The sequence below is a fragment of the Streptomyces sp. YGL11-2 genome (assembly GCF_050054615.1).
Taxonomy (GTDB): domain Bacteria; phylum Actinomycetota; class Actinomycetes; order Streptomycetales; family Streptomycetaceae; genus Streptomyces.
Map to the genome: position 1 here is coordinate 1 of NZ_JBNHIN010000058.1, position 44,714 is coordinate 44,714.

A 44,714-nucleotide genomic window follows, 5' to 3' on the forward strand; every position below is an offset into this window, starting at 1 on the left:
CGGCCGTTGCCCCCGACGGGGCCATCGAAGGGGCCCTGGGGCGCGTCCGGCTCGACGAGGCGGACGCCGGCCGCGGCCTCAAGCGCCGGCTGCTCACCTTCCTGGCGATCGTCGGCCCCGGCTTGGTCGTCATGGTCGGCGACAACGACGCCGGGGGCGTCTCCACGTACGCCCAGGCCGGCCAGAACCACGGCTACAGCCTGCTGTGGGTGCTGCTGCTGCTCGTTCCGGTCCTGATCGTCAACCAGGAGATGGTGGTCCGGCTGGGCGCCGTCACCGGAGTCGGGCACGCCCGGCTGATCCTGGAGCGGTTCGGCAGATTCTGGGGCTGGTTCAGCGTCGCGGATCTGTTCGTGCTCAACTTCCTCACCATCGTCACCGAGTTCATCGGCGTCTCGCTCGCCCTGAGCTACTTCGGGGTCAGCAAGTACATCGCCGTGCCGGTGGCCGCGCTCCTGCTGGTGGCGATCACCGCCAGCGGGAGCTTCCGCCGCTGGGAGCGGGCGATGCTCGGGTTCATCGCCGCCAGCCTGCTGCTCGTGCCCCTGGCCCTGCTGTCCCATCCGCGCTACGGATCCGCCGCGTACCACCTGTTCGTGCCCGGCGTGCAGGGCGGCGTCTCGTCGAACGCGGTGCTGCTGATCATCGCGATCGTCGGCACCACGGTCGCCCCCTGGCAGCTGTTCTTCCAGCAGTCCAACATCATCGACAAGCGGATCACCCCGCGCTTCATCGGCCATGAGCGCGCGGACACCGTGCTGGGCTCCCTCGTCGTGGTCGGCGGCGCGATCGCGATCGTCATCGTCGCCGACTACGCGGTCCGCGGCACCGCAGCGGCCGGCCACTTCACGGACGCGTTGGGCATCGCCACCGCGCTGGCCGACCACAGCCGCGTCCTGGGGGCGCTGTTCGCCGTCGTCCTGCTGGACGCCTCGATCATCGGGGCCGCCGCGGTCACCCTGGCCACCAGCTACGCCTTCGGCGACGTGTTCAACCTGCGCCACTCCCTGCACCGGAGCTTCGGCGAGGCCAAGGCGTTCTACACCAGCTACACAGGCATGGTCCTGGTCGCCGCCGCCGTGGTGCTGATTCCCGGCGCCCCGCTGGGCCTGATCACCACGGGCGTCCAGGCCCTGGCCGGACTGCTGCTGCCGTCCGCGAGCGTCTTCCTGCTGCTGCTGTGCAACGACCGGGCGGTGCTGGGCCCGTGGACCAATCCGCGCTGGCTCAACGTCCTGGCGTCCGTGATCATCGCGGTGCTGCTCATGCTCTCCGGGATCCTGGTCGCCACCACGCTCTTCCCCTCCCTGGACACCGCCCGGGTCGCCCTGTGGCTCAGCGTCCTCCTCGCCGCGGGGCTCCTCGCGGCCGGCGGCTGGCTGCACATCGTCCAGGGGCGCCGCGCCGCCGTCACCAGGGACACCCCCCGGGTCCCGCGCGCCGAACGGGAGAGCTGGCGCATGCCGCCGCTCACCCTCCTCGAACCGGTCGTCTGGTCGCCCGGTCTGAAGCTCGGCATGGGCCTGCTCCGCGGCTATCTGCTGATCGCCGCTCTGCTCCTGCTGGTCAAGGCCGTCCAGCTCGGGGGAGTGGGGTGAGCGGCCCGACGGCGCGGTGCAGCCGGCTGCCGGTGCGCACGGCGGGCGGGGCGGGCGGCCCAAGTCCGCGCCGGAGCGCCCGGTACGTCGTCACTCGGGGGCGCCGCGGCCGGCGGTGTTCAGGGCGGCGCCGGCCTGGTCGGCGAGGGTGACCGCGACGAGCCGGGCCTGGAGCGTCGGCCGGGCGTCGGGGGAGGGTTGAAGCATGAACCTGCCCTGGTAACGGCCGTTGCCGATCGCCCGCAGCTCGATCTCGTCCGGCGGCCAGCCGTGCTCGTCGACGTCCCATCGCCTGCGGCCCGCGGTCACGGTGCCGTCCTGTTCCAGCCGGGGCGGGTGGCCGAGCAGCGTCCCGTACTCGAAGCGGCACGCCCGCAGCCCCAGCAGCACGACCAGCTCCTGCCTGACGTGGTCGACCACCGCCTCGGCCGACGGCGCCGACTGCGCCAGCTCGGTGGTCTCGTGGATCCTGCGCAGCTGCGCGGCGTCGGTGACGGCGACCACCTGAAGCCGCCGGGCACGGGCGGCCAGCTGGGAGACCGCCAGCCCCACCAGCATCAGCAGGATCGCGGTCGTGACGTCTTCGGCACGGCTGATGCTGAAGCTGTCGTACGGCGGGGTGAGGAAGAAGTCGAACCACGCCGCCGCGGACAGCGCCGACACCGCACCCGCCACCCGGCTCCCATTGGCCGCGATCGCCACCACGGCCACGACGAAGATCAGCGCCAGGTTCGTGCCCGACACGCTGCCGCGGAATGGCACCAGCACCAGTGCGAGCAGCAGGGGGACGACCACGGCAGCACCCACCGCGATGCGGTCACGAAGCGGAAATCCGGTCACTCGGACACCTCCCATATCTGCTTTACCACGGTATGCGGTCAAAATCCCCGAATGCCGTACGACGGGGGCTGCGCTCCGCCCTCGATGCCCGCCCGCCACCGGACGCCGCCTCCGTGCCGCCGGTCCACCATGGAGGAGAGGGAGGTCCCTATGTCTCCGATGTGGACCGCACGCGGCCGCGACGTACCGGGCGGGGAGGGTGCACCGCGCCGCTGGAGCCCCGAGATCGCCGCGACGCTGATGGTCATCGCCGTGGGTGCCGCCGAGATGGCGGTGCTGCGCCTCGCGCCGCCCGACCGGCGTCCGGTCATCAGCGCCGGGCTCCTCGGCGGCGCCCTGGCGGCCCTCGTACTCTTCGCCGTCCTGTGGCACCGCCGGCACACACCGGCCAGGGAGGTCCACCACCCCGCGCTTCCGGAGGCGGGATCCGACGGATGGTTCGGCGCGGACGCCCTCGAAGGCTTCCCCATGGAAGAGCTCCGCCCCCTGCTGCGGGCCCCCGACGCCCCCGACCTGAACCAGCTGTACACGGCGTGGGTCCTCGTCCACCACGGCCACGACGCGCCCTGGATCTCCCACCACCTGGACCTCCCCCCTGCCGCCGTCCACCTCCTCGTCGACGCCGCGCAGCAGCGGCAGTGACGCCTGTGCGGCCAGCGGCTCGTCCGCCGGACCGCCGAGCCCGGCACCCCTTCCCACCACGGCCCGCGCATCCTCGTCTCCTGCGCCGCGGGGCCGCTCCCCGTCCTCGCCGGATAACCACTCGACAACGTCTGGCCGGTCGGCTAAATTTCTGGCCATGCGGTCAGAAAATGATCCAAGTGGCCAGTCCGGCAACGGTGAAAGCGGGACGGCAACACCGGACGCGGAGCGCTCTCTCATCGAGAGGGTGCGCCGTGCCCAGATCATCGACGCTGCCATTGACGTCATCGCGGCACGGGGGTTCGCGAAGGCGTCAATGGCGCAGATCGCCGAGCGGGCCGGCATCAGCAAGGGTGTGATCTCGTATCACTTCGCCGGCAAGAGCGAGTTGATCGAGCGGACCGTCGAGCAGGTCTACGAAGGTCTCGGCGCCTTCGTGGCGGCCCGGCTCGAAGGGCAGACCGGAACGGCTGCCTGGCTGCGCGTCTATGTCGGTTCGGTGGCCGAGTACATGTCCGGCCACCGGACCCAACTCGCCGCGCTGGGGGAGATCTTCACCCACTTCCGCACCGACGACGGCGATCTGCGGTACGGCATCGCTTCCAGCGAGCCGATCTACACCCGCGTGGAAGAGGTCTTCCGCGAGGGACAACTGCGGGGCGAACTAAGGCCGTTCGACACCCGCGTCATGGCCGTCAGCCTGCAGGCCGGCATCGACGACATGTTCGGCTACTGGGCCACGCATCCCGACCACGACCTCACGGCCCACGCTCGCGAACTGACCGACCTCTTCTGGCACGCGACCCGAGCGGACAGCCGGGCCGAACCCTGAGAAACACACATCGAACGGGGGAACTTCGATGGCACACGACACCGGGCGCACGGCCGCGCCCGCCGACACCGCGGGACCCGCGGGCTTACGCCTGCACTACGTCGACAACCTGCGCATCGCGCTGACGGCTCTGGTGGTGCTGCACCACACGGCCGTCACCTACGGCAACATCCCCGCCTGGTACTACACCGAGCCCGCCAAGGACGGCTCCGGACGGCTCCTGGACGTCTTCGTCGTCTTCAACCAGACGTTCTTCATGGGCTTCTTCTTCATGATCGCCGGATACTTCACCCCGGCGTCCTACGACCGGAAGGGCTCGCGCCGCTTCCTCCGGGACCGCCTCAAGCGCCTCGGCATCCCACTCCTGGCCTTCCTGCTGCTGATCCGGCCTCTCACGGACCTCGGCGGGTATCTCCATCTGCGCTCCGTCTTCGCCGCGCGCGGTGATGCCCTCCCGTACTGGCTCTACTACCTGGCGAGTTGGGACGCGGGCCCGCTGTGGTTCGCCGAAGTGCTCCTGGTGTTCGCCCTGCTCTACGTCCTCGTACGCCGCCGTGCCCACCGCCTCCCGGTTACGCCCGCCGGGACGGCCGACGAGCCGACGCCGATCCGGACGCCGTCATCGGTGTCCACGTCGACCGCGCCGAGGCCGCGCGCCATCGTCCTCTTCACCGCCGCCCTCGCCCTCGCCACCTACCTCTGGCGCATCCTCGTGCCGAGCGGCACCTATGTCCCGTTCCTCGGACTGCCGTCCTCCGCCTATCTGATGCAGTACGCGAGCTTCTTCGTTCTCGGGGTCCTCGCCTACCGCCGTGGCTGGCCGCAGTCCCTCTCCCGCCGCACGGGCTACCTGGGATTCGCCGCCGCGACGGCTGCGACCCTCGGCTACCTCCCGTTCGTCGCCGTGGTGAAGGCAGGCACGACGGACGGGTACGGAACGTGGCAGTCACTGGTCGCCGCGGCGTGGGAGTCGACGTTCGCAGTGGGCATCGTCATAGGTCTGACCGTGCTCTTCCGCGAACGCCTCAACCGCCAGGGCCGTACCGCCGCGTTCCTCTCCCGGCACGCCTTCGCGGTCTACGTCCTCCACGCGCCGGTGCTCGTCGCGCTCGGGCACGCCTTCCACTGGCTGCACGCCCCGGCCGTCGCCAAGTTCGCGCTCGTCGCCGCCCTCGCGCTGCCGGCGTGCTGGGCGGTGGCCTACGTGGTCCGCCGCCTACCGCGCGTCGACCGGGTGTTGTAGGGCCGTCCGGCGGGGGACGACGGAGCGGAACGGTCTGTCGGGGCCGGGGCCCGAACCCCGGCAGGCCGTATCGTGCGTGCGCAGACCCGGGCCGGGCTCCTCACAGACCGAGCGACAGCGGTTCGGCCGGAATCGCCGAGGTCGTCAACGCGCCCAGGTGTGCGGCGAGTTCGCGCGGGGAGAACAGGTCGGGACCGCGCTGGTCGGCGATGTCCCGGTGCCGCCACCACTGCAGCCCACTGATGTGCTCGGTTGCGAGTGCGTCGTCGGAGAGGATGCCGCGAGGCGCGAAGTGGGCGGTGCGCACGAGAAAGTAGTCGTTGACCACGCCGTCGTAGCCCTCGACATGGCCGGGTGCGACGACTTCCTGGTGCCAGACGTGAGGTGGCTCCGCCCTGAGCACGAGTCCCACCTCCTCCCGCAGTTCGCGACGCAGGGCGCGCAGCGGCGTCTCGCCGGGCTCGATTCCTCCGCCCGGCGCCGCCCACACGACCGTCACGGGGTCCTGGGCGGTGATTCTGCAGAGCAGGATGCGGTCGTCCTCGTCGAGGATGATCGCGCGGACCGCATGGCGGAGGTTCAACGACCGCATGCGGACACGCTAATGCCCCTTTGCGGTCAGCGGGACAGTCCGGTGAGCGCGAGGAATTCGCCGCGGGAGCGGGCGTCGCTGCGAAGGGTGCCCAGCAGGGTCGAGGTCAGTGTGCGGGATCCGGTGGCCTGTACGCCGCGCAGGGTCATGTAGGTGTGCTCGGCCTCGATGACGACGCCGACGCCTTGGGGTTCCAGGTGGGTCTGGAGCCAGTCGGCGACCTGCTTGGTGAGGCGTTCCTGCACCTGGGGGCGGCAGGCGAAGTGCTCGACGACCCGGGCGAGTTTCGACAGGCCCAGAATGCGCTGTCCGGGCAGATAGCCGACGTGTGCGGTGCCGACGAAGGGGAGGAGGTGGTGTTCGCAGACGGAGCGGAGCGGGATGGCGCGGGCGAGGACGAGTTCGTCGTAGCCCTCGTCGTTGGGGAAGGTGGTCAGGTTGAACGGGCGGGGACTGAAGAGTTCGGCGTAGGCCCGGGCCATGCGGCCGGGGGTTCCGCGCAGGCTTTCGGAGTCGCTGGAGATCCCGAGGGCGGTCAGGAACTGCGCGGCGGCGCGCTCGGCCGCCGCCAGGTCGATGCCGGCGGTGTCGTGCACGACCCGCAGCGCGGCGGGGCGTATCACGTCGTCCGGGTCGCCCGCGAGGGCGGCGGTGGCCGTGCGGGTGACGGTGCGGTGCGGGGAGTTGCTCATGTCAGCTGCCTCCGATGCCCAGTGCGGTCAGCAGGACGAGGACGACGGTGGCCACGGCGAGTACTCCATGGGCCACCACGACAGACACGGGGAAGTGGCGCTCCGGCGGCGCCGGTTCGGCGCCTGAAGCGGCCCGGCGGGTGGGAAGCCAGCGGCGAACAGGGTGAGGCCCAGCAGGGCCACGGGGACGGGCAGCAGGCCGGCCCGGTCCTGCCGGACTTCACCGTGGACGATCCAGGTGCCGAGGAGGGAGAAGCCGCCGAGGGCGGTGCGAGCATCCCGGGCCCCACCCGGCCGTTGATCGTCTGCTGTGCCTGGCGCCACCCGAAGTTGCCGGCGTAGGCGCAGGTCACGACCAGATTCACGGCCATGTGCAGCAGACCGGTCCGGAGCGCCGGGGTGCCGGTGGGGAGGGCGAACAGGTCCAGGAACCCGACGGTCGCGGCTGCCGGCGCACCGACGACGCCGAGCGCGATCAGCCACATCGCCGCCGGGCCCAGGAAGCCGGGAGGGGAGGCGACGTGGGACGCGATGTCGAAGACCAGGTTCGCCACCCATGCCCCGATCGGCACCGTGACCAGGATGGGGTGGAAGGGATGCCCGTACGGGCCGGTCAGCAGCGCGCTGACCGGCCGTTTCGCCTGTCACTGTCGGCCGGTGAGCGTCGCCGCCATGGCAGCCTCCCTGCACTATTTCACCAAAGATTGTTGGTGGTATTGCCTGAGGAGGTCAAGGGAACCTGCAGAACCGACCCGGGAAGTAGTTACGCCCACGCAGCTGTGCGATAGCGTTCCTGTGTGGGACTCGACGACGCTTCGCTGACCTCACTGGCCGTCTTGGGAGACGATCTGCGGCGGCGCATGTTCGACGTCATACGGCGCGAGCACCGCCCGCTGACTCGCGAGGAGGTGGCCGCGCGCGTGGGCATCTCCCGCAAGCTGGCGGCGTTCCACCTCGACAAACTCGTCGCGGCCGGACTGCTGCGGTCTCACTACGCCTCACCGTCCGGCATCCGCAAGGTCGGCCGGCACCCGAAGCTCTATGAACCCGCCGCCGAAGCGATCGAGGTCAGCGTCCCCGAACGCCGCTTCCAACTGCTCGCCGACCTGCTCGCCGAGGCCGTGCTCAGCGAGGCCCCCGGTGAATCGGCGCACGACGCGGCGGTGCGCGTGGCCGGCGAACGGGGCAGGAACATCGGCGCCGCCGAACGCGTCCGTGCGCGTCCCGGCCGGCTGGGTGCCGAGCGCGGCCTGAGCCTCGCCACCGAGACACTCGACGGGCTCGGCTTCGAGCCCGAACGCAGCACCCCCACCCTGGTTCTGCTGCGCAACTGCCCGTTCCACCCGCTGGCCGCCAAGGCTCCCGAGCTGGTCTGCGACATCAACCAGGCTTTCCTGGCCGGTTACCTCCAGGGCCTGGGCAGCGACGCCACCGACGCCGTGCTCGCCCCGCACCCCGGCCGGTGCTGCGTCGAGCTGCGCGCCCGCGCATCGGCCACCGGAGGCGACGACTCCGAAGCGGCCTGTGACCGCCGACTCGAAAAACAGCAGTAGCCCGAAAAACGCCAGCGGCATTTTCCGCTACCCCTGGACCTCTCCCGCCAGAAGGAGAAGTATCGGTGGTGTGGGGGACCGGGCCACAGACCGGACCACTTCACAGGACCGCGGGCCCGTCTGATCCCCGCCGCGCACGCATCATCCGTTGCGTGCCCCCTCTCTCACCGGCGCCCGTCCGATCGCGACGTTCGCCAACGGGCGTCACCGAAGTGCAGGTGAACCCGCCATGGAACGAGCAACCACCCCCACCACACGCCATGCCGCCGCAGCGACAGGCCCCTCACCGCCGGCCGTACGCCCCGCGGACGTGGGCGTGCTGCTGATGCGACTGCCCGTCGGCCTGCTGATGGCCGCCCACGGCGCCCAGAAACTGTTCGGCCTCTTCGGCGGCGACGGACTCCGAGCCACCGGCAAGAGTTTCGCGGCACTGGGGTACCACCCTGGCACCCTCTTCGCCGGCATCGCCGGCGCCTCCGAGTTGCTCGGTGGCCTGGGAGTGGCTGTGGGGCTCCTGACGCCCTTGGCCGCCGCCGCGGTCATCGGCGTAATGATCAATGCGATGGTGGTCACCTCACCGCACGGCCTGTGGGCGACCGCAGACGGCATCGAATACCCCATAGTCATCACCCTGGTGGTGCTCGGCGTGGCCCTCATCGGGCCCGGCGCCCTCTCCCTCGACCGGTTCTTCCCGTGGCGCGGCGGTGGCTGGCGTGCGGGGGCCCTGGCCCTCGTCCTCGGCGGCGTCGGCTCAGCCATCGTGCTGAGCCTGTGACCGCAGCCTCGCGCACCTGCATCATTGCAGAGTGCAATGATATTCTGGAGGCGAGGTCAACCGAGGCATACGAGGAGAAGCGATTCGAATGTCGGACCTCTCTCATCACACCACGGACATCACCAGCCATCCCGACGTTGCCGAGATGCGGGAGCGCTACGCACGGCTGGTCTCCGGACGCCAAGCCGCCGCCCTCGACGGGATCGTGCTCCTCACCGGGATGTACGCGGCGATCTCGCCGTGGGTGGTGCACTTCCACGCGACGAGCCCCGAACTGACGGTGAACAACCTCGTCATCGGCCTGGTGCTGACCGCGATCGGCCTCGGGCTGACCCGGGCACCGGAGCGTATGTACCAGCTGACCTGGACCTGCGCGGTGATCGGCGTCTGGCTGGTCATCTCCCCGTGGGTCGTGACCGCCGGGCACCGTGCGAGCGCCGGACCGATCTGGAACAACGTCGTGATCGGGGCCGTGACCTTGGTCCTCGGGCTGGCGGCCACACGCCTGGCGATGGGTGCGGGGCGCGAGCAGAAGCCGGACGCCTAGGGCCTGCCCGGCCGGAAGGCGACGCGGGCTCCGGGAGGAGGCGACCATGACGCTGCCCATGCATGACCGACAGGTCCTCGCCGAGATCGAGCAGGGCTTCATGGCGGAGGACCCCGACCTCGCCCTGCTGCTCGGTACCGTGCGTGAGCAACCATCGCCTCACGCAACAGTTCCCTTGCAAGAGAAGGGTCCGTGCAGGTGCGCGGGAGGCGGGTGAGTCCCATGAAGTGCTTCGACTGCGCGTGGGCCGAGGAGATCGTCGACGCCGTGGGGGTGTGCCACCACTGCGGTGTCGGCGTCTGTATGCGGCATTGCCATGTCGCCCTGGAGCCCGGCCATCATCTGGCCGGCGTCGGCCAGTCGACGCTGTCCCGGCCGGCCCGCGAACTCACCTGTCTCACGTGCCACTTCGCCATGACCCCCGCGTACTCGGCCGAGGCGAAGGGAAGCGCGCGATAACGCGGCGGGCCGGCGCGGCGCACGGATCACGCCGGGCCCGCGGTGGCGTCGAGGCCACGGGACACCACGAGTTGCGCGCTGCCGTCGGCCAGCCGGTAGCACAGGCCGACCACGGCGGCCTGCCCCGCCGCCACCCGCTGCGCCAGCACCCGGGAGCGGTCCAGGAGCAAGTCGACGGTGTGCCGCATGTGTTCGGCGACGATCTCGTCGGCCTGCACCTGGCCGGCCGACCGTGCCGCGAGCACGCTGGAGGTGACGCGCTCGACGACGTCCCGGATGTAACCCGCCGGCGTCGTACCGTCCTCCAGTGCGGCACAGGCGGCACCGACCGCACCGCACGAGTCGTGGCCGAGGACCACGACCAGCGGACAGTCCAGCATCTCGACCCCGTATTCGATGCTGCCCAGCACTTCGGCGCCCACGACGTGGCCGGCGGTGCGGACCACGAACAGGTCGCCCAGGCCGCGATCGAAGATGATCTCGGCGGCCAGCCGTGAGTCGGAGCACCCGAACAGGACGACGAAGGGGCGCTGGGCCAGGGCGACCTCGGCGCGGCGGGTGGCGTCCTGGTTGGGGTGCTCGGCCGTACCGGCGACAAAGCGCTGGTTGCCTTCGAGGAGCCGCGTGAAGGCTTCGCGGGGAGTGGGGGACATCGTCTGGGCCATGGCCGCACCTTACGGCCGCGAGCCGGGCCCTGCTCGCACGACGGGCGGAACGGGAAAGGAGACGGGGTCCGGCCGCAGCCTCCACCGCCGCCCCGTTCGACCTCCCTGTCAGCCGCCGTTGACGTCTGCCGCGGCGGCGGCACGCTCCCGCAGCCTGGAGAGTTCGCGGAAGGCATGGCGGCCGACGGCATCCGCGGCCGGTTGGGTCAGGCGCTGCTCCACGCCCGACCGCTCTCCGGCCCGCTCCGCATCTCGCCCAGAACGGCGTAGGTGCCGAAGTCATCCGCAGCAGCGGCCAATTGGGCCAGCAGACCGGCGTCCTGGTGGCAGCCCCGGGCCTCGGCTTCCCCGGCTCAGCCGGGCGAGTTGCCCCGCGCCGGTGACATGGTCGACGGCGGCGCTCCAGAAAGACGGGGGAGGGCAGAGGCGCTCCCGGACGGCGCGGCCGTGGGCGTCGAGTTAGTCGGCCAGGCGGTACACGCCCGGCTGCGCCCCCATACCGCCGGGCGAGGGGGGCAGGCTCCAGGGCCGCGGCAACACGCTGGACCTGCACGCGGGCGTCATCGAGAGCGGTGGCGACCCAGTCGGGTCGGCCGCGGTGCGCTGCTCGTCGTCGAGGTACCCGGGAGCCGCGTCGCGCAGGGAGCCGTCGAGCAGCGGTCCGTGCCACCCGAGCCGCGAGGCGTCCATGGCCGCGGTGACCAGCGCACGGGCGAACCAGGTGGGAGGCTCGTCGGCCGATTCGTAACGGTCCACGAGCTGAAGGCCGGCGGCGAGGGCCTGGGTGATCCTCCCGTCCCGGGACGCACTCCGGGCAGTCAGGCCGCACGACCTCGGAAGAGCGGATGGGGAGTCACTCAGTGCAGTTGACGCCCCATCTTTGCTGTCCGCCTGTTCTGCCCTTTGGTGTCCCACCACTCTTCCAATGAGGCGCGAACCAAGTGCACGAGTTGTTGGAGGCGATCAGGGTCGGGGTGGGCGGAGGTGAGAACGTCCACGAAGGACTTGTCGTCCCAGGGCAGAGTGAACATCCAGTCTTCGTCCTGGTGTCCTTGGCGCTCTACGGCGATCTTGTACGTCAAGGTCGCGCTGCGGTCGGCGTGATGGTGGACCGACAGGCTGGAGATGTCGAATCTGACCTGCCCGTCACTGGTGGTGTACGAGCAGGTCAGAGCCCGCTCTGCTGGCGTCTGATCCGCCATGTGAACCATTCACCCTTCGCCTTCTTTAGTGCTGGACGGCTTCCCTCCGTGCCGGAGCCAACACTTGCTGCCGCTGGCCGGGCAGGCGATCCGTCGCCATCCGGTGGCCCGCCCGAAGTCGACGATCGCGGTACGACCTGCGAGGGGCGCGGCTACTGCCGCGATACAGGCGGTGCATTGCCCTGCCTGTGTTCAGAGATCGTGTCGCTGCTCCCCACTCCCACCGCGACCGCACGTAGTAGAAAAGAAGGATGGGAAGTCGGGTGGTCGTCGTGCTCTACGTGCTCGCGCTGGTAGCCGTCGTGGTTGGCGTGGACGTCCTGTTCTTCAGGCACCAGTTCTGGGAGCGGCTGATGGTGAACGTTGGAATCGTCCTGGTGTTCGTTGCGTTCTACTTGAGGTTCCTGAAGCGTTCGTGAGCCTGGCCGCGGCAATGCGGCTCACCCGGCGGCGGGTGATCAAGCCTGGCCGGGCCAGGTTCGGCCGGCACTCCGAGATTCTGCGGAAGCCGGCTCTGTTGGGAACCCGGCTCGGCGGGATTCCCGACCAGCCTGGCAGGTCTGCGGCGCACGGCGAGATCCACGGACAACTTCGATGCGACAGGGCGCCTGCGGCCCATGACCTTCGGCAGGAAAGTGGCCGCGGCCATCATGCGTCTCACCGGCCCAGGTGGGCGGCCTTGATCGCGCGTCGCGCGAAGACGTCGTCACGTCGGTCTTCCATCTGCCGCAGGGCGTCCTTGCGGTCTCGCTTGGACAGGCGGTCGAGATACGTGTGGCCGGTGAGGTGATCGGTCTCGTGCTGCAGACATCGGGCGAAGTAACCCGTCCCCTCGATGACGAGAGGGTTGCCGTCCTTGTCGAAACCGCGAGCGACGGCACGGTCGGTGCGGGGAACCGTCATGGTGGCGCCGGGCACGGACAGGCAGCCCTCGAAGTCGTCTATGAGTCGCCGGCTGCCTGGATCGGGCAGGTCCAGAACCGGGTTGACGAGGTGACCGACATGCCGGACCCCATAGTCGTCCGGGCAGTCGTAGACGAACAGCCGCAGGTCGACGCCGACCTGGTTGGCGGCCAGGCCGGCACCGTCGGCCACATGCATGGTCAGGAACATGTCGTCGATGAGCGCCGACAACTCCGTTGTTGCGAACTCGGTCACCTCCCGGCAGGGGCGCCTCAGCACCTCCTCGCCGACCACCGTGACCCTGCGAACCGATCCGCGTTCCGCTTCCGGCGGCAGAGTCGGATAGGCGTCGAGGGGGCGGCCTTGGACGCGGACTCGCCGGTCGACGGAACGGGACCGCTCGTGACGAACAGACATGGCTGTCTTCCCCCTTTTTTGCGCACGCTACAGATGCCGCGCAGGTCGCCGCGGCTGATGACTCCAGCAAGGGCCACTACTTGCGAAGATCTTTGCAAAGTAGCAGACTTTGCAAAGTGACTGAAGGTGACCTCAACACCCCGAACGACCAGACAGCCGGCACCGGCGCCGAACTGCGCGAGCACGAAGTCCGCACGGCCCTGCTGGACCTGCTCGCCGAAGTCGGCACCGTCACAGCGACCGAAGCCGCCTCCCGGCTGGGCTACAGCTCGGGCCTCTGCTCGTTTCACCTACGGCAGCTCGCACGCCACGGATATGTCGAAGAGGCCCCCCACAGCGGGGGCCGCGCGCGCCCGTGGCGCCTGAGACGGAACACCGACGCTGCCGAGGGGACTTCACAGGAGCGGTTCGGCGACCTGGCCCGAGGGCTGGAGGACGAGAGCTGGCAGCGATGGCTGGCCCAACGAGATGTGGCGCCGCCCCAGTGGCGCCACGACGAAGCCTTCAGCGCCGTCGCCTACCTGACACCCAAGGAGATGAGCCGGGTCGCGGAGGTGATCCGACAGGCGCTGGCGCCCTACCAGGACCGCGAACAACGCCCCCTGGCCCGGCCCGACGGCGCTCGACCTGTGGCCCTCATCACGCGGCTGTTCCCCTTGCTTCCCTACACAGCCGACGGCGCGGACCAGGATTGAGGATTCGTCACCGGTTCCGCCCGAGGGCGCTATCGGTGCCACCGCCGATCCGCATCGGTGGCCTGGAGCCCGTCCGCGTCTTCGATCTCAACCTGTAAGGGACCGACCCCCGGCTCTGCATCCGCCGTCAGCCGCGGAGCCCGCCGGCGGTCGGCAACAAGCTCGCTGCGAAGCAGGTCCCGAGCAGAGAGGATGGCTGTCAGCGGGGCTCATGCTGTGTTGTTGGAGTTGGCGGCGGCGGCGACAAACGTGGCGTAGGCGGTCCGTTGGTGTTGCCGACGGGTCGCGTCGACCGGGCCTCGGTGCGCGTTTCGTGCCTGGGCGCGGTCTACGGCGCCGGCGGTGGCTGCTGGAGCGCCGGGGTGTGGAACGCTTGGGAAGATCCAGATCTGCGACAGGAGGCGACCACCGTCATGGCGCTGATTCACCACACCACCCTCAGGCCGACCAAGCTCGAACTGCTCACCGTCTGGCTGCCCACCCGCCCCTGGTACCGGGGCGGGCCGGATGTCCCCGCGCTGGAGAAGTCGGGTGGCTTCCGGTTGGACGATCCGGAGGGCGAGGTCGGCATCGAGTTCATGGTGGCCACCGACATGAGCGGCCCCGAGCGGACGGCCTACCTGGTACCGCTCACCTACCGCGCGGCGCCATGGGATGGGGCCGAACACGCCCTCATCGGCACGATGGAGCACGGGGTGCTGGGCAAGCGCTGGGCGTACGACGGCTGCCATGACCCGGTGCTCGTCACCGAGTTGCTGTCGCTGATCGAGGGCAACGCACCCGCGATGGCGCAGAGCATCACGGACACCCGCGACCACGAGGTGACCCGCTCCCACAGCGGCGCCCCGTTCGACCTGGACGGCTTCACGCCCGAGCCCACCGACGACCGGGACGGTACCCGCCTTCCCGTACCCGGCGGCACGATCCTGCACGTCCATCGCGCCCTCGCCTCCGTCGACGAACATCCGCCACTGCCGCGCCAGGGAGCCCTTGGCCATGTCGCGACCGGCTGGCAGGGACCGAACGGCACGCGCCCCCGGGCCGTCCTGATGACACTGCTCGACGCCTGACCCGGGTGCCGACCGCCGATCGGCGGCGGAGCGATCCCGCCTGAACAGGACGGACGGGACGAGGTTGGGCGCACTGTCCCTTCGGGCATCGGCGCGCCCAACCTTCCTGCCGGGCGGCGGCTCATGGCGCGCCGTCGCCGAACTGGCCGTCGCGTGGGCCGAAGACGTACGAGTGCGGTAGGTGATAGCGGCCTGAGTGCCGTCTACCTCACGTGCGACTGATGCGAAGTCGTTGCAGCCCTGAGAGTGGAGTTGCCCGTCCGACCGGTGTCCCGGTCGGCTGATCGCGGGACGGTCGGCGCAGGTGGGCCTCTTGGTGCCCCGGAGACCGCTGGGGCGTGTATCGGAAGTGGCTTGAGCGGCTGTTGGTTCGTCAGGCCCGAGGCAGGGGCGCGAGCCAGCGGTCGTCCCGGAACTCGGCAGGGACTTCGTCGTCCCACGGGTCGATCCCACGGCGTTCCGGTTCATCGAACCATCGGTCCCGCTGTGACTCGGGGAGGCGTCGTCCGCACCAGGGGCAGAAGTCGATGGTGATGCTTGATGCACCGCCGTCGTGGATGATCAGCCCGTACTCCTGGGACTCGACGCTGAATTCGATGAGCGCGTCCGGGCAGGCGCGGGATGTCGGTTCGTAGGTGATGGCTGCGGCTTGGACCCGCACTGGGGCTGTGTCGATGTGCCGGCGTCACCGACGGCCGGCCCGTACGTCTTGGGGCGGTTCAGGCGGGATGGGCAGTCGGGTGCGGAAGGTGGTCGCTCCCGGGGTGTCGAGGACGGTGAGGGTGCCTTTGTGGATGGCCGCGATGTCGCGGGCGATCGGGAGGCCGAGGCCGGTGCCGCCGTCGTCGCGGCTGCGGGCGTCGTCGAGGCGGGCGAACCGTTCGAAGATCTTCTCGTGGTCGGCGGGCTCGATCGGCGGGCCGTCGTTGGTCACCTCCAGGACGGCGTCTGCGGAGGCCCGGTCGGTGGTGAGGCGGACCGTGATGTAACTGCGGGCGTGGCGCTGGGCGTTGTCGAGCAGGTTTGTCAGCAGCCGTCGCAGCCACAGGGGGTTGCCGGGGACGGTGATCGCCGTCGGGGCGTGGACGGCGACCGGGTGGGGTTCGACGCCGCGGGCCGCGACTGTGGTGTGTACCAGGTCGGCGAGGTCGACGGGTTCGTCGGGCCAGTCGTGGTCGGTGGTGTCCAGACGGGCCAGCAGCAGGAGGTCGGTGGCGAGTGCTTGCAGGCGTTCGGTGTCCTCCAGGGCACCGGCCACCAGGTCCGTGTGCACATCGGGGTCGGAGTGGGCGAGGGCGACTTCGAGCTGGGTGCGCAGGACGGTCAGGGGGCTGCGCAGTTCGTGGGAGGCGTCTGCGATGAAGCGGCGCTGCCGTGTGCCTGCGGCTTCGAGGCGCTGGAGCATGGCGTTCATGGTGTCGGCGAGACGGGCGATCTCGTCGTCGCTGCGGGGCTCGGGAACGCGGCGGTTCAGGTCACGGTCTCCGATGGCGGCGACCTCGGCGCGGATGGCCTCGACCGGCCGCAGGGCACGGCCGGTCGCGCGCCAGGTGAGGGCGCCGACGGTGAACAGCAGGACCGTGCTCAGTACGGCGAGGGCGGCGGTGGTGAGGTCTTCTGCGGCGTCGGCGGTGCGCAGGGACGCGCCGACGTAAATGGTGACGGGGCCGGTGGGGGTGGCGGCAGAGACGCTGGTGACGCGCTTGTGGTGTGCGTGGCCCGGGGCGTCGAGGTTGAAGGTTCTGTGGTCGTTGGGGCGGCCGGCGGGGGCGAGTGGGGGGTGGCCGGTGAGGTTCTGGCTGGCTGCGACCACCGTGCCGTTCGCGTCGACGACCTGGATGAAGTCGGTGCCGTGGTCGAGGGGAAGCGGGCTGGTGAGATGACCGTCGGTGGCGAGGCGGGCGACGGCCTGGGCCTGCTCGCGGGCATCGGCCTCGACGGTGCGTTCCAGATTGACGCGCAGCAGGAGGATGACGGCGGTCGAGGCGATGGAGAGGACGACGGCGACGCTGGCGCAGGCGGCGAGGGTGGTGCGGGCGCGGACCGAGCGTGGTGTCAGGCGGTCGACGAGGGCTGCGGCGCGGGGATGGCGGGCCAGAAGGCGGTGCGCAGTCGCGCGCAGTCGGTGGTGTGCGGCGCCGGTGGGTGCACCGGCGGGGATCTGGTCAGCCACCGTCGGCCGCCAGCCGGTAGCCGGCACCGCGGACGGTCTGGACCGCGGCTCGCCCGAAGGGGGTGTCGATCTTGCGCCGCAGGGCGCTGACGTGGACCTCGACGGTGTTGGGGTCGCTGTCGAGGGCGTTGTCCCAGATGGCGTCGAGGATCTCCCGCTTGGAGACGGCCTCGCCGGCTCGGCGGGCGAGGTGGTCGAGGATGGCGAATTCGCGGGGGGTGAGGGGGATCGTGGTGCCGGCGCGGGTGCAGGTGCGGGCGGCGGAGTCGATCACGAGGTCGCCCAGGACGGTGCGCCGGGGCGCGCGGCTGCCGATGCGGCGGGCCAGCGCCTTGAGGCGGGCGACGAGTACGACGAAGGAGAAAGGTTTGGACAGGTAGTCGTCGGCGCCGGTGTCGAGCGCCTCGGCTTCGTCCCATTCGCCGTCCTTGGCGGTGAGCATCAGGATGCCGACGTCGCTGCCGCAGGCCCGCAGGCGTGAGCACACGCGGTAGCCGTTGAGACCGGGCAGCATGACGTCGAGCACGACCACGTCGTAGGCGTGGTCCATGGCCTGTGCCAGGCCGGAGGGGCCGTCGTGGGCGACGTCGACCCTGAATCCCTGGGCCGTCAGCCCGTGCCGCAGGGCCAGGGCCAGCCGGCGTTCGTCCTCCACCACCAGTACTCGCATGCGGACCAGGGTCGCAGGTCGCCATATGGACAGCTGAAGGAGTCTGCAGGTCTTCAGCCGATCTTCAGCAACGCACGGACATCCTGGCGGTGTTGCCCGGGGACGGCCCGGGCCTGCCGAGGATCGGGGTGTGCCATGAGCGAGCCCATGGGAACGGGTGAAACGTTGCCGCAGGAAGAGCCGAAGGCCGCGGGCGCGGGCCGGACGCGTACGGGTGCGGGCCGCGCCGGCCGGTGGGTGCGCGGCCGGTCGGCGCGCTGGGTCGCGGCCGGGGCGGCCGTGCTGGTGATCGGCGGTGGCGCAGCAGCGACGGTGGCCCACCACCACGGGGGCGAGGAGGGCCACGGCCACGGTCACGACCGCAGGACGGCTGCGGGGGATCGAGGATGGCACGACGGCCGGGACGGCCGTGAGGGCCGCCAGGAGAGCGGGCCGGCCGACCACGCGGCGCCGGGACCGTTGCCGTCGACCAACGCGGCCGACGCGGTGGCCAAGGCATCGTCGGCGGTGGCCGGCGGCAAGGTGGAGTCGCTGAGCCCGGTCGCTGAGCAGGGAGGTGGCCGGGCCTGGCGGGTCGTGGTCCTGGGCCCCGACGGCGTGCGGCACGCGGTGACCATCGACGGGGCCGGCGACACGATCACCGGCAACACCGTGCTGGGCGGCTGACCCACCGACCGGGAGGCGAACAGGGCACCGGTGGTGCCGGGGATGCCCGGCCAGCCAAAGCCGGTCAACGTCACGAACAGGTCCCCCGGGTCGGTCAGGCCCAGCGCGGTGCCGTCCTCCCCGGCGAGATTGCCGGTGCCGGTGCCGGTGTGAGCGGTGCGCAGAATCAGCAGCCGCGCCTCCGGGCCCGCCCGCGGGCTGTGGTCGGCCACGTGCGCGAGGACAGAGCGCGCATGTCCCGTTGTGTCGGCATGGTCAGCAGGCGGGCCCACGGCCGGCCCGTCGTTGTCCGATCTGTGGCCGGTGCGCTGCGGGTGTGGGGAACGGGCAGCGGCGGCGGCCTGCTCGGCGCGCCGCGCCTCCTGCCGCAGATTGACGTCGCCGGTTGCCTCGGACCAGGTGTGAAGGCGGGTGCCTTTCGTTCCTGCAGGTCGGCGAGCACCGCCAGGTCGGGTTCGGTGCGCTGTTGGTAGGCGCGGATTGGTAGGCGCGGAACAGATCTCCGAGCTCGACGAGTTCGTCACGTAGGACGACGGGCCGCAGATCGTGGGGGATGACCCGTTGTGCGATCTTCCCGTGCGGATGGCGGCGCCGTGCGGGAGCGAAGCGAGACTGCGGCACCTGGCGCGGGCCGGCCGCGGGCGAGGAACTGTCGGAGGCCGCGGCATGGCTCGCCGACCGCGGGGAGCAGGCCAGCTTCGCGGACACCCGCCCCGACGGGGCGCCACTCGCCTCCGCCGTCGACGACCGCTGGCAACACGGTGTTCTGCAGGTGCATCTGGACCGGACGGTGGCTCCAGTGTGGGACAACGGCATGGAGCTGGTGCTCGGCCCCATGGTCCCGGTCGACCGCGAAGTCGCGGCAGATTCCCCACGACGAACGCCTGCGCCGGATCCCGCTCCGATCGACCGGTCCGCCGCCACGAGAAGACGCGCTCCCAGCAGACCAACCGGGCAAGCCGGGGGTTGCCAGGGCGTAGTACCACACCGGGGGTGCATCGGTATGGCTCGGGCCTGACGAGGGGGCAGGGTGGGCCGGACATCGCCGCGCCAGTAGGGTGCCGCCATCTAGCGGGGCGGGGGCGGCGACGCCGGAAGAAACGGACAACCGCATGGACTACTGCGTTGGATGCGGGAGCTATCTCCGCGGAGCGGACGTGTGCCCGAGGTGTGCCCCTGCACACGGTCGTGCAGCCACCGGTTACCCCCCACCGCTGCCGCACCCCCTCTACCGGAACGGCGTCCAGCCGATGCCCGAGTCGCCGGTCTACGAGCACACGGGAACGCACGGGTACGAAGGGGGGCCTGAGGCCACGCACGCGTACGAGCAGGCCCAGGCGTACGAGCCCCTTTCTTACGAGACAGGGCCCCTTCCCGAACAGGGCGGCGAGCCCAACGGACCCCGCCCGGCCGATGGAGACCTCGACCCCGACATGGCCACCGGCTTTGGCGCGGCTGAGGCTGCCGGTCCCGGTGACGGCAACGAGTCGTACGCCTCCCACCGAACGTCGGCAACGCGCCGCCGCGGCAAGGCCCCGCGCCGAGCGCGACGCCGCAAGGGCGGCACGACCAAGCTGGCCCTCGGCATCGCGGGTGGGATCGTACTGGTCGGCGTCGTCGCCACAGGCATATCGGGGGAACTGCTGCCCACCGGTCCAACGCACGGCAGGGACACGGATTCACCGGCGTCGGCCACGCCCGTCGACCCGGCCGCCACCGCGCAGCCCTCATCGAGCCGGACCGCGGGAGAGTCGGCTCGTCCGTCGCACGCCGCGAAGCCGTCGGCATCGGCAAGGGACGTCGCCGTCTCCCACTCCGCGGTCCCCGTATCCGCGACCACGGCACCGCCCGTCGCCACCCGACCCACCGCCAAGGAGCCCCGACCAAAGTCATCACCCACCAGCGCGGGGCCGAACCCGACGCCTGCACCACGCCCCACACGGTCGCCGACCTGCTTCCTCTTCTGGTGCTCCTGAGGCGTGTCCGGTAGGTCGGCGGTCGCACGGATCAGGGTTTCCAGGGGAGACGGAGGGCTTCGAGCCCGGGGGTGTTGAGGAGGGCTTCGATCAACGAGGTGGGGCCTGCGACCTTGGTGCCGTGGAGGTCGTAGTCGGTGTAGGTGACCCAAGTCCGGTCTGCGGGCCAGATGTTGGAAGGGCTATAGGCCATCAGGTCGGGATGGTGGTAGAGGTCGCGGGCGTCACCCAGGCGTCCGGTGAGCACCGTGGGGACGTGGTAGTAGAACATGTTCCGGCAGAAGTGGACCAGGCAGCGGGTATCCGGGCCGTCCGGGCTGTACTCGATGAGCACGTCGATCAGCTGGTGCCAGGTTTCCCAGTCGAGGCTGCCCTCGTTCGACCACAGGATGTTGTCCGGCTTCCTGCTCGTCCCAGTGCGGCATGAGTCCAGTTGGTAGCGGTCGGGGTAGGAGCCTTCCTCGACGATCGGGTCGCCGACGCGTTGGGCCAGCTCGGACCAGCGCAGGCGCTGCCAGTGGGGCCTTGGGGGTACGGCCCAGTCCGTTTCGTCTTCGTCGTCCCCGTCGCCGGTGTCTTCCTTACCGGCCGTGGCATCTGCGTTGGCCGGTATGGCCGGGTGCCGCAGGTCCTCGTACATGGCGTGCAGGATCCAGGCGCTGTCGGGGAGAGCCGGCGGTTCGAAGCCGAGGAGGCCGTCGTCGCCGGACAGCTCGGCCAGCCAGCACGTCTCGGCCTCGGCGGAAACGCGCGTCCAGTTGGCGAACACCGCGGCCTCCTCGGATGTCAGGACCCGTGCCGCCCGCTCAGCCTTGTCCTGCGCGAGGACGTCCCGCAGTACGGAGGGCACGTCATGTATGTCGGGAAAGCCGTAGATGTCTTGCACGCGACGATTCTCGCAAGCCCTGAATCCGCCCGAAGACACTGTCAGTGACCCAGGCTGCCGGACCGAACCATCGGACAGGCCCTCAGCGAGTGCCGAGGCCATGTCCTGCGACGGCTGGGGCAGGAGTCGGCCCAAATCGGCTTGTCCCGTCAAACCGGCTCACCCTAGGGTGAGATCACTTCGACGAGACGTTCCCCAGAAGTACGCCGCAGAGCGGGAGCGTCCCACCTCGCTGAGGTGCCGGAGGGGCGGCGGCAGTCTTTGTCGACCCTTCCCTTCGGAGGTTTCCTTCATGAACATCGGTATCGGCCTGCCCATCGGCGACCCCGCCACCCTGCTCACCTGGGCCCGTCGCGCCGACGCCGGGCCCTTCAGCACGCTCGGCCTGCTCGACCGGCTCGTCTACGACAACCCCGAACCCCTGGTCGCTCTCGCCGTCCTCGCGGGCGCCACGTCCCGCATTCGCGTCCAGACCGAGGTGCTGCTCGCCCCGCTGCGCGACACCGCCCTCCTCGCCAAGCAGGCTGCCACCTTGGATCGGATGACCGGCGGCCGCCTGGTCCTCGGCATGGGTATCGGCGGCCGGGACGACGACCACCAGGCCGCGGGTATCGACAAGCGTGCCCGCGGCCGACGTCTCGACGAACAGATGGCGGTCATGCGCCGCCTGTGGTCCGGCGAGCCGTACGGCGGCGACGTCGGCCCGATCGGTCCTGAGCCCGCCCGGCCCGGCGGTCCCGAGGTGCTCTTCGGTGGCTTCCAGCCCGCCGCGATCGAACGCGTCGCGCGCTGGGGGGACGGCTTCCTGGCCGCTGCGGCGCCCTCCTGGGCAGGCGGCCTGTTCGACACCGCACGCAGGTTCTGGAGGGAGTACGACCGCGACGGCGAACCGCGCATCGTCGCGCAGGTCAACGTCGCGCTCGGCCCTGACGACGTGGTCCACGACGCCCAGGCCAACATGCACGCGTACTACACCTTCACCGGCATGGCCGACCGGATGGTGGCCGGAATGCTCACCACGCCGACCGAGATCCGCGATGCGATCGCCGGCTTCTCCGACCTCGGCGCCGACGAGGTCATGCTCTACTGCTACGGACTCGACCCGAACCAGGTAGACCGCCTCGCCGATGTCTTGTGACGTGGCAGGTATGTGACCGGGATGCTTTCCCTCAACCGCACTGCTGGTCTTCGCGCTTCTGATTACCCGTCTAGGAGCCGTGGCTTCTGGTGAGGGATGACGGGAACGCGGGCGGGGGCGACGTCACTTCAGCGCCGTGTTCGCCGCCACCGTCAGGATCGACCGTAGCTGCGCGATGATGTCCAGCCGGTTCCGCACGAACTGCGGATCCGTGATCTTTCCGGTCGCCGGATCGGTGTTGCCAGTGCCGAACTGGAGCACCGGTGTGTGCACGTGCCCGCCTGGCAGCGTGTCGTGCAGGCCGAGCCGGTCGCGCAGCAGGGTCGCACGGTAGGCGATCTCATTGGAGAGGTAGTTGCCGCCGCCGCCCTCACGGGCCGTGGAGCCCGGGGTGGGGCCGTCGGGGCGTACGACGGGTTCGGTGCTCCCTGCCGGGACCTCGGTGACCTCGGTGTGGTCGTAGCCCGGGAACCGGCCGGTGTGCGCGGTCACGATCGCCTTGTAGGGGAGGGTGGTTGTCGTCCACTGCGGCCGCGTGGCCGGGGCGGCGACCGGGATGGTCCCAGTGCTGCTGATGTTGTCGTTGTCGGGATAGCCGCCGCGCCAGGCCCCGTTCGTCCGCTCGACGTCGAAGCGGCCCACCCGGCCCTGGCTCACCGTCGTGTACAGGTCGACCTTCGGCAGGTACGGCGCCAGCGTCCGCTCCACCGTCCCCGCCGCGAAGTCCTGCCAGCGCACCGGGAACGTGACGGCCTCGATGCGGGCCGGACCGGAGTTGGTCTGGATCACCGTCCCGTCGAGAGCGAGCGCGGCGGCACCGGACGGGTTGGAGATCCTGATGTCCTTGTCCAGTGTGAACGGGTCGAAGCCGGTGACGAGAATGCGCTTGATGCCCGTGGCGCGCGACGGGTAGCGGATGTCGGTCTGGCCGCGCGAGGTCCGCTCCAACTGGCCCAGCAGGTTCGAGCGTTGCGCGTCACTGAGCCCGAAACCCGGCTCCCACGTGCGCACGTCCCGCGTCATCCCGAGCCGCGCCCAGTACAGCGGCCGGTCGTCGTCCCGGCTGAGGCCGCCGCCCGCGGGGCCCCGCCCCTGCGCCCGGTCGACGGCGCGCCGCCACAGCGCCGTACCGTCTCGTACGACGACGCCGCGGGCCTGCTCAAAGGAGTGCGTCCGGGTCAGGTCGCGGGCGAAGTCCGGGGCCACGGAGTCGAATCCGGAGCGTCGCAGTATCTCCTGCGGTGCCGCCTTGTCGAGGCGCTGCTCCTCGACGGTCGCGGTCGGGGCGCCCTGAGCGGCCCGAGCCGCCGCCGTGGTCGCGGGTGCCGCCAGCCCCGCCAACAGGGCCATACCGAGGATGCCGATCCGAACACGTAGGGAATTCAAGGGACGTGGGGTCCTTCCGTCGCTGTGGGGGCGCGCGCGTAGTGCTGGACCGCTGCAGTATCGCGTGACGGAAGTGGTCTACGCCATGGGGGTGTGGCTCAGGGGCCTCGAACTCATACTGCAACCAGTGGAGATGGCCCGCCTTCACCCTCACCATCACCGTCACCTCGACGGTGAGTTCCGCTCTTGATCCGTCGGCGCTCCAGCGGCGAGGCGGCTCGCGCCGAGGCCGCGGTCGCGCGGCACGAGGACGACGTCCCGTCCGCACCGGTGGCCCCGGTCGCGCTGCCCGCGCCCTGCCCGGCCGCCGTCACCCCGGCCCCGGAGCCGGAGCTCGCCGACGTCGATCAGGAGTTGGTCCTTGAGGGCCTCACCCGGGAGTAGGTCCTGGACTGGCGCAACCGCGCCGCCGTCGCCCATCAGCTGGTGTGCGACCACGGCGACCGGTACGGCGCGTCCTCGGCAGAGCGCCTGTTCACCCGGGCGTTCGTCGCGCAGGTACAGCGCCTGTCCCGGCTCGGGCACCTGGACCTCGGCTACACCACCTGGAGGCCGGCATGAGCGGCGGCGAGATGCCCGGGGCCGGCACGGCCGGGGTCGCGCTGCGGCCGCGATGGCGGCTGCGCGGATGTTGAGATCCTCAGCCGGTGGCAGCTCGGCCACGTGCTGTGGCGCTCTGCTTGGTGGCGTCGGTAGCACCACGCACGAGGCGAGGCTGTCGGTGGGTTTGGGTTCTGCCATCGGCCAGAGCCCTGCAGAGCTGAGCCCGGCCTAATGCCTCAGTGCGATGGCCTCCTCCACTTCCTTGCGGATCTCCCTCGCGGGATAGCGCGCGGCCGTCCCGTAAGGGGCGAGCAGTCCGTCGATGAGTGATGGATCGGCCTCCACCAGTTCGGCTACCAGCACGGTGCTTCCCGGCGGCACTTCCGCCGCCAGCATCTCCAGCGCCGCGTTGACTGCGGTCGCCTCGCGTGCGTCATGGGCGCCGCCGATCAGCCCGCCCGCGCCGAAGCCGATCATGACGCCGAGCGGGCCGCCAAGGATGCCCAGGAGCCCGCCGATCAGGCCGCCGACGGCGAAGGCCCGGGCGGTGCCGGTGGTGTCGACGGCGTCGGGGAAGTCGAGGACGCCGTCGGCGTCGCGCGCGACGACCGCTGCCTCGCGCAATTTCACCTCGTCGTTGGCGTGCGCCTGCCGCAGCGCGTCGAGCGCCTGGTGGCCGGTCTGCGGGTCGTCGACGTTCAGGAAAAGGATGTTGTCGTTCATGATTTCCACTGTTGGCGCTCCCGGCCCTTGGCGCACCCCGGCGGGGCCCGTCATGCCGAGTGGGCCGGTGCGTTCAGCGGGCTGTGTGCACGTACTGGCGTCGAGTGGTGACCAGCGCACCACAGCGCCGGGTCGAATTGTCACTTTGTGTTAGCCTCAAATGTTTGGACGGCTGTGACGGCTGGCGATTCCGTCCGTGCGATTCCCCTTGTTCGTCGGCTGCTGATTCCTGCCGGGCCTTCCTCGGTACGTTCCCTATGCGGAAGGCTCTTCATGAACCACCCGGACCGCCCCGCCACCTCGCACGGCGACCTCGCCCGGCCAGGGAGCCTCGCCCCAGCGGTGTCCCCGGTCGCCTTCACCGACATGAAACTGCCGGCCGAGGTTCTGCGAACGCTCACGGAGCTCGGCGTGCGCGAGCCCTTCCCGATCCAGGCAGCCACACTGCCCAACGCCCTTGCGGGACGCGACGTCCTGGGGCGCGGGCGCACGGGATCGGGCAAGACGCTCGCCTTCGGCCTGCCGCTGCTCGCACGGACGGCCGGGCGGCGCGCGGAGCCGAAGCAGCCCCTCGCCCTGATCCTGGTGCCCACCCGGGAGCTGGCCCAACAGGTAACCGAGGCGCTCGCGCCGTATGCCGACGCGCTCCGGCTGAGGATGGCCACGGTCGTCGGCGGCATGTCGATCGGTCGGCAGGTCGCTGTGCTGCGCGACGGGGCCGAGGTCGTCGTCGCCACGCCTGGCCGCCTGCACGACCTCATCGAGCGCGGGGCCTGCCGCCTGGGACGGGTACGGATCACCGTCCTCGACGAGGCCGATCAGATGTGCGACATGGGCTTCCTGCCGCAAGTCACCGAGGTGCTCGACCAGGTGCACCACGACGGCCAGCGGATGCTGTTCTCGGCCACCCTGGACCGCGACGTCGACCACCTGGTCCGCCGCTACCTCCACGACCCGGTCGTCCACTCGGTCGACCCGTCCGCGGGTGCGGTCACGACGATGGACCACCATGTGCTGGTCGTCCACGGCCCCGACCGGTACGCCGTCACCACGGAGATCGCCGCCCGCGACGGCCGCGTACTGCTGTTCCTGGACACCAAGCACGCGGTCGACCAGCTTACCCGGCATCTGCGGGCCAGCGGAGTGCACGCCGCTGCCCTGCACAGTGGAAAGTCCCAGCCGCAGCGCACCCGGACCCTTGCTCAGTTCAGGAACGGCCAGGTCACCGTCCTGGTGGCGACCAATGTCGCGGCCCGTGGTCTGCACGTCGACGACCTCGATCTCGTGGTGAACGTCGACCCGCCCACCGACCCCAAGGACTATGTGCACCGTGCGGGCCGCACTGCCCGGGCCGGTGAGTCCGGCAGCGTCGTCACGCTGGTGCTGCCGGGCCAGCGGCGGGAAATGAGCCGGCTGATGGCCGGAGCCGGCATCGAGCCGACGATCACCAAGGTGCGCTCGGGCGAGGCGGAGCTGAGCCGGATCACCGGAGCCAAGGCCCCCTCCGGCATCCCGCTCGACGGGGGGCCCGCCGCACCCCGGCCCAAGAACTCCAACGCCCCCTTCCGTGGCCTGGGCACCAGCAAGGACGCCTCCCGCGGCACCGGCGGCAAGTCCCGCAAGGCCAGCGAGGCCCGCAAACTCGCCGAGGCCCGCAAGGCGGCTCGAGTGCGGCGCGGCGGCTGAGAGCCACTGCCCTGATAGCGGCACGTTCCTGTTCACATGCTCCCGGTGGTGTTCGACACAGAATGCGGGGGCGGGCATCAGCGGGAGCGGTACGAGTCGGGTCGGTGTGGCCGGAGCCGGCGGGCGCGCGTGCGCCTGCTGCTCGGGGCCGAGCGGTCTCCGAAAGCGGGGGCTTGCGGGGACGTGCCCACTGCTCCGCCGTGCAGCATCAGCAGTGTGCCGGCCGACCTCGCTGCGGGCGACGGCCTCGTCTTCAGAGCAGGTCAGGACCTCGACGCGTTGCTTCCGTCGCAATGGTGCCTCGACAAGGCGGGTCCGGGCAGTGAGCTGACGCAACCCTGTCGCCTGCGAGGGTTCAGCGGTCCAGCACGCCGCGGCCGTCGCGAACCTCGAACACCAACTGGGTCTCCGTCTGCCGCACCATCGGGTGGACGGTCACGTGCTCCAGGATGAGGTCTCGTAGTTCTTCCGGGCTTGCCACGGCCACATGCAGGAGAAAGTCGTCGGTGCCACCGACGTGAAGAACCGTCAAGGCGCCCGGCACATTGACCAGCCTGTCGTACAGGGTGCCGACGTGCTCGCGGCTGTGGCTTCCCAGACGAACCCTGATGAGGGCGTGAATGGGGTGGCCGAGTGCGCCGAGATCGAGCCGGGCGTTGATGCTCGTGATGACACCGGACTCCCGCAGGGCGCGTACTCGGTACGCGCAAGTCGACTCGGCGACGCCCACCCGGGCCGCGAGCGCGGCGTTGGTCATCCGGCCGTCCTCCACGAGCGCGGCGAGGATAGCCAGATCGGTTCCGTCGAGAGTCGCCGGAGTGGGTTGCGATTTCTTCGGCTGCTGACTCGCCATGAGCCCTCCTCTTGGTAAACCTGCGGCGATATTGGCTCATGCCTATGGTTTCCACAATGACTATTGCAGATTATTGTGGATCGCTTCACTCTCTGGGCCATGACTTCGTCGTATCTGCAACTCGACTCCCTTGCCGTCCACGCCGGCCGTGAGGACCTGGCAGATCTCGGCGTCCACGCACCGCCCATCGACCTGTCGTCGACCAGTCCGCTCCCGAGCATCGAGGCCGGCGGCCTGTCCTACGAGGCCATGGCCGGCGGAGGGACGCCGAACGCCGAGGGCGGGGCCGTCTACGCACGGCTCTGGAATCCGACCGTGGCGCGATTCGAGTCGGCTCTCGCCCAGCTGGAGCACGCCGAGACCGCCGTGGCGTTCTCCTCGGGCATGGCTGCGATGACCGCGGCAATCCTGGCGACCATGAAGGAGACCGGCCGCCGGCACGTCCTGGCCGTCCGCCCCCTCTACGGAGGGACCGACCACCTGCTGGCCTCGGGCATCCTCGGGGCCGAGGTGACCTACTGTTCGGCGCCGGACGTTGCCGCCACCATCCGCCCCGACACGGCGATGATCGTGCTTGAGACGCCTGCCAACCCGACCCTCGAACTGGTCGACATCCGCGCCGTCGTCGAGGACGCCCGCGGTGTCCCCGTCCTCGTCGACAACACCTTCGCGACGCCGATCCTGCAGAACCCCATCGACCTCGGTGCCGCGATGGTCCTGCACAGCGCGACCAAGTACCTCGGCGGGCACGGCGACGTCGTCGCCGGCGTCATCGCCTGCGGCCAGGAGCAGGCATCCGCGCTGCGCCGGGTCCGCGCCGTCACCGGCGGCCTGCTCCACCCCCTCGGCGCCTACCTCCTGCACCGAGGGCTCGCCACGCTTCCGGTTCGGGTACGTGCCCAGCAGGCGAACGCTCAGCGCATCGCCTCGTGGCTGAAGACCCACCCGAGCGTCGCCCGCGTCTACTATCCCGGGATCGAGGGGGACCCACAGGGACTGCTCAGCCGGCAGATGAAGGGCACCGGGGCGATGATCTCCATCGATCTCCGCGGCGGGTACGAACAAGCCGAGCGCGTCGTCTCGGCGACCGGCCTGTTCACCCACGCGGTGTCCCTGGGCGGTGTCGACTCGCTGATCCAGCACCCCGCGGCGCTGACGCACCGGCCCGTCGCCCCCGAGGCCCGACCCGCCGCCAGCCTGGTCAGGCTCTCCGTCGGGCTCGAGGATTCCGAGGACCTGATAGCCGACCTCGATCTGGCCCTGGCCACGCACCACCCGATTCCCGTGTCCGCGGGCACGTCCCACGCGTAGACCGCCTGCCGTGCTTCCGGCCGGAAGCACGGCGGGGAACGGGGCGTGCTCGTAGACGCCGCCGAGAAACCCGCCCGTGCCCAGGGACTGTTCACCCGCGCCTTCCTCGTCGAGGCCGGCCGCCCGTCGATGGTGACCGGCCGGGGCGCCGCGCTCGTCGACATCTCCCCTCAGCCTCCGCGCCCGAACGAACGTCACCGGCGCCGTGCCGTGGCTCAAGTGGCCGCCAGGCCGTGCCGACGAACTGGTCATGTCTCAGCAGCAGGACAACAAGGTCGACCTGGTCCTTGAGGGCGGCGGCGTGAAGGGCATCGGACTGCTCGGTGCCGTCCTGGAGCTGGCGGACGCAGGCTACAGCTTCCCCCGAGTGGCCGGAACCAGCGCCGGTGCCATCGTCGCCGCGCTCGTCGCGGCCTACCAGCGGAGCGAGAGGGACCTGCACGAGCTTCAGGAGGTGATGGACACCGTCGACTACGCCCGGTTCGCCGGGGGTCCGCCGCTGGAGCGCCTCACCGGGCCGCTCGGCCAAGGTGTCGAGGCGCTGCTGCACGGGGGCGCGCACTCCAGCGACTACCTGGTGAAATGGCTCGGCGACGAGCTGGACAAGGTGAACGTGACCACCTTTGCCGACCTCGCCATCTCCTGCGAGGACGACCCCTGCAGTTCACTGGCTGACTATCAGCGCTACTCCCTGGTGGTGCACGCGAGCGACGTGTCCCGCCGCGTCCTGGTACGGCTGCCCTGGGACTACCCGGAGTACGGCCTGGAACCCGACCGGCAGGAGGTGGTGCAAGCGGTACGGGCGTCAATGTCCATCCCGTTCTACTTCCGGCCGGTCCAGATCAGCACCGACCGCGGCACCGCTACCTGGGTGGACGGCGGACTGCTGTCCGACTTCCCGATCACAGTGTTCGACCGGACAGACGGCCGCGAACCCCGGTGGCCCACCTGGGGCGTGAAGCTGTCCGGCCGGCCCGAGTCGAAGCCGGACCGTCCGGTGAAGACGGTTCTGGGCATGGCTATCGGTTGCCTGGAGACGGTCAGGGGCGACTGGAATCGTTACCGCCTCCAGGACGAGGGCGTGGGCCGGCGCACGATCTACGTCGACACAACGGGCATCTCCGCCACCGACTTCGGGCTGAGCCCGGACACCCGCCAGCGTCTGTTCGCCAACGGTCAGGCCGCTGCCCGGCTGTTCCTCGCCCGCCATCGGTCCCGGGGCGCGAGTAGTTGAGGCACGGGGATCCTGCTGAGCTCGTCCATGCCGCAGCGGGTGGAGCGGCGCTGGTGGGGGAGTTGGGCCACGTGCTCCCTCCACCGCAAGGGGGTCGAGGACCGCGAGGGCCACTGGCTCGATGATGTCGCCGTGTGGCTGCCGGCCCCCACCGCGTGCGCGGGTCGGTGCGAGGACGGCTGGCACCTCACCCGGCGCCGCGCACACCCGGCGCCGGGTTGCAGGTGGCGGCCGTGCCAACCCCCGTACGGCACGGCGATGATCGCGGTTCCTGCTCTGCCTTACCCACCGTGATGCACGTCGATGTAATGGCGATGAAATTCTGTTCGTCTGCGATCACACAGACGCACGTATCAAGGCCGTCTCCGAGCGCGCGCCGGACATTGCGAAGTGGTTCGGCCCGCCGTGTGGAGCGCTGCCCTCCAGCCTCCATGACCGTGGGTTCAGCGTCACCCGACGCCGACAGGGTGGGGCCGGTGGGCTGGGCTGGCGATCCGTCAAAGCTGCTTGCGGCGGGCTGCCGGGGCGCGCTGGGCGACGTCCTGGGCGACGGCTCGATGCCGTGGCGGGCGTATCGCTCCAGGGACCGGATGGAGGCGTAGCGGGAACGGGCGGATCGATCGCCGGCTCAGTGGCGACGGTCGACGTCGGTAGGCGCGCCCAGCTCCAGGCGGAGTCCGTCTCAGATCGGCGGCGCGGCCGCGAGGGGAGGACAGCACCCACGAGGTGTCGGCCGAAGGAGCAGACAGCCGGGGGGACTTGCGTCTAGAGTTCGTATGGCACGGCCAGCTTGGCTGGCTGCGACGGGAATGGGTCCGACGTCCCTTTCGGGCGTGGTTGCCATGGAATTTGGCACTGCGTCAATCGCGACAACTTCACACGCGGCCTGTACGTCGGCAGGGCCTCAGTTGATCATCCGTCACGAGGGTGGTCGGCCTGAGACACCTGCCATCCCGCATGCGGTTTGCACTCAGCTCGGCCACCCTCCATCCGCGGGAGGGACCCGAGCGTGGAGCTGCAGATCGTCCTGGTCATTCTGGGCGCCGCTGGCGTTGTGTCCGCTTTTCTGTTCGCCTTGAAGGGCCTGCTCGACCAGATTCCCGATGTGATTCGTTCGTGGCGCCGCGTCGTGGATGAAGCCCGACGGTCCCACTCTGATCACGGCTCAGAGCCGGGGGGACAGCACCCGCCGTCCGCGGGCGTCGACGGATCGTGTTGAGGGGTTCGGTGGGGTGGGCGGCCGTCAGGGCGGGTCCCGGACCCCGCTGGACCGCGCCGCCGATCCGGACGAGTTCGCCCAGTCCGCCGCCTGGCTCCCCGGCGACCGCTCCTCCTACGTCACCGGCACGGTCCTCCGGGTCGACGGCGCCATGCGCGCCTGAGAGACGGCTGCCAGCAGGCGGAGGATCGAGGTGCCGGGGGCGTGAATGCGCCTGGGAATCTGGGCGAGTTGCCCCGGACCGTGGACTGATCCGACCAACGACCTCGGCATACCGACCACCGCCGGCCGGGCCTGGCGAAAGGGGTCGGCCAGCCCTCTGGGGGTACGCAGACGACAGGGTCTGCCCGGCGGCGCGTGCCCGCGAAGGGGTTCGCCTCAACCGAGTCCGATGCCGCGCCGGCCGGTCTCGTTGAGGTCGTCGAGGGTGCAGCGGCCGGTCCAGTTGCGCTCGTGGTGTTCGGCGGGGAAGTCGCTGGGGCTGGAGCCGGTGACGAATGCCTCGCGGATGTCGGCGGCGTAGCGCCGCGATGCCGCTGGCGGAGGTGTTCGCCACTCTCGGCCTGCGCCGGCCCGCATCGATCGCCATCGATGTCGCGGCCCAGCGGTCGGCGATCGCGGGCGACGACGTACCGGCGCACCGGACACGGACCGCCCTGGCCCGAGCGATCGGCGGCGTGCTGGCAGCCGCCGTCTCCCTCGCCGACCCCGAGCTGATCGTCATCGGCGGCGAATGGGGCAGCCACCCCCACATGATGGCCGCGATCGACCGGCACTTCAGCCGCAGCCCGCGACCGGTCCGCCTCGCCGTAGCCGAGATGACCGCACCCGAACCGGCCGGAGCACGCACCCGCGCCGTCGAAGAACTGCGGTCCCTCGTAGTCCACTCCGCGCACCCTGCCACCGACAGCTGACCAGAGCCCTCACAAACGGCCAATCCGCGCAGTTCCTCGCCTCTCCGGGCCAGAACGGACAGCGCACAGGTCCCATGCCCGCCTCCAGGCGAGTGGCGCCGTGGCGTCCGGCCACGGAGCCTCCGTAAAAACCTGTTGGCGGGCCACGGCGACCACTGCTACTTTTCTGGAGGCCGTGCGAGAGAACGAGGAGGTGGTACCCGTGAACGCAGTATCGACATGGGTGCTCCCCTCCGGGGTCACGGTCGGACGATAGGTCGTCCGGGAGCGCCGTTTCTGAGCACTCCCGAAAGGCACGACCATGCACTTCACTTCTGAACGGCGCCTCGACGACGGCGTCCTTGAGCGCGAATTCACCCTCGGCGAGATCCCCGGCACCCTGTGGACGCCGGAATCCGCCGTACCGGCCCCGCTGATCCTGAAGGCCCACAACAACGGCCTGCCCAAGGGGGAACCCCGGCTGGTGGCCCGCGCCCGGCACACCGCGGCGTCCGGCTACGCGGTGGCCACCATCGACGCCGCCGGGTGCGGGGACCGGCCCCGTTCCACCGCCGACGAGCAGGCTCGCGCCGACCTCCGCCGGGCGATGCAGGCAGGCGAGCCGGTCGACGAGATCTTCGAGTCCTTCATCGGCCCGCTGGTCGAAAAGGCGGTCCCGGATTGGCGGACCACCCTGGATGCCCTCCTTGAGCTGCCCGAGATCGGCGGCCCGGTCGGGTACTCGGGGTGGACCGCCGTCGGCATCCGCCTGGCGGTGGTCGAGCCGCGCATCGCGGCAGCCGGTTTCTTCGCCGGGGGTTACGTGCCCCGCGCCCAGCGCGAGGAGGCCCGGCAGGTCACCATTCCGCTGCTGTTCCTGCTGCAGTGGGACGACGAAGGGAACCCCCGGCAGCGGGCCCTGGACCTGTTCGACGCCTTCGGCACCAAGGAGAAGACGCTGCACGCCAACATGGGCGGGCACGTCGGCACCCCGTGGTTCGAGATGAAGGACGGGGACCGGTTCTTCGGCCGGCACCTGAAGTGAGGCCGGGCCGCCAGGCCGACAGCAGACGCTAGGCGCTGTCGGCCAGGACGCCGCTCATCGAGGACAGGCCCCGGCCCTCCTCGATGGCGGTGGCCGGCAGATGCACCACCGCCCCGATCGCGGCGGTACGGCCATCGGCGGTACCGGCCGGTCGGGGCGGCAACGACCACGGGTCCGGCGCGCTCACGACGGTGTCGTGAGCGGTAGGGAGACACCCAACTCGCCAACCGAAACGCTCGTTACCTTGTTGGCGGGTTGGTTCCGGTCCTTCGTACGATCAGTCACACCGTGTTGGTGAGCCGAAGCTCGATGGGTGTCACCAAGGCAGCGTGTTGTCACCAGGGCCGTCGGAGGGAGCAGCCGGGCTGACCGGTCGGGGCCGCTGTGCAGCCAGGCGGCCGGCACAGCGCCGGAGCCGGTGACACCCACCGTGCTTCGCTCGCTGCCGGTGACAGGTAGCGCGCCGACCTGGTGACAGCAGTGCGCTTTGCGCGATGCGAAACAGCAGGGGGCCGGTCGGTTGCTATGTCCGGTTCCCTGCCTGCTTGACGGTCCTGATCACTGGTGCCGTTTCGACGTGTGTGATGGCGGGGAGTGCGGCGACCCGGGTGGTCAGGTACCGGTACAGCTCCCGTTGGTTCGTGCACACCACGCTCGCGTACAGGTTGGTCGGGCCGGTCGTGGCGGCGGCGAACGCGATCTCCGGATGCCCGGCCAGCGCCTGACCGGCCTCCTCCAGGTGTGCGGGGGCGACCGAGAGCCAGAGCAGGGTTCGGGCGTTCACGCCGAACATGCGCCAGTCGACGTCGATGTCGAGATAGAGCAGGCCGTGTTCGCGCAGCTCCGTCATCCGGCGCCGGACCGTCGTCGGCGACCAGCCGGTCGCCGCGGCCAACTGCTCGAACCCGGCCCGGCCGTCGGTGGCGAGCAGGGCGAGGAGCCTGCGGTCGCCGTCGTCGAGCCGCACCGGTCCCCGTCGATGCGGCACCGGAGGCGGGCGCAGTCGCTCGATCGCCTCCGCGTCCAACGACCCGAGTTTTCCGACCAGGTTGTCCGGGCCGCCGTAGAAGGCGTGCAGCACGGAGTGCGCGGTCACGCCCTCGACGCGCGGGGTGCGGGGGAGTTTGGCCAGCAACAGTGCCTCGCTGTCCGCCTCGCTCTCGGTACGGACCACGCAGGTGATCTCGGTGCCGCCGGAGCTGAGGCTCACCCATGACGTGTCGGGGCGTCTGGCGAGCGCCTCGGCGACCGGGAGCGACGCTGCGGGCGCGCATCGCACCCGCAGGAACCACAGGATGGCGCCCAGTGCGGTGGGGTCGACCCCGCCCAGCACCCGTACCGCCCCGGCCGACCGCAACCGGGCGTACCGGCGGGCGACGGTGCGATCCGACACGCCGAGAACCTCGGCAATGGTGCTGAACGGGGCACGGCCGTCGATCTGCAGGGCGTGCACGAGCCGACGATCCAGCTCGTCGTAGTCGGATTCCACCGAACCGAGGTTAGGCGGCGTCAGATACCAACGCAATCGAGCCGGTTTCTGGCTCGGGCGGCTCGGCCGGCGGAGCGTTGCTTCTGTCCTGATCGACACAACCAGAAGGAGAGTCCATGGACACCGATGTGCTCATCGTCGGCGCCGGCCCGACCGGAATGACGCTGGCCAACGAACTGCTGATGGCGGGGGTGTCGACCGTGCTGGTCGACAGGCTGTCGCAGCGCAGCGACCTGTCCAAGGCAGGCGGCGTGCAGTCCCGCACACTGGAGGCGCTCGACCAACGAGGGCTGCTGGAGCCCTTGTTGGCCACCGGAGATCACCCCGTCACCACCGGCCACTTCGCCGGTATCCCACTCCCGCTCCACTCCAACGGGCACCGTCTGCCCTGGCGGTCCGTGCCGCAGGTGGTGATCGAGGGGTTCTTCGAGCAGCACCTCGCCGCGCACGGCCTCCATGCCCGGAGGGACCACGAACTGGTCGGCCTCGCCCAGGACGACAACGGTGTCACCGCGACCTTCGCCAACGGCGCCACCCTCCGCTCCCGTTACCTCGTCGCCGCCGACGGAGCCCACAGCACCGTACGGTCGCTACTGCGTGCCGGGTTCCCCGGTCAGCCCGGTACGTTGACGATCACCGCCGCCGACGTGCGGCTGGGCGGCGTCGATCCGTCCACGTCGCACACCTGGAACGAGGACGGGCACTGGGCGGCACTGTTCCCGCTCGGCACCGATCCACAGGGCAGGCAGCTGCGTCGACTGGTCCTCGGCGGGCCGGGCCAGTCACTGCCGAGGGAGGTCCCGGTCACCGAGGACGAAATCCGCAACGGTCTGAGCACCGTGTTCGGAACGCGGGTGCACCTGCGGGAACTGCGCTACGCCCGACGTATCACCAACGCGTCACGGCAGGTCGAGCAGTACCGGCACGGGCGGGTGTTCCTGGCGGGCGATGCCGCCCATGTCCACCTTCCACTCGGCGCGCAGGGCATGAACACCGGGATGCAGGACGCGCTCAACCTCGGTTGGAAGCTCGGCGCCGCCGTGCACGGCTGGGCACCGAAGGACCTGCTCGACACGTATCACGCGGAACGGCATCCGGCCGGGGCCGCCGTATTGCGCAACGTCCGGGCACAGAGCCTGCTGATGGACTGGGCCGGCACCCGTGATCCGGAGGTGCTGGCCGCCCGAGAGATCTTCACGGCCATGGCCCAACTGCCGGACGTCCAGCACTATCTGGCCGACCTGATGTCCGGGATGGCCATCCGGTACCCGATGCCGGGCACCGAAACCCATCCGCTCGTCGGCCGGCCCGCACCGGACCTGGGCCTCGGCCCGGCTCGGGTGCACGAACTGCTGCGGTCCGGGCGCGGCATCCTGCTGGACCCGGCCGACAGGTTCGCCAGGGTCGCCGGCCCCTGGTCGGACCGGGTGGACCGGGTGGGTCAGGGCGCCGATACCGAGCCGATGCTCATACGGCCGGACGGCTACGTGTGCTGGGCAGGCGCGGATGACCTGGAACCGGCGCTCGCCCGCTGGTTCGGCGAGCCTCGCTGAGCCGACGATCAGGAAGCCGGCCGTCGTGGAGAGGCTGGTGGTCACCAGTGGGCGCCGAAGGTGACAACTACCGTGCTGCAAGCGTAGGGGTGGTTTGCCGGGCGGGCGCAGGCTCGCCGACATAGCTGTGAGGTGGCCCTTTCCTTGGACGGCCCGGGCGAGTTTTGAACGATGGGTCCTTGGCGGCGCTTTCGGGGCTGCGATCGGACGATTCGGACGGCGGTACGTACGCCACGGGCCGCATCACGGTGGGGCCGGGACATCAGTTGCGGGTCTTCGTCGGGGAGGGCGGCAAGGGCGGCGGTGCCGGCGGCGTGGGAACGTCGGGCGGCGCCGGCTCCCGAGAGAGCAGTCCTGGCCGGCCCGGTCGGATCGGGCGGAGGGGCCGGTCCGGCCGTGCCCGCCGCCCGAACCGCGTCCGCGGCGACAAGGCGTATTCCAGCCGCGACGCCCCAGGCGGCCCAGAAGGGGCCGCGATAAGGGGCCGCGATGCCTGAACGGGACAACTCCTCCTCAACCGGCCTCAGTTCACTGGCCTCCATCCAGTGCGTTCTCCTTCTGTTGGGAGACTGGACTCGAACCCGCCCCACCCGGAGAGTCCAGTGGCAAGTCGTGATGTGCTCGATGGGTTTCCTCGGGGCGGCGGTCGACCGCTCAAGGATGTCCGTGCCGGTCAAGGTTGAGTGCGTGCCACCGACGCTTGGGCACCTGATGACGATGGGCCTGGGCTCGACGCGGGAGCTCGCCTCTGGAAGTGGGGACCGGGCAGACCCCGGCGGTTCTGCAGCGCTCGCCGTCAGAAGGCGTACGGTCCGAATCGTCCCCAGGCCACGACGGCCGCCATGGCCAGCAGGAGGGCGTTCACCGCGACGTTTCGGCCTTCGCCGCGCCTGGCGTGCACGGCGCCGGCGCCGATCATGAGGAGTCCGAGTCCGGTGGCTGCGGCGGGCACCAGGGCGACGGCGGTATCGACGGCGGCAGGCAGGACGACGCCCAGGGCGCCGAGGATCTCCAGCAGGCCGATCGCCTTGATCGTGCCGGGTGAGTAGTCCGCCGCCCAGGCGCCGGAGGTTGCGACGACCTTCTCTTTGGGCTGGAGCAGCTTGGCTGCACCGGCGGCGAGGAACAGGACGGCGAGGAGTCCGGTGAGGATCCAGAGGAAGGTGTTCATGTGATTCCGATCATGAAGGTCACGCAGGGCCGCGGCTAGATTGAAGCTTCAACTAAAATAGAACCCATCACTTGAAGCGTCAAGTGATGGGGTAGGGTCGTGGGCATGAGCAAGGACGAGCCGCGCTGGCTGAGCGCATCCGAGCTGGACGCCTGGAAGGCGTTCAGCGCGATGCTCATCAAGCTGCCCGCCGCCCTGGATGCCCAGCTTCGGAGCGATGCCGGCCTGAACCAGTTCGAGTACCTCGTGCTGGCCGCCCTCTCCGACGCGCCGGAGCGCACGCTGCGGATGAGTGAGCTCGCCGTCCTCGCCAACGGCTCGCTCTCCCGCCTGTCGCACGTCGTCAAGCGACTGGAGGGACACGACTACGTACGCCGGGAGCCCTGCCCCGACGACGGCCGCTACACCAACGCCCTCCTCACCGAGGAGGGCTACCGGAAGCTGGCCGACAGTGCACCCGGCCACGTCCGGCACGTACGGTCACTCGTTCTGGACCCCCTGGAACCCGAGCAGATCGAACAACTACGCCTGATCTCGCTGCAGATCCTCCATGTGATGGACCCCGACCTTTCCTGGCCGGACCGCCACTGACCTGCGATCGGGCAGCGCCCGACCCGGCTGGCGGGATGTTCGGCAGCACACCTCGGCATCGCCCTGACCGGTCGTCACACTGCCGCGTCGACACCCTCTGGACCCTCGCCACGGCAGACGCTCCAGGACGGCGGGCATGACGAACGCGCAAGCACAAAGGCTCTCGTAGGAGTCGCCGCCAGTCTCCTTGGTGCGGGCGGCTGACCTCGACCACCCCAGGATGCCCGACGGAGTCAGGCTGAGGGGGAGTCCCCTGCCCTCATGGGTTTCGCCTAGGGCGAGATCGCTGCCATGGCCGGGTCTCCAGGCGTAGCTCGTGCCCTGCCGAGTGCAGGACGGTGCCACCGGCGCGTCCGTGGTTACGCCCCGGCCGTGGTCCCGGCGGCCGGGGACGGCGTGCCGTCGGCTGCAGGGGTGGAAGTGGCGTACTGGGCTTCCCCGTTGCCGAGCGACCAGTCGATCGACGCGTTCTCGGTCAGGGTGACGAAGACGTTGCGCGGTGCGGTTCCCGCGTAGGCGTGGGCCAGGTCGGCGATCCGGCGGTACAGGGCCTGCTTCTGGGCCGGCGTGCGTCCGGAGCGCAGGGTGATCGCGACGTACACGATGTCGTCGTCGCGGTCGATGCCGAAGTAACCGCCGTAGTGCAGTGTGCTGTTGGTGCCGTCGTGGCTGACCAGGATCTGGAAGTGGTCGTCCGGCGGGATGCCGATCGTCTCGATGAGGGCGTCGTGCACGGCGCGGCCGAGCGCGGCGAGCCGGTCGCTGTCGGCGCGCAGCGCGTCGATGCGGACGAGTGGCATGGCGGTGGCTTCCTCTCGGGTGGTGCGGGCGTCCGCGGATCAGCGGCGGCGGAAGTGGGCGGTGAGCAGACCGAGGGCGCCGTCGACGGCGCGGGCGTGGACCTCGGCGGAACCGGCGGCGCGGGCCAGCACATAGCCGCCCTGGAGTACGGCGACCAGCGCGGTGGCCGTGGCCGCGGGGTCGAGCCCGGCGGCCAGTTCGCCGTTCGCGCGGCCCTGGGCGAGCAGCGCGGCCAGGCGGTCGGTGAGCCAGTCGAAGGTCTCCTCGANGCCGTGGCCGCGGGGTCGAGCCCGGCGGCCAGTTCGCCGTTCGCGCGGCCCTGGGCGAGCAGCGCGGCCAGGCGGTCGGTGAGCCAGTCGAAGGTCTCCTCGACCGGTTTCCGCAGCTCCGGATCCGCCATCACGTCCGGGTCCTGGGTGAGGCGGCCGACCGGGCAGCCCTTCAGGGCGTCCCGCTCCCGCCTCAGGTAGGCGGTGACCCGCTCGACCACCGTGCCGGAGGCGGTGAACTCGGCCTCCGCCCGTTCCCGCAGGTCCGCCGCGCTCCGGCTGATCGCGGCCAGCGCCAGATCGGGTTTGCCGTGGAAGTGGTGGTACATGCTTCCCTGACCCGCTCCGGATCGCTCCAGGATCGCCTTCGGGCTGGTGCCGACGTAGCCGCGCTCCCACAGCAGCTCGCGGGTGCTCTGGATGAGTCGTTCCCTGGTGTCCATGAGGAGATTGTACATACTGGTAGTTACAAAGCGGGGAGGGGGTGGGCGCTGTCGTCACTGGGATCCCTGGTGCAACTCCCGTGCTGTGTCGGCGATCTGTAACGGTCCAGCCTCAAAGCGCACACTGGTGGTGCCCTGGAGAGTGCCTGTGGTGCACTGGGGAAACGTGGGTTTGTCTCCTTCACGGGGGAGTGATGACGCCTTCTGCCTCTTCTGCTTCGTGCCCTCGCTGCGGCTGGGGATCGGCTCCGGGTGCCACGTTCTGCGGCAAGTGCGGCGGGGCCCTGGCGACCGGCGGGACCCCCGCGGCGCCGTCGCCGTCGGCCGGCGCGACACCGCCCCCGGCGAACCTGTCCAAGGGCTCCACCTTCGCGCCCGCCGCCGGCAGCCGCTCCGCCGCAGCGTCGGCCGCCGGATCGACCTTCGCGCCCGCCACGGGCGGTGGCTCCGCCGCCGTGCCGTCCAACGGGTCCACGTTCACGCGCGCCGCGGCCAGCCGCTCCGCCAACGCGCCGCGCTGGGGCGGCGGTCGGGACCTGACCCGGTATCTGTGCGCCGCGACCTATCTCCATCGCGAGTACGCCAGGTCGCTCATCAGGGAGATCGCGGCCGAACCCCATCTGGGGGTGGCGATGGCCCCGGCGTGCGACGTACCCGTCGTGCTCCGGCACGCCTACCGGGCCAACGCCCGCCGACACAGCCGGGATCTGCTGCTCGCCGCCCTGTTCGTGCTGGCCGTCGTGTTCACCTTCTGGGCCGGCAGACCGGACGCCACCCTGCTGATGCTGCTCTTCGCCTGGGTCACGGTGTTCTCCTTCGAACTCTCGACGAAATACGGGCGCCACCTCCAGGGCCTCCGCCCGGGGCGCTTCGACCCCGCGGCCGCGCCCCCACCGCTCAATCCCGAGATCGCCGCCGGACTGCGGCAGATCGGCGATTACGCCCATGGGAACGTCACGGCGTACAGCGGCTATTCACCGTTCATCGGCTACGGGAACGAACTCGAATCGTGGTCCCTGACGTTCGACGTCACCACGTCGAGCGGGGCGGGGGTGACGGCGCGGGACTTCGACGTGAAGGATCTCTACGCCCATATCGCCCAGCGCGTAGGCGCGTTGTCCCTGCCCTGCCTGGAGATCGAAGAGCGCCTCTTCGCGGACGGCGCGACCCTCCTGGGCGACCGGCGCTTCCTGCCGGACCCGCTCGGCCGGCCCGTCGCCTCGATCCCACAGGACCGGATGGACGAGCTGAAGCGGGCGCCCGAGGAGGGGGCCCGCCCCTATCTGGTGGTGCATTCCAGCGGCTGGGGCGGCGAGTTGGTCACGTCGCTCTTCCTGCGGTTCTTCCGTTCGGACTCCAATCTCTATGTCGAGGCCGTGCAAACGGTGTTGTGCCCGTTGCTCGACCGCTACCGGGTCATCGACACCCTCATGCCGCGCCCGCCGGTGCGTGATGTCCTCGAACTGCTCGCGCAGACGCTGGTGAGCACCGTGTTCGTGCTGTTCGCCTCGCCCGTGCGCGCGGTCGCCGGATTCTCCCCGGACTACTGGATGTTCTGGCGGCTGCGTCGGCAGTACAAACTCATCACCCAGCTGAGGAACTTCGACTACGGGGCGCGGCAGAGCGTGCGGCAGAAGGCGGCGGACGGCAGGCACCACCGCTATTTCCAGAAGGCCGACTGCGGCATGGTCCTCAAGACCGTCGAAAAGCGGGTGCTGGACGCCCTCGTGGAATTCGCCGAGGCGCGGGGCATCGACGTGAGTGAACTGGTGCAGCGTCAGGAAATCATCATCAACAACGGCATCATCGCGACCCAGGGCGCGAAGGTGGAATCCAGTTCGGTCGCGACCGGTGAGAAGTCCCGGGTGTCGATGAACATTCTCAACAAGATCCCTCTGGTGCGACTGGACTGACAACGGAAGGGGACGAGGAGGAGCGATGCGGAGGAACGACGGGATCATCGCGACCGGCGGCTCGAACGTCGTCGGCAACGCCGTGGCGAGCGGCCGGGGCGCGCGGGCCGAGGTGCAGAACAGCGGGCTGTCCCAAGGTGACGGCGGGCGGCAGCCGTCGGCCCAGGAGATCGGCGACCTGCTGTCCCGGCTGATCGACGAACTCGGCCGGTCCGGTCACCCCGAGCGCGGCGACCTGATCGAGGCCGCCGAGGACGCGCGCGAGGAGGTCACCGCGGAGACGCCGCGCAAGGGCAAGCTGAAGCTGTTCGCCAAGGGCCTCGTGGAGGCCGTACCGGGATTCACGGCCCTCGCCTCCTTGGCGGTGACGATCGAAGAGGCGATCCGCGGCCTGTAGAAGCCAAAGGCCACAAGCCACGAGCCACAGCCACGGGCCGGGGCCCGGGGACGCCGGGACGCCCGCGAAGTACACCGGAACGCCAGGACGCTGGACATCAGGACGCCGGGGGAGACGACCATGCCATCCTGCTTACGCTGCGGTGCGGACCTCGGCGGCACCGCGGCGTCCCTCTGCCCGCGGTGCGGAACGCCTCGCCAGGACGGCACATGGCACGGCACCTACCAGCCCCGCGCCGCAGCCGACGACTACGTCCGCGTCGGCCCCACCATCCTCCCGCGCTGGATGCTGTGGCTGCTGGCGGCCGTGCTCGTCGGGGGCGGGGTGGCGACCTACCTGCTGCTCCACTCGCCCTCGGACGCCTCGCCCCGGACGGTCGACGCCACCCCGTGGACCACCCCGCCGCCAGTCCCCGGCACCGCCCCCGTGACACCCGGCTACGGCGACACCCCCACCGTCCTGTACACCCCACCCAACGCCCTGGCACCGAGCGCCGCACCGACCTCCGACGACGCGGGCGCGGTGGTGGAGCAGTTCTATCGGGACATCAACGACCACGACTTCGCGGCGGCCTGGAAGCTGGGCGGCCAGAACATCGGCGGCGCCTCGTACCAGGACTGGCAGGCGGGCTACGACACGACGGCGCACATCGAGGTCGGCGTGGAGCACGCGGAGGGTGCCGGGCAGATCACGGCCGTGATCAACGCGACCCAGACGGACGGCTCGACGAAGGTGTTCCGGGGAACGTACACGGTGTCCGGCGGCGCGATCGTCAGCGCGGACATCACCCAGCGGTGACCGCCCGCCGCCGGGCGCGCGCTCAGCCGAAGCGGAGCACGGGCTTGATGACCTGGCCGGCGGAGGCGGCCTGTGCGGCGCGCTCGATCTCGGCGAACGGGAACTCGGTGATGATGTCGTGGAGGGGGAGTTTCCCCTCGCGGTGGAGCGCGATGAGGTGCGGGATGAACTCGGCGGGCCGGGCGTCGCCTTCGATCACCCCGCGGATCCGGAGGCCCTTGGTCATCACGGTCATGATGTCGAACGTGGCCTGGCCGCCGATGCCGACCAGCGCCAGGGTGCCTTGCCGGCGCAGCGCGGTGATGGCCTGGGAGATCACCTGGGCCTGTCCGGTGGTGTCGATGGCGTGGTGGGGCCCGCCGCCGGTGAGGTCGCGGACGGCCTCGGCGACGTCGTCGGTGGCGGTGGGGTCGACGGCCGCGGTGGCGCCGAATTCCAGGGCCTTGGCGCGGCGGGCGGGAAGCGGATCGACGGCGATGACGTCACAGCCCTCGGCGACCGCGGCCATGACGGAGCTGAGGCCGACGCTGCCGGTGCCGAAGACCACCACGGACGAACCCCGGGGCGGGCGCAGCACGTTGAGGACCGTGCCGACGCCGGTCTGCACGCCGCAGCCGAGCGGCGCGGCGATCGCGGCCGGGAGGTCGTCGGGCACCTTGACGACATTGCTGCGGTGCGCGATGGCGTGGCTGGCGAACGCGGACTGGCCGAAGAAGTTGCCGAAGACGGTGTCGCCGTTGGTCCGGGTGAGGGGAGTGGTGCCGTCGGGGCGCGCGCCGCTGGCGTTGAGGGCGAGGATGCCGGTCTCGCAGTAGGCGGGGTGACGGGCGCTGCACTGGCCGCAGGTGGTGCAGCTGCGGTAGCTCAGAGCGACACTGTCGCCGGGCCGGACGCTGTCGACCTCCTCGCCCACGGCCTCGACGACGCCCGCGCCCTCGTGCCCGAAGACCATCGGGCTGCGCTCCGCCGGCCAGTTCTGCCGGGCGCTGAGGTCGGTGTGGCAGATGCCCGCGGCCGTCATCCTGACCAGGATCTCGTCCGGCCGCGGCGCGGCGATGACGAGGTCGTCGTGGACGGTGAACGGCCCGCCGGGAGACTCGACGAGGGCTGCTTGAATGCGCATGATTTCCTGGGGTGTTGGACGCCGGGGCGGGGTGGGATGAGGGCGGGCGCGGTTGTCGCGGTGCGGCGTCCGGGTCAGTCTCGGTCGAGGAGGAAGTAGAAGTACCGGCCGTCGTCGAGGACGTCCTTGCCGTTCATGACGCCCAGGAGGGTGGTGTCGTCGACGCGCTTGAAGTGGTCGATGACGGGCTGGCCGTCGTACACCATCGAGGCGGTCGACTCCCCGCGGAATTCGACCATCCACAAGCTGGCCTCGCCCTTGCCCGCCTCGACGTGGGAGAACAGCTCCCCGTCCGGGCCGCGGCAGATCAGCGGCCGTACGTCGGAGAGGGAACGGAAGTCCTTGCCATGCCAGTTGGCGGCCTTCAGCAGGCCCTCGACACGGTGCCCGGTGACGAACGCGCTGCCCTTCCAGGGACCGAGGATGTCCTCGGGCCGCACCGGCTCCAGGGCGGCCCACAGCTCGTCCAGTTCCTCGGTGGTCACCTTTCCGCCGGCCGCGCGGATGGCGGCGATACGGGCACGGGCCTGCTCGGCGTCCATGGGGCTGCCCTCTCCTTCGGTGCGTGCTCGCTCTTGTCCGGTGGCCTTGACGTTAGCGTCCACCGGGCGGTCCGGTACGGCGTGACCGCGCGATCGCGCCGGACGATCTCCTACGGCCGGGACGTGCCTTCACGGCGTCCCGCCGGACGTCACCCCGGCTACCCCGGCCACCCCGGCCACCCCGGCTCTCCGGAGCAGCGAGGCGAGGACGGCGTCGGCGTGTGTCCACAGCAGAGCGCCGCCGGCATCCGGAACCAGATGGCGCTCGGCGCCGGGAATGCGGGTGGCCAGGAACGCGCCGTTGTCGGGGGAGTGGCCGGTGTCGCGTTCGCCGTACCAGATGTCGACGGGGACGGTGATCTCGGACAGGCGGAACGGCCAGCGCCCCATGGCCAGCACCGTGTCCCGGGCGTAACCGGCCGCGGCTCCACCGGCGAAGGCTTCCTCCAGGGCGCGGCGGTAGGCGTCCGCGAACCGCGGTTCGCGGTAGACGGCCA

The 44,714-nt window shown here is 70.5% G+C and carries 51 protein-coding genes and 3 pseudogenes; 29 read left to right on the top strand and 25 right to left on the bottom strand.

From position 1 onward, the window contains the following. Positions 1-23 precede the first annotated feature (23 nt). Entirely contained in the window at positions 24-1,598 is a 1,575-nt protein-coding gene (locus ACO1BR_RS37240) for an NRAMP family divalent metal transporter (protein WP_426799588.1), read from the top strand. Positions 1,599-1,688: 90 nt separating this feature from the next. On the opposite strand, the gene ACO1BR_RS37245 is transcribed toward ACO1BR_RS37240, so the two are convergent. After that, positions 1,689-2,438, bottom strand: coding sequence for a DUF4118 domain-containing protein (locus tag ACO1BR_RS37245; protein ID WP_426799542.1), 750 nt, complete (start codon positions 2,436-2,438; stop codon positions 1,689-1,691). Between the two features lie 150 nt (positions 2,439-2,588). On the opposite strand from ACO1BR_RS37245, the gene ACO1BR_RS37250 reads away from it, so the two are divergent. The 3 genes from ACO1BR_RS37250 (at position 2,589) to ACO1BR_RS37260 (ending at position 5,155) form a co-directional block, all read left to right on the top strand. Next, positions 2,589-3,080, top strand: coding sequence for a hypothetical protein (locus tag ACO1BR_RS37250; protein WP_426799543.1), 492 nt, complete (start codon positions 2,589-2,591; stop codon positions 3,078-3,080). Between the two features lie 247 nt (positions 3,081-3,327). Further along, positions 3,328-3,912, top strand: a complete 585-nt coding sequence (locus tag ACO1BR_RS37255) for a TetR/AcrR family transcriptional regulator (RefSeq protein ID WP_426799544.1) — start codon at positions 3,328-3,330, stop codon at positions 3,910-3,912. Between the two features lie 28 nt (positions 3,913-3,940). Then, a complete protein-coding gene (locus tag ACO1BR_RS37260; RefSeq protein ID WP_426799545.1) occupies positions 3,941-5,155 on the top strand; it encodes an acyltransferase family protein in 1,215 nt (404 codons plus the stop codon). 100 nt (positions 5,156-5,255) lie between these two features. Here the strand turns inward: ACO1BR_RS37260 and ACO1BR_RS37265 are convergent, their stop codons facing one another. Continuing rightward, positions 5,256-5,747 (bottom strand): NUDIX domain-containing protein, encoded by a 492-nt coding sequence (locus ACO1BR_RS37265; protein ID WP_426799546.1) that lies wholly within the window; start codon positions 5,745-5,747, stop codon positions 5,256-5,258. A gap of 26 nt (positions 5,748-5,773) precedes the next feature. Further along, positions 5,774-6,439: a GTP cyclohydrolase I FolE gene (gene folE, locus ACO1BR_RS37270; protein WP_426799547.1), complete on the bottom strand. Its 666-nt coding sequence runs from the start codon at positions 6,437-6,439 to the stop codon at positions 5,774-5,776. On the opposite strand from folE, the gene ACO1BR_RS37275 reads away from it, so the two are divergent. Next, the gene (locus tag ACO1BR_RS37275) at positions 6,438-6,566 is read left to right on the top strand and encodes a hypothetical protein (RefSeq protein WP_426799548.1); all 129 of its coding nucleotides are present in this window, start codon (positions 6,438-6,440) and stop codon (positions 6,564-6,566) included. The genes folE and ACO1BR_RS37275 overlap by 2 nt on opposite strands. Before the next feature lie 175 nt (positions 6,567-6,741). Here ACO1BR_RS37275 and ACO1BR_RS37280 read toward each other — a convergent pair. After that, positions 6,742-7,059 (bottom strand): annotated as a pseudogene (locus ACO1BR_RS37280) (DUF2231 domain-containing protein); the annotation flags it as partial. A 177-nt stretch (positions 7,060-7,236) separates the two neighbouring features. Between ACO1BR_RS37280 and ACO1BR_RS37285 the strand changes: the two are divergent. From ACO1BR_RS37285 to ACO1BR_RS37305, 5 genes are all read left to right on the top strand, one after another. Further along, positions 7,237-7,992 (top strand): helix-turn-helix transcriptional regulator, encoded by a 756-nt coding sequence (locus ACO1BR_RS37285; RefSeq protein ID WP_426799549.1) that lies wholly within the window; start codon positions 7,237-7,239, stop codon positions 7,990-7,992. A 229-nt stretch (positions 7,993-8,221) separates the two neighbouring features. Beyond that, on the top strand, positions 8,222-8,767 hold the full coding sequence (locus ACO1BR_RS37290; RefSeq protein ID WP_426799550.1) for a DoxX family protein: 546 nt from the start codon (positions 8,222-8,224) through the stop codon (positions 8,765-8,767). An 88-nt stretch (positions 8,768-8,855) separates the two neighbouring features. Beyond that, positions 8,856-9,314 carry an SPW repeat protein gene (locus tag ACO1BR_RS37295; RefSeq protein WP_426799551.1) on the top strand — a complete coding sequence of 153 codons (459 nt, stop codon included), beginning with the start codon at positions 8,856-8,858 and terminating at the stop codon, positions 9,312-9,314. 46 nt (positions 9,315-9,360) lie between these two features. Further along, complete coding sequence (locus ACO1BR_RS37300; RefSeq protein ID WP_426799552.1) at positions 9,361-9,531, top strand: DUF3040 domain-containing protein; 171 nt, start codon at positions 9,361-9,363, stop codon at positions 9,529-9,531. 5 nt (positions 9,532-9,536) lie between these two features. Continuing rightward, positions 9,537-9,773, top strand: coding sequence for a DUF2180 family protein (locus tag ACO1BR_RS37305; RefSeq protein WP_159505361.1), 237 nt, complete (start codon positions 9,537-9,539; stop codon positions 9,771-9,773). A gap of 26 nt (positions 9,774-9,799) precedes the next feature. On the opposite strand, the gene ACO1BR_RS37310 is transcribed toward ACO1BR_RS37305, so the two are convergent. The 3 genes from ACO1BR_RS37310 to ACO1BR_RS37320 all read right to left on the bottom strand — a co-directional run bounded on the left by ACO1BR_RS37310 (position 9,800) and on the right by ACO1BR_RS37320 (position 11,640). Next, positions 9,800-10,438 (bottom strand): carbonic anhydrase, encoded by a 639-nt coding sequence (locus ACO1BR_RS37310; RefSeq protein ID WP_426799553.1) that lies wholly within the window; start codon positions 10,436-10,438, stop codon positions 9,800-9,802. 459 nt (positions 10,439-10,897) lie between these two features. Further along, a complete protein-coding gene (locus ACO1BR_RS37315) occupies positions 10,898-11,194 on the bottom strand; it encodes a hypothetical protein (protein WP_426799554.1) in 297 nt (98 codons plus the stop codon). A 101-nt stretch (positions 11,195-11,295) separates the two neighbouring features. Further along, a complete protein-coding gene (locus tag ACO1BR_RS37320; RefSeq protein WP_426799555.1) occupies positions 11,296-11,640 on the bottom strand; it encodes a hypothetical protein in 345 nt (114 codons plus the stop codon). Positions 11,641-11,903: 263 nt separating this feature from the next. On the opposite strand from ACO1BR_RS37320, the gene ACO1BR_RS37325 reads away from it, so the two are divergent. Then, positions 11,904-12,059: a hypothetical protein gene (locus ACO1BR_RS37325; RefSeq protein WP_426799556.1), complete on the top strand. Its 156-nt coding sequence runs from the start codon at positions 11,904-11,906 to the stop codon at positions 12,057-12,059. 238 nt (positions 12,060-12,297) lie between these two features. Here ACO1BR_RS37325 and def read toward each other — a convergent pair whose 3' ends face one another. Beyond that, positions 12,298-12,960 carry a peptide deformylase gene (gene def / locus ACO1BR_RS37330; protein ID WP_426799557.1) on the bottom strand — a complete coding sequence of 221 codons (663 nt, stop codon included), beginning with the start codon at positions 12,958-12,960 and terminating at the stop codon, positions 12,298-12,300. Positions 12,961-13,076: 116 nt separating this feature from the next. On the opposite strand from def, the gene ACO1BR_RS37335 reads away from it, so the two are divergent. Beyond that, positions 13,077-13,655 (top strand): winged helix-turn-helix domain-containing protein, encoded by a 579-nt coding sequence (locus tag ACO1BR_RS37335; RefSeq protein WP_426799558.1) that lies wholly within the window; start codon positions 13,077-13,079, stop codon positions 13,653-13,655. A gap of 413 nt (positions 13,656-14,068) precedes the next feature. After that, positions 14,069-14,725, top strand: coding sequence for a maltokinase N-terminal cap-like domain-containing protein (locus ACO1BR_RS37340; RefSeq protein WP_426799559.1), 657 nt, complete (start codon positions 14,069-14,071; stop codon positions 14,723-14,725). A 373-nt stretch (positions 14,726-15,098) separates the two neighbouring features. Here ACO1BR_RS37340 and ACO1BR_RS37345 read toward each other — a convergent pair whose 3' ends face one another. From ACO1BR_RS37345 to ACO1BR_RS37355, 3 genes are read right to left on the bottom strand one after another with little or no spacing between them, the layout of a single operon-like run. After that, positions 15,099-15,386: a DUF6980 family protein gene (locus ACO1BR_RS37345; RefSeq protein WP_426799560.1), complete on the bottom strand. Its 288-nt coding sequence runs from the start codon at positions 15,384-15,386 to the stop codon at positions 15,099-15,101. Positions 15,387-15,410: 24 nt separating this feature from the next. Next, the gene (locus tag ACO1BR_RS37350) at positions 15,411-16,898 is read right to left on the bottom strand and encodes a HAMP domain-containing sensor histidine kinase (RefSeq protein WP_426799561.1); all 1,488 of its coding nucleotides are present in this window, start codon (positions 16,896-16,898) and stop codon (positions 15,411-15,413) included. Continuing rightward, positions 16,891-17,568, bottom strand: a complete 678-nt coding sequence (locus tag ACO1BR_RS37355; protein WP_189296478.1) for a response regulator transcription factor — start codon at positions 17,566-17,568, stop codon at positions 16,891-16,893. The genes ACO1BR_RS37350 and ACO1BR_RS37355 overlap by 8 nt, the downstream gene beginning before the upstream one ends. A 135-nt stretch (positions 17,569-17,703) precedes the next feature. Between ACO1BR_RS37355 and ACO1BR_RS37360 the strand changes: the two genes are divergently transcribed. Further along, positions 17,704-18,234 (top strand): hypothetical protein, encoded by a 531-nt coding sequence (locus ACO1BR_RS37360; RefSeq protein ID WP_426799562.1) that lies wholly within the window; start codon positions 17,704-17,706, stop codon positions 18,232-18,234. 2,007 nt (positions 18,235-20,241) lie between these two features. Here ACO1BR_RS37360 and ACO1BR_RS37365 read toward each other — a convergent pair. Beyond that, the gene (locus ACO1BR_RS37365) at positions 20,242-21,096 is read right to left on the bottom strand and encodes a hypothetical protein (RefSeq protein WP_426799563.1); all 855 of its coding nucleotides are present in this window, start codon (positions 21,094-21,096) and stop codon (positions 20,242-20,244) included. 292 nt (positions 21,097-21,388) lie between these two features. Here ACO1BR_RS37365 and ACO1BR_RS37370 point away from each other — a divergent pair, with 292 nt between their 5' ends. Then, positions 21,389-22,234 carry an LLM class flavin-dependent oxidoreductase gene (locus ACO1BR_RS37370; RefSeq protein WP_426799564.1) on the top strand — a complete coding sequence of 282 codons (846 nt, stop codon included), beginning with the start codon at positions 21,389-21,391 and terminating at the stop codon, positions 22,232-22,234. A 123-nt stretch (positions 22,235-22,357) separates the two neighbouring features. Here ACO1BR_RS37370 and ACO1BR_RS37375 read toward each other — a convergent pair whose 3' ends face one another. Next, on the bottom strand, positions 22,358-23,620 hold the full coding sequence (locus tag ACO1BR_RS37375; RefSeq protein ID WP_426799565.1) for a pyroglutamyl peptidase: 1,263 nt from the start codon (positions 23,618-23,620) through the stop codon (positions 22,358-22,360). 186 nt (positions 23,621-23,806) lie between these two features. On the opposite strand from ACO1BR_RS37375, the gene ACO1BR_RS37380 reads away from it, so the two are divergent. Both ACO1BR_RS37380 and ACO1BR_RS37385 read left to right on the top strand, forming a co-directional pair. After that, positions 23,807-24,004 (top strand): hypothetical protein, encoded by a 198-nt coding sequence (locus ACO1BR_RS37380; RefSeq protein ID WP_426799566.1) that lies wholly within the window; start codon positions 23,807-23,809, stop codon positions 24,002-24,004. 42 nt (positions 24,005-24,046) lie between these two features. Then, a complete protein-coding gene (locus ACO1BR_RS37385; RefSeq protein ID WP_426799567.1) occupies positions 24,047-24,181 on the top strand; it encodes a hypothetical protein in 135 nt (44 codons plus the stop codon). A 210-nt stretch (positions 24,182-24,391) separates the two neighbouring features. Here the strand turns inward: ACO1BR_RS37385 and ACO1BR_RS37390 are convergent, their stop codons facing one another. Beyond that, on the bottom strand, positions 24,392-24,886 hold the full coding sequence (locus ACO1BR_RS37390; RefSeq protein ID WP_426799568.1) for a DUF1269 domain-containing protein: 495 nt from the start codon (positions 24,884-24,886) through the stop codon (positions 24,392-24,394). Between the two features lie 273 nt (positions 24,887-25,159). Between ACO1BR_RS37390 and ACO1BR_RS37395 the strand changes: the two genes are divergently transcribed. Continuing rightward, positions 25,160-26,572 (top strand): DEAD/DEAH box helicase, encoded by a 1,413-nt coding sequence (locus tag ACO1BR_RS37395; protein WP_426799569.1) that lies wholly within the window; start codon positions 25,160-25,162, stop codon positions 26,570-26,572. A gap of 355 nt (positions 26,573-26,927) precedes the next feature. On the opposite strand, the gene ACO1BR_RS37400 is transcribed toward ACO1BR_RS37395, so the two are convergent. After that, positions 26,928-27,425 (bottom strand): Lrp/AsnC family transcriptional regulator, encoded by a 498-nt coding sequence (locus ACO1BR_RS37400; RefSeq protein ID WP_426799570.1) that lies wholly within the window; start codon positions 27,423-27,425, stop codon positions 26,928-26,930. 99 nt (positions 27,426-27,524) lie between these two features. On the opposite strand from ACO1BR_RS37400, the gene ACO1BR_RS37405 reads away from it, so the two are divergent. From ACO1BR_RS37405 to ACO1BR_RS37420, 4 genes and pseudogenes are all read left to right on the top strand, one after another. Beyond that, entirely contained in the window at positions 27,525-28,736 is a 1,212-nt protein-coding gene (locus tag ACO1BR_RS37405) for a trans-sulfuration enzyme family protein (protein ID WP_426799571.1), read from the top strand. 250 nt (positions 28,737-28,986) lie between these two features. After that, positions 28,987-29,970 (top strand): patatin-like phospholipase family protein, encoded by a 984-nt coding sequence (locus ACO1BR_RS37410; RefSeq protein WP_426799572.1) that lies wholly within the window; start codon positions 28,987-28,989, stop codon positions 29,968-29,970. A 1,009-nt stretch (positions 29,971-30,979) separates the two neighbouring features. After that, positions 30,980-31,189 (top strand): hypothetical protein, encoded by a 210-nt coding sequence (locus tag ACO1BR_RS37415; protein WP_426799573.1) that lies wholly within the window; start codon positions 30,980-30,982, stop codon positions 31,187-31,189. Between the two features lie 34 nt (positions 31,190-31,223). Next, positions 31,224-31,352, top strand: a pseudogene (locus ACO1BR_RS37420) (SDR family oxidoreductase); the annotation flags it as partial. A gap of 215 nt (positions 31,353-31,567) precedes the next feature. Here ACO1BR_RS37420 and ACO1BR_RS37425 read toward each other — a convergent pair. Then, positions 31,568-31,768: a YbiU family protein gene (locus tag ACO1BR_RS37425; RefSeq protein ID WP_426799574.1), complete on the bottom strand. Its 201-nt coding sequence runs from the start codon at positions 31,766-31,768 to the stop codon at positions 31,568-31,570. Between ACO1BR_RS37425 and ACO1BR_RS37430 the strand changes: the two genes are divergently transcribed. After that, positions 31,687-32,103 (top strand): hypothetical protein, encoded by a 417-nt coding sequence (locus ACO1BR_RS37430; RefSeq protein WP_426799590.1) that lies wholly within the window; start codon positions 31,687-31,689, stop codon positions 32,101-32,103. The two genes, ACO1BR_RS37425 and ACO1BR_RS37430, sit on opposite strands and share 82 nt — an antisense overlap. Positions 32,104-32,404: 301 nt before the next feature. After that, positions 32,405-33,127 (top strand): dienelactone hydrolase family protein, encoded by a 723-nt coding sequence (locus ACO1BR_RS37435; protein ID WP_426799575.1) that lies wholly within the window; start codon positions 32,405-32,407, stop codon positions 33,125-33,127. A 28-nt stretch (positions 33,128-33,155) separates the two neighbouring features. Here ACO1BR_RS37435 and ACO1BR_RS37440 read toward each other — a convergent pair whose 3' ends face one another. Then, on the bottom strand, positions 33,156-33,314 hold the full coding sequence (locus tag ACO1BR_RS37440; RefSeq protein WP_426799576.1) for a hypothetical protein: 159 nt from the start codon (positions 33,312-33,314) through the stop codon (positions 33,156-33,158). Positions 33,315-33,650: 336 nt separating this feature from the next. Beyond that, a complete protein-coding gene (locus ACO1BR_RS37445; protein WP_426799577.1) occupies positions 33,651-34,616 on the bottom strand; it encodes an Lrp/AsnC family transcriptional regulator in 966 nt (321 codons plus the stop codon). A 116-nt stretch (positions 34,617-34,732) separates the two neighbouring features. On the opposite strand from ACO1BR_RS37445, the gene ACO1BR_RS37450 reads away from it, so the two are divergent. Beyond that, the gene (locus tag ACO1BR_RS37450; RefSeq protein ID WP_426799578.1) at positions 34,733-36,169 is read left to right on the top strand and encodes an FAD-dependent monooxygenase; all 1,437 of its coding nucleotides are present in this window, start codon (positions 34,733-34,735) and stop codon (positions 36,167-36,169) included. 796 nt (positions 36,170-36,965) lie between these two features. Here the strand turns inward: ACO1BR_RS37450 and ACO1BR_RS37455 are convergent. Then, positions 36,966-37,340 carry a DoxX family protein gene (locus tag ACO1BR_RS37455; protein WP_426799579.1) on the bottom strand — a complete coding sequence of 125 codons (375 nt, stop codon included), beginning with the start codon at positions 37,338-37,340 and terminating at the stop codon, positions 36,966-36,968. Between the two features lie 105 nt (positions 37,341-37,445). Here ACO1BR_RS37455 and ACO1BR_RS37460 point away from each other — a divergent pair, with 105 nt between their 5' ends. After that, positions 37,446-37,931, top strand: a complete 486-nt coding sequence (locus ACO1BR_RS37460; RefSeq protein ID WP_426799580.1) for a MarR family winged helix-turn-helix transcriptional regulator — start codon at positions 37,446-37,448, stop codon at positions 37,929-37,931. Positions 37,932-38,290: 359 nt separating this feature from the next. On the opposite strand, the gene ACO1BR_RS37465 is transcribed toward ACO1BR_RS37460, so the two are convergent. The 3 genes and pseudogenes from ACO1BR_RS37465 to ACO1BR_RS37475 form a co-directional block, all read right to left on the bottom strand. Further along, positions 38,291-38,731 (bottom strand): tautomerase family protein, encoded by a 441-nt coding sequence (locus ACO1BR_RS37465; protein ID WP_426799581.1) that lies wholly within the window; start codon positions 38,729-38,731, stop codon positions 38,291-38,293. 54 nt (positions 38,732-38,785) lie between these two features. After that, positions 38,786-39,444 (bottom strand): annotated as a pseudogene (locus ACO1BR_RS37470) (TetR/AcrR family transcriptional regulator); the annotation flags it as partial. Positions 39,445-39,625: 181 nt separating this feature from the next. After that, positions 39,626-39,880 (bottom strand): hypothetical protein, encoded by a 255-nt coding sequence (locus ACO1BR_RS37475; RefSeq protein WP_426799582.1) that lies wholly within the window; start codon positions 39,878-39,880, stop codon positions 39,626-39,628. Positions 39,881-39,899: 19 nt separating this feature from the next. Here ACO1BR_RS37475 and ACO1BR_RS37480 point away from each other — a divergent pair, with 19 nt between their 5' ends. From ACO1BR_RS37480 to ACO1BR_RS37490, 3 genes are all read left to right on the top strand, one after another. Beyond that, positions 39,900-41,357, top strand: a complete 1,458-nt coding sequence (locus tag ACO1BR_RS37480) for a zinc ribbon domain-containing protein (protein ID WP_426799583.1) — start codon at positions 39,900-39,902, stop codon at positions 41,355-41,357. A gap of 25 nt (positions 41,358-41,382) precedes the next feature. Continuing rightward, positions 41,383-41,754 carry a hypothetical protein gene (locus tag ACO1BR_RS37485; RefSeq protein WP_426799584.1) on the top strand — a complete coding sequence of 124 codons (372 nt, stop codon included), beginning with the start codon at positions 41,383-41,385 and terminating at the stop codon, positions 41,752-41,754. A gap of 120 nt (positions 41,755-41,874) precedes the next feature. After that, on the top strand, positions 41,875-42,552 hold the full coding sequence (locus ACO1BR_RS37490; protein WP_426799585.1) for a hypothetical protein: 678 nt from the start codon (positions 41,875-41,877) through the stop codon (positions 42,550-42,552). A 22-nt stretch (positions 42,553-42,574) separates the two neighbouring features. Here the strand turns inward: ACO1BR_RS37490 and ACO1BR_RS37495 are convergent, their stop codons facing one another. From ACO1BR_RS37495 to ACO1BR_RS37505, 3 genes are all read right to left on the bottom strand, one after another. Then, the gene (locus tag ACO1BR_RS37495; protein ID WP_426799589.1) at positions 42,575-43,678 is read right to left on the bottom strand and encodes an NAD(P)-dependent alcohol dehydrogenase; all 1,104 of its coding nucleotides are present in this window, start codon (positions 43,676-43,678) and stop codon (positions 42,575-42,577) included. Between the two features lie 71 nt (positions 43,679-43,749). Beyond that, complete coding sequence (locus tag ACO1BR_RS37500; protein ID WP_426799586.1) at positions 43,750-44,217, bottom strand: DUF4334 domain-containing protein; 468 nt, start codon at positions 44,215-44,217, stop codon at positions 43,750-43,752. 129 nt (positions 44,218-44,346) lie between these two features. Further along, on the bottom strand, positions 44,347-44,714 hold a 368-nt coding region (locus tag ACO1BR_RS37505; RefSeq protein ID WP_426799587.1), incomplete at its 5' end, for an alpha/beta fold hydrolase.

Excerpts from the sequence above, each read along its gene's own strand:
- ACO1BR_RS37500 (WP_426799586.1), bottom strand. The coding sequence starts at position 44,217 with ATGGACGCCGAGCAGGCCCGTGCCCGTATCGCCGCCATCCGCGCGGCC.
- ACO1BR_RS37310 (WP_426799553.1), bottom strand. The coding sequence starts at position 10,438 with ATGGCCCAGACGATGTCCCCCACTCCCCGCGAAGCCTTCACGCGGCTC.
- ACO1BR_RS37340 (WP_426799559.1), top strand. The coding sequence starts at position 14,069 with ATGGCGCTGATTCACCACACCACCCTCAGGCCGACCAAGCTCGAACTG.
- ACO1BR_RS37405 (WP_426799571.1), top strand. The coding sequence starts at position 27,525 with ATGACTTCGTCGTATCTGCAACTCGACTCCCTTGCCGTCCACGCCGGC.
- ACO1BR_RS37485 (WP_426799584.1), top strand. The coding sequence starts at position 41,383 with ATGCGGAGGAACGACGGGATCATCGCGACCGGCGGCTCGAACGTCGTC.
- ACO1BR_RS37460 (WP_426799580.1), top strand. The coding sequence starts at position 37,446 with ATGAGCAAGGACGAGCCGCGCTGGCTGAGCGCATCCGAGCTGGACGCC.
- ACO1BR_RS37305 (WP_159505361.1), top strand. The coding sequence starts at position 9,537 with ATGAAGTGCTTCGACTGCGCGTGGGCCGAGGAGATCGTCGACGCCGTG.
- ACO1BR_RS37400 (WP_426799570.1), bottom strand. The coding sequence starts at position 27,425 with ATGGCGAGTCAGCAGCCGAAGAAATCGCAACCCACTCCGGCGACTCTC.
- def (WP_426799557.1), bottom strand. The coding sequence starts at position 12,960 with ATGTCTGTTCGTCACGAGCGGTCCCGTTCCGTCGACCGGCGAGTCCGC.
- folE (WP_426799547.1), bottom strand. The coding sequence starts at position 6,439 with ATGAGCAACTCCCCGCACCGCACCGTCACCCGCACGGCCACCGCCGCC.
- ACO1BR_RS37275 (WP_426799548.1), top strand. The coding sequence starts at position 6,438 with ATGTCAGCTGCCTCCGATGCCCAGTGCGGTCAGCAGGACGAGGACGAC.
- ACO1BR_RS37265 (WP_426799546.1), bottom strand. The coding sequence starts at position 5,747 with ATGCGGTCGTTGAACCTCCGCCATGCGGTCCGCGCGATCATCCTCGAC.
- ACO1BR_RS37435 (WP_426799575.1), top strand. The coding sequence starts at position 32,405 with ATGCACTTCACTTCTGAACGGCGCCTCGACGACGGCGTCCTTGAGCGC.
- ACO1BR_RS37450 (WP_426799578.1), top strand. The coding sequence starts at position 34,733 with ATGGACACCGATGTGCTCATCGTCGGCGCCGGCCCGACCGGAATGACG.
- ACO1BR_RS37390 (WP_426799568.1), bottom strand. The coding sequence starts at position 24,886 with ATGAACGACAACATCCTTTTCCTGAACGTCGACGACCCGCAGACCGGC.
- ACO1BR_RS37320 (WP_426799555.1), bottom strand. The coding sequence starts at position 11,640 with ATGGCGGATCAGACGCCAGCAGAGCGGGCTCTGACCTGCTCGTACACC.
- ACO1BR_RS37250 (WP_426799543.1), top strand. The coding sequence starts at position 2,589 with ATGTCTCCGATGTGGACCGCACGCGGCCGCGACGTACCGGGCGGGGAG.
- ACO1BR_RS37260 (WP_426799545.1), top strand. The coding sequence starts at position 3,941 with ATGGCACACGACACCGGGCGCACGGCCGCGCCCGCCGACACCGCGGGA.
- ACO1BR_RS37430 (WP_426799590.1), top strand. The coding sequence starts at position 31,687 with ATGCCTCGCGGATGTCGGCGGCGTAGCGCCGCGATGCCGCTGGCGGAG.
- ACO1BR_RS37490 (WP_426799585.1), top strand. The coding sequence starts at position 41,875 with ATGCCATCCTGCTTACGCTGCGGTGCGGACCTCGGCGGCACCGCGGCG.
- ACO1BR_RS37455 (WP_426799579.1), bottom strand. The coding sequence starts at position 37,340 with ATGAACACCTTCCTCTGGATCCTCACCGGACTCCTCGCCGTCCTGTTC.
- ACO1BR_RS37355 (WP_189296478.1), bottom strand. The coding sequence starts at position 17,568 with ATGCGAGTACTGGTGGTGGAGGACGAACGCCGGCTGGCCCTGGCCCTG.
- ACO1BR_RS37425 (WP_426799574.1), bottom strand. The coding sequence starts at position 31,768 with ATGCGGGCCGGCGCAGGCCGAGAGTGGCGAACACCTCCGCCAGCGGCA.
- ACO1BR_RS37300 (WP_426799552.1), top strand. The coding sequence starts at position 9,361 with ATGACGCTGCCCATGCATGACCGACAGGTCCTCGCCGAGATCGAGCAG.
- ACO1BR_RS37370 (WP_426799564.1), top strand. The coding sequence starts at position 21,389 with ATGAACATCGGTATCGGCCTGCCCATCGGCGACCCCGCCACCCTGCTC.
- ACO1BR_RS37410 (WP_426799572.1), top strand. The coding sequence starts at position 28,987 with ATGTCTCAGCAGCAGGACAACAAGGTCGACCTGGTCCTTGAGGGCGGC.
- ACO1BR_RS37360 (WP_426799562.1), top strand. The coding sequence starts at position 17,704 with ATGAGCGAGCCCATGGGAACGGGTGAAACGTTGCCGCAGGAAGAGCCG.
- ACO1BR_RS37465 (WP_426799581.1), bottom strand. The coding sequence starts at position 38,731 with ATGCCACTCGTCCGCATCGACGCGCTGCGCGCCGACAGCGACCGGCTC.
- ACO1BR_RS37290 (WP_426799550.1), top strand. The coding sequence starts at position 8,222 with ATGGAACGAGCAACCACCCCCACCACACGCCATGCCGCCGCAGCGACA.
- ACO1BR_RS37395 (WP_426799569.1), top strand. The coding sequence starts at position 25,160 with ATGAACCACCCGGACCGCCCCGCCACCTCGCACGGCGACCTCGCCCGG.
- ACO1BR_RS37295 (WP_426799551.1), top strand. The coding sequence starts at position 8,856 with ATGTCGGACCTCTCTCATCACACCACGGACATCACCAGCCATCCCGAC.